Origin of the sequence: Pseudomonas atagonensis (assembly GCF_011369485.1) — a bacterium.
Classification (GTDB): Bacteria; Pseudomonadota; Gammaproteobacteria; order Pseudomonadales; family Pseudomonadaceae; genus Aquipseudomonas; species Aquipseudomonas atagonensis.
Map to the genome: position 1 here is coordinate 115,343 of NZ_VXCA01000016.1, position 46,993 is coordinate 162,335.

At 59.7% G+C, this 46,993-nt stretch carries 35 protein-coding genes (1 of these 35 only partly in view); 15 read left to right on the plus strand and 20 right to left on the minus strand.

Translation table 11 applies throughout. The features are described from left to right. Positions 1-763: the 5' portion of a catabolite repressor/activator gene (gene cra, locus F2P67_RS11730; protein WP_166220474.1), read on the minus strand. The gene continues 233 nt to the left of window position 1, outside the view; only the first 763 of its 996 coding nucleotides appear in the window; it begins with the start codon at positions 761-763; the stop codon falls past the left edge of the window. Between the two features lie 306 nt (positions 764-1,069). Between cra and ptsP the strand changes: the two genes are divergently transcribed. From ptsP to F2P67_RS11750, 4 genes are all read left to right on the plus strand, one after another. Then, positions 1,070-3,931, plus strand: coding sequence for a phosphoenolpyruvate--protein phosphotransferase (ptsP, locus tag F2P67_RS11735; RefSeq protein WP_166220476.1), 2,862 nt, complete (start codon positions 1,070-1,072; stop codon positions 3,929-3,931). Next, complete coding sequence (pfkB, locus tag F2P67_RS11740) at positions 3,931-4,872, plus strand: 1-phosphofructokinase (protein ID WP_166220478.1); 942 nt, start codon at positions 3,931-3,933, stop codon at positions 4,870-4,872. Before ptsP ends, pfkB begins: the two co-directional genes overlap by 1 nt. Before the next feature lie 11 nt (positions 4,873-4,883). Continuing rightward, positions 4,884-6,617 carry a PTS fructose-like transporter subunit IIB gene (locus F2P67_RS11745; RefSeq protein ID WP_166220480.1) on the plus strand — a complete coding sequence of 578 codons (1,734 nt, stop codon included), beginning with the start codon at positions 4,884-4,886 and terminating at the stop codon, positions 6,615-6,617. 178 nt (positions 6,618-6,795) lie between these two features. Further along, positions 6,796-8,337, plus strand: a complete 1,542-nt coding sequence (locus F2P67_RS11750; protein ID WP_166220483.1) for an alkaline phosphatase D family protein — start codon at positions 6,796-6,798, stop codon at positions 8,335-8,337. Positions 8,338-8,523: 186 nt separating this feature from the next. On the opposite strand, the gene F2P67_RS11755 is transcribed toward F2P67_RS11750, so the two are convergent. The 3 genes from F2P67_RS11755 to F2P67_RS11765 all read right to left on the minus strand — a co-directional run bounded on the left by F2P67_RS11755 (position 8,524) and on the right by F2P67_RS11765 (position 14,256). Then, positions 8,524-8,892, minus strand: a complete 369-nt coding sequence (locus tag F2P67_RS11755; RefSeq protein ID WP_166220485.1) for an endonuclease domain-containing protein — start codon at positions 8,890-8,892, stop codon at positions 8,524-8,526. A 270-nt stretch (positions 8,893-9,162) separates the two neighbouring features. After that, positions 9,163-11,691, minus strand: a complete 2,529-nt coding sequence (locus tag F2P67_RS11760) for a PepSY domain-containing protein (protein ID WP_166220487.1) — start codon at positions 11,689-11,691, stop codon at positions 9,163-9,165. Positions 11,692-11,925: 234 nt separating this feature from the next. Further along, positions 11,926-14,256 (minus strand): TonB-dependent receptor, encoded by a 2,331-nt coding sequence (locus F2P67_RS11765; RefSeq protein ID WP_166220489.1) that lies wholly within the window; start codon positions 14,254-14,256, stop codon positions 11,926-11,928. 207 nt (positions 14,257-14,463) lie between these two features. On the opposite strand from F2P67_RS11765, the gene F2P67_RS11770 reads away from it, so the two are divergent. Both F2P67_RS11770 and F2P67_RS11775 read left to right on the plus strand, forming a co-directional pair. Further along, entirely contained in the window at positions 14,464-15,144 is a 681-nt protein-coding gene (locus tag F2P67_RS11770; protein WP_166220491.1) for a Fe2+-dependent dioxygenase, read from the plus strand. After that, positions 15,141-15,890, plus strand: a complete 750-nt coding sequence (locus F2P67_RS11775) for a tetratricopeptide repeat protein (protein ID WP_166220494.1) — start codon at positions 15,141-15,143, stop codon at positions 15,888-15,890. Before F2P67_RS11770 ends, F2P67_RS11775 begins: the two co-directional genes overlap by 4 nt. Before the next feature lie 89 nt (positions 15,891-15,979). Here F2P67_RS11775 and F2P67_RS11780 read toward each other — a convergent pair whose 3' ends face one another. The 5 genes from F2P67_RS11780 to F2P67_RS11800 all read right to left on the minus strand — a co-directional run bounded on the left by F2P67_RS11780 (position 15,980) and on the right by F2P67_RS11800 (position 21,215). After that, positions 15,980-17,143: a type III PLP-dependent enzyme gene (locus F2P67_RS11780; protein ID WP_007915304.1), complete on the minus strand. Its 1,164-nt coding sequence runs from the start codon at positions 17,141-17,143 to the stop codon at positions 15,980-15,982. A 646-nt stretch (positions 17,144-17,789) separates the two neighbouring features. Next, the gene (locus F2P67_RS11785; protein ID WP_166220496.1) at positions 17,790-18,947 is read right to left on the minus strand and encodes an osmoprotectant ABC transporter ATP-binding protein OsmV; all 1,158 of its coding nucleotides are present in this window, start codon (positions 18,945-18,947) and stop codon (positions 17,790-17,792) included. Beyond that, a complete protein-coding gene (locus F2P67_RS11790) occupies positions 18,944-19,597 on the minus strand; it encodes an ABC transporter permease (protein WP_166220498.1) in 654 nt (217 codons plus the stop codon). Before F2P67_RS11790 ends, F2P67_RS11785 begins: the two co-directional genes overlap by 4 nt. A 13-nt stretch (positions 19,598-19,610) precedes the next feature. Next, a complete protein-coding gene (locus F2P67_RS11795; protein ID WP_166220500.1) occupies positions 19,611-20,504 on the minus strand; it encodes a glycine betaine ABC transporter substrate-binding protein in 894 nt (297 codons plus the stop codon). A 21-nt stretch (positions 20,505-20,525) separates the two neighbouring features. Further along, positions 20,526-21,215, minus strand: coding sequence for an ABC transporter permease (locus F2P67_RS11800; RefSeq protein WP_178120922.1), 690 nt, complete (start codon positions 21,213-21,215; stop codon positions 20,526-20,528). Between the two features lie 357 nt (positions 21,216-21,572). Here F2P67_RS11800 and F2P67_RS11805 point away from each other — a divergent pair, with 357 nt between their 5' ends. The 3 genes from F2P67_RS11805 to F2P67_RS11815 all read left to right on the plus strand — a co-directional run bounded on the left by F2P67_RS11805 (position 21,573) and on the right by F2P67_RS11815 (position 25,392). Beyond that, entirely contained in the window at positions 21,573-23,156 is a 1,584-nt protein-coding gene (locus F2P67_RS11805; RefSeq protein WP_166220502.1) for a peptide chain release factor 3, read from the plus strand. 583 nt (positions 23,157-23,739) lie between these two features. Then, a complete protein-coding gene (locus F2P67_RS11810) occupies positions 23,740-24,975 on the plus strand; it encodes an MFS transporter (RefSeq protein ID WP_166220504.1) in 1,236 nt (411 codons plus the stop codon). 156 nt (positions 24,976-25,131) lie between these two features. Then, a complete protein-coding gene (locus F2P67_RS11815; protein WP_166220506.1) occupies positions 25,132-25,392 on the plus strand; it encodes a hypothetical protein in 261 nt (86 codons plus the stop codon). A gap of 210 nt (positions 25,393-25,602) precedes the next feature. Here the strand turns inward: F2P67_RS11815 and F2P67_RS11820 are convergent, their stop codons facing one another. From F2P67_RS11820 to F2P67_RS11860, 9 genes are all read right to left on the minus strand, one after another. After that, positions 25,603-26,583: a peptide ABC transporter ATP-binding protein gene (locus F2P67_RS11820; protein ID WP_166220508.1), complete on the minus strand. Its 981-nt coding sequence runs from the start codon at positions 26,581-26,583 to the stop codon at positions 25,603-25,605. Then, positions 26,583-27,551, minus strand: coding sequence for an ABC transporter ATP-binding protein (locus tag F2P67_RS11825; RefSeq protein ID WP_166220510.1), 969 nt, complete (start codon positions 27,549-27,551; stop codon positions 26,583-26,585). Before F2P67_RS11825 ends, F2P67_RS11820 begins: the two co-directional genes overlap by 1 nt. 10 nt (positions 27,552-27,561) lie before the next feature. Next, positions 27,562-28,488 (minus strand): ABC transporter permease subunit, encoded by a 927-nt coding sequence (locus F2P67_RS11830; protein ID WP_064364480.1) that lies wholly within the window; start codon positions 28,486-28,488, stop codon positions 27,562-27,564. Positions 28,489-28,499: 11 nt separating this feature from the next. Continuing rightward, positions 28,500-29,510 carry an ABC transporter permease subunit gene (locus F2P67_RS11835; protein WP_007917620.1) on the minus strand — a complete coding sequence of 337 codons (1,011 nt, stop codon included), beginning with the start codon at positions 29,508-29,510 and terminating at the stop codon, positions 28,500-28,502. Positions 29,511-29,583: 73 nt separating this feature from the next. Beyond that, complete coding sequence (locus tag F2P67_RS11840; protein WP_166220512.1) at positions 29,584-31,179, minus strand: ABC transporter substrate-binding protein; 1,596 nt, start codon at positions 31,177-31,179, stop codon at positions 29,584-29,586. 78 nt (positions 31,180-31,257) lie between these two features. Continuing rightward, positions 31,258-32,679 carry an OprD family porin gene (locus F2P67_RS11845; protein WP_166220514.1) on the minus strand — a complete coding sequence of 474 codons (1,422 nt, stop codon included), beginning with the start codon at positions 32,677-32,679 and terminating at the stop codon, positions 31,258-31,260. Between the two features lie 178 nt (positions 32,680-32,857). Beyond that, entirely contained in the window at positions 32,858-34,456 is a 1,599-nt protein-coding gene (locus F2P67_RS11850; protein ID WP_166220516.1) for an ABC transporter substrate-binding protein, read from the minus strand. A 301-nt stretch (positions 34,457-34,757) separates the two neighbouring features. Then, positions 34,758-36,383, minus strand: coding sequence for an ABC transporter substrate-binding protein (locus tag F2P67_RS11855; RefSeq protein WP_166220518.1), 1,626 nt, complete (start codon positions 36,381-36,383; stop codon positions 34,758-34,760). A 603-nt stretch (positions 36,384-36,986) separates the two neighbouring features. Continuing rightward, complete coding sequence (locus F2P67_RS11860; protein WP_166220521.1) at positions 36,987-37,703, minus strand: SIMPL domain-containing protein; 717 nt, start codon at positions 37,701-37,703, stop codon at positions 36,987-36,989. 423 nt (positions 37,704-38,126) lie between these two features. Between F2P67_RS11860 and F2P67_RS11865 the strand changes: the two genes are divergently transcribed. From F2P67_RS11865 to F2P67_RS11880, 4 genes are all read left to right on the plus strand, one after another. Continuing rightward, on the plus strand, positions 38,127-39,389 hold the full coding sequence (locus tag F2P67_RS11865; protein WP_166220523.1) for an ATP-binding protein: 1,263 nt from the start codon (positions 38,127-38,129) through the stop codon (positions 39,387-39,389). Next, positions 39,382-39,942, plus strand: a complete 561-nt coding sequence (locus F2P67_RS11870; protein ID WP_003221630.1) for a response regulator transcription factor — start codon at positions 39,382-39,384, stop codon at positions 39,940-39,942. Before F2P67_RS11865 ends, F2P67_RS11870 begins: the two co-directional genes overlap by 8 nt. A gap of 96 nt (positions 39,943-40,038) precedes the next feature. Continuing rightward, positions 40,039-41,766 carry an ABC transporter ATP-binding protein/permease gene (locus F2P67_RS11875; RefSeq protein WP_166220525.1) on the plus strand — a complete coding sequence of 576 codons (1,728 nt, stop codon included), beginning with the start codon at positions 40,039-40,041 and terminating at the stop codon, positions 41,764-41,766. Between the two features lie 130 nt (positions 41,767-41,896). Further along, positions 41,897-42,646: a FadR/GntR family transcriptional regulator gene (locus F2P67_RS11880; RefSeq protein WP_178120921.1), complete on the plus strand. Its 750-nt coding sequence runs from the start codon at positions 41,897-41,899 to the stop codon at positions 42,644-42,646. 142 nt (positions 42,647-42,788) lie between these two features. Here the strand turns inward: F2P67_RS11880 and F2P67_RS11885 are convergent, their stop codons facing one another. Next, positions 42,789-42,977 carry a hypothetical protein gene (locus tag F2P67_RS11885; RefSeq protein ID WP_166220529.1) on the minus strand — a complete coding sequence of 63 codons (189 nt, stop codon included), beginning with the start codon at positions 42,975-42,977 and terminating at the stop codon, positions 42,789-42,791. A 2-nt stretch (positions 42,978-42,979) separates the two neighbouring features. Beyond that, the gene (locus F2P67_RS11890) at positions 42,980-44,305 is read right to left on the minus strand and encodes a phospholipase (protein WP_166220531.1); all 1,326 of its coding nucleotides are present in this window, start codon (positions 44,303-44,305) and stop codon (positions 42,980-42,982) included. Between the two features lie 235 nt (positions 44,306-44,540). On the opposite strand from F2P67_RS11890, the gene kdgD reads away from it, so the two are divergent. Beyond that, positions 44,541-45,452 carry a 5-dehydro-4-deoxyglucarate dehydratase gene (gene kdgD, locus F2P67_RS11895; protein ID WP_166220533.1) on the plus strand — a complete coding sequence of 304 codons (912 nt, stop codon included), beginning with the start codon at positions 44,541-44,543 and terminating at the stop codon, positions 45,450-45,452. 62 nt (positions 45,453-45,514) lie between these two features. After that, on the plus strand, positions 45,515-46,960 hold the full coding sequence (locus F2P67_RS11900; protein WP_166220535.1) for an aldehyde dehydrogenase family protein: 1,446 nt from the start codon (positions 45,515-45,517) through the stop codon (positions 46,958-46,960). The last annotated feature ends 33 nt before the right edge of the window (positions 46,961-46,993 follow it).

Below are 46,993 nucleotides of genomic sequence, written 5' to 3' on the forward strand. Positions count from 1 at the left end.
ACACACCCTGCAACAGCACGTAGGAAGTGGTTACCAGCGCATCCGGCAAATGCCCCAGACGTTGCAGGAGTTCTTCCATCAATTGCTTGCCGCATTCACGGCTGAAGGACTCGGCGTGCTCGATCAGCACTTCGCCTTTGAACTCGCCCAGCGCTTGCTTGAAGCCGGCGGCACGTTCCTGGCTGATGCTCAGTTCCGGACGGGCGCCGAGCAGCACGATCTGTTTTGGCTGCGGATCGAGCAGGCTTTGCGTGAGGTGCAGGCTGGCTTCGCGGTCGTCACTGATCACCGAGCAGAAATGCTCAGGGTCCATGACCCGGTCGATAGCGATGATCGGCGTGCCCTTGGCCTGCAACTGACGATAACTGTCATCACCGGCCGGCAGGCAACTGGCGACAATCAACGCATCGCAGCGCCGGGCGCGGAACAGTTGCAGCAACTGGCGTTCGCTGTCCGGCGCGTCGTCGGAACTGGCGATCAGCAACTGATAACCGCGTGCTCGTGCGCCTTGTTCCAGCAATTTGGCGATTCGTGCGTAACTGGGGTTTTCCAGATCCGGCAGAATAAAACCCAGCGTGCGCGTGTGCCGGCTGCGCAGCCCGGCCGCTTGTGGATTGGGCGTAAAGCCGTGCAGGTCGACTACCGCGCGCACGCGTTCGACGGTCGCGTTGCTGATGCGCTGCTGTTCGGCCTTGCCATTGATGACGTAGCTGGCGGTGGTCACGGACACTCCGGCCAACCGCGCGATATCACTGAGTTTCAACCCGGGATTTCCTTGTTGTTTCGAGCATGCCGCGAGATTTTCGCCAATCCTACCCGATTAGGGCAGACGACTTATTGCCTACGCGCATCCGACAAGTTGGACTTCAAGGATGGGACATTATCGAGTAACGTGCCGATCAATCTAGATTAAACGTTTCAGCAAGCGTATTTTCTACGTTTTAGACGCCTTTGGCCGGTTCTGCCGTGAAACCGCCAAAACTGCCGCTGAAAAGCAGGCTGCCCAGCGCCTAAGCTGCAACCATTGAAAACAATACCTGGCGTCATCAGGCGCCAAAAAGGAGATCGCATGCTCGAGCTCACTATAGAGCAGATATCCATGGGCCAATCGGCTGTGGATAAATCCGCTGCCCTGCAATTGCTGGCCAGTCATCTGGTGGCCGATGGCCTGGTCGCTGATGGTTATCTCAGCGGGTTGCAGGCGCGGGAAGCCCAGGGCTCGACCTTTCTCGGTCAAGGAATCGCTATTCCCCACGGTACGCCCGAGACCCGCGATCAGGTGTTCGCCACCGGCGTGCGCCTGATGCAGTTTCCCGAAGGCGTGGATTGGGGCGATGGCCAGATCGTTTATCTGGCGATCGGCATTGCGGCGAAATCCGATGAACACCTGCGTCTCCTGCAACTGCTGACCCGTGCCCTCGGCGAGACCGATCTTGGCCAGGCGCTGCGTCGCGCCAGTTCGCCCGAAACACTGCTGAAACTGTTGCAAGGCGCGCCGCAGGAATTGGCACTGGATGCGCAGATGATCGGCCTTGGCGTCGCCGCTGACGATTTCGAGGAGTTGGTCTGGCGCGGTGCGCGTCTGCTGCGTCAGGCCGATTGTGTGAGCAACGGTTTTGCCGGCGTCTTGCAACAAGTTGAAGCGCTGCCGCTGGGCGATGGTTTGTGGTGGCTGCACAGCGAACAAACCGTGAAGCGTCCGGGGTTGGCGTTCGTGACGCCGGACAAACCGATTCGCTATCTCGGCCAACCGCTGAGCGGCTTGTTCTGTCTGGCCAGTCTTGGCGAGGCGCATCAGGCCTTGCTCGAACGTCTGTGCGCATTGCTCATCGAAGGTCGCGGCCATGAATTGGGTCGCGCCACCAGTAGTCGTAAAGTCCTCGAAGTGCTCGGCGGTGAGTTGCCCGCCGACTGGCCGAGCGCCCGCATTGCGTTGGCCAACGCCCATGGCCTGCACGCGCGGCCGGCGAAAATTCTGGCGCAACTGGCGAAGCGTTTTGACGGCGAAATCCGTGTGCGCATCGTCGACAGCCAGGACAGCGCGGTATCGGTGAAGAGCTTGAGCAAACTGCTCAGTCTCGGCGCCCGCCGTGGTCAGGTGCTGGAGTTGATCGCCGAGCCGGGCATCGCCGCCGACGCGTTGCCGACCTTGCTCGCCGCCATCGAGGAAGGCCTCGGCGAAGAGGTCGAGCCGTTGCCTGCCGTGAGCCAGCAACGCGAAGTCATCACCGAGATGGCCGAAGTCGTCGTCGCACCTGCATCCGGTAGCCTGTTGCAAGCAATTCCCGCCGCTCCCGGCGTTGCTATCGGCCCGGCGCACATTCAAGTGCAGCAAACCATCGAATACCCGTTGCGTGGCGAATCCGCCGCCATCGAGCGCGAGCGTCTCAAGCAAGCCTTGGCCGATGTGCGTGCGGACATCCAAGGCTTGATCGAGCGCAGCAAAGCCAAAGCCATCCGCGAGATTTTCATCACCCACCAGGAAATGCTCGACGACCCGGAACTCACCGACGAAGTCGACACCCGCCTCAAGCAAGGCGAGAGCGCTGAAGCGGCGTGGATGGCGGTGATCGAAGCCGCGGCGAAACAACAAGAGTCGCTGCAGGATGCCTTGCTCGCCGAACGTGCTGCGGATTTGCGCGACATCGGTCGCCGCGTGCTGGCGCAACTGTGTGGCGTGCAGACGCCGAGCGAGCCTGAGCAACCGTACATTCTGGTGATGGACGAAGTCGGCCCGTCCGATGTTGCACGGCTCGATCCGGCGCGGGTGGCGGGGATCCTCACCGCTCGCGGCGGCGCCACGGCGCACAGCGCAATCGTCGCCCGTGCCCTCGGCATTCCGGCGCTGGTCGGGGCTGGCGCAGCGGTGTTGCTGCTGGCACCGGGCACGCCGTTGCTGCTCGACGGCCAGCGCGGTCGCCTGCACATCGACGCTGATTCGGCAACGCTGCAACGCGCCACTGAAGAACGCGACACGCGCGAGCAGCGACTCAAGGCTGCCGCCGAACAACGCCATCATCCGGCGCACACCACCGACGGTCACGCGGTTGAAGTGTTCGCCAATATCGGCGAAAGCGCCGGGGTGATCAGCGCGGTGGAGCAGGGCGCCGAGGGCATCGGTCTGCTGCGCACCGAACTGATTTTCATGGCTCACCCGCAAGCGCCGGACGAGGCCACGCAAGAAGCCGAATATCGCCGCGTCCTCGACGGTCTCGCCGGTCGCCCATTGGTAGTTCGTACGCTGGACGTTGGCGGTGACAAACCGCTGCCGTATTGGCCGATCGCCAAGGAAGAAAACCCGTTCCTCGGCGTGCGCGGCATTCGCCTGACTTTGCAGCGCCCACAGATCATGGAGGCGCAATTGCGTGCCTTGCTGCGTGCGGCGGACAACCGGCCGCTGCGGATCATGTTCCCGATGGTCGGCAGCGTCGAAGAGTGGCGGCAGGCCCGCGACATGACTGAACGTCTACGCCTGGAAATCCCGGTCGCCGACCTGCAACTCGGGATCATGATTGAAGTGCCGTCCGCTGCATTGCTGGCGCCGGTGCTGGCCAAAGAAGTCGACTTCTTCAGTGTCGGCACCAACGACCTGACCCAATACACCCTGGCCATTGACCGTGGTCATCCGACCCTCTCGGCGCAGGCTGACGGCTTGCACCCGGCGGTGCTGCAACTGATCGACATCACCGTGCGCGCGGCCCACGCCCATGGCAAATGGGTCGGCGTGTGCGGCGAGCTGGCGGCGGATCCGCTGGCGGTGCCGGTGCTGGTTGGTCTGGGTGTTGATGAGCTCAGCGTGTCCGGTCGCAGCATTGCCGAAGTCAAAGCGCGTATCCGCGAACTCAGCCTGACCCAGGCGCAAACCCTTGCTCAACAAGCCCTCAGCGTGGGCAGCGCCAACGAAGTGCGTGCATTAGTGGAGGCCCTGTAATGGCCAGAATTCTTACCCTGACCCTCAACCCGGCGCTGGACCTCACGGTCGAGCTGTCACGCCTGGACGCCGGTCAGGTCAACCGCAGCGACGAGATGCACACCCACGCCGCCGGCAAAGGAGTGAACGTCGCGCAGGTGCTGGCCGACCTTGGCCATCAACTGACGGTCAGCGGGTTTCTCGGCGAAGACAACCTGCAAGCGTTCGAAACCCTGTTCACCAAACGCGGCTTTGTCGACGCGTTCATCCGCGTGCCGGGCGAGACGCGCAGCAACATCAAAGTCGCTGAACAGGACGGTCGCATCACTGATATCAACGGCCCGGGGCCGGTGGTCGATGCAGCGGCGCAGCAAGCACTGCTTGAACGTCTGGAGCAGATCGCGCCGGGTCATGACGCGGTGGTGGTCGCCGGCAGCTTGCCACGCGGCGTCACGGCGCAGTGGTTGCGTGAACTGATTGAGCGACTGAGTCAGCTCGGTCTGAAAGTCGCCCTCGACAGCAGCGGAGAAGCCTTGCGTGCTGCATTGCAGGCCAGTCCGTGGCTGATCAAACCGAACACCGAAGAACTCGCCGACGCCCTCGGTTGCGAGGTGGTTTCCCACGCGGCCGAGGCGCAGGCAGCGGCGCGATTACACGCTCAAGGTATCGAGCATGTGGTGATCTCCCACGGTGCTGACGGTGTGAACTGGTTCAGCGTCGGCTCGGCATTGCACGCGACGCCGCCGAAAGTCAGTGTCGCCAGCACCGTGGGTGCCGGTGATTCCTTGCTGGCCGGCATGCTCCACGGTTTGCTTCGCGCCGACACGCCCGAGCAAACCCTGCGCACGGCCACGGCGATTGCGGCAATGGCAGTCACCCAGATCGGTATTGGCATCAACGACAGCGCGCAACTGGCGCCGCTCGAGCAGGGCGTGCGCGTGCGCCCCCTGACAGAACAATAAGAGGGTTTGTCATGAAGTTAGCCATTGTTACGGCTTGCCCGAACGGCATGGTCACCAGTGTGCTATGCGCGCGTTTGCTCGATGCCGCGGCTCAGCGTCAGGGCTGGAGCACCAGTGTCGAAGTGGTCGACGCGGCGCACCCGGAACGCGAGTTGTCGGCGGCAACCATCGAGGCGGCGGAGTGGGTGTTACTGGTGGCCACCGGTGACGTCGACATGACGCGTTTCATCGGTAAGCGCGTGTTCCGCATTGCTCCGGCGCAGGCGCTGCAGGATGTCGAAGCGGTGCTGCGTCGCGGTGCTGAAGAGGCGCAAGTCTACGTGGCTGCCGAGGCTGCGCCGGATGCGATTGCTCAGCGTTCGCCGCGCATTGTGGCGATCACCGCGTGCCCGACAGGAGTCGCCCATACGTTCATGGCCGCCGAAGCGTTGCAGCAAACCGCCAAGCGTCTGGGCTATGAACTGCAAGTCGAAACCCAAGGCTCTGTCGGTGCGAAAACGCCGCTCAGTGCAACGGCGATTGCCGAGGCTGACGTGGTGCTGCTGGCGGCGGATATCGAAGTCGCCACCGAGCGCTTTGCCGGCAAAAAAATCTACCGTTGTGGCACCGGGATTGCGCTGAAGCAGTCGGAATCCACGTTGAAAAAAGCCCTGGCCGAAGGTCAGGTGGAAAGCGCTGCCAGCGACGGAAAAGTCCCGGCCAAATCAGAGAAAACCGGTGTCTATAAACACCTGCTGACGGGTGTGTCGTTCATGCTGCCGATGGTGGTGGCGGGCGGCCTGATGATCGCGTTGTCGTTTGTCTTCGGCATTACCGCGTTCAAGGAAGAAGGCACGCTGGCGGCGGCGCTGATGCAGATCGGCGGCGAGACTGCGTTCAAGTTGATGGTACCGCTGCTGGCCGGTTACATCGCCTACTCGATTGCCGACCGTCCGGGGCTGGCGCCGGGGATGATTGGCGGGCTCTTGGCGAGCACTCTGGGCGCTGGATTTATCGGCGGCATCGTCGCCGGATTTATCGCCGGTTACGCGGCCAAGTTGATCAGCCGTTACGTGGCGCTTCCGCACAGTCTGGAAGCGTTGAAACCGATCCTGATCATCCCGCTGTTTGCCAGTCTGATTACCGGTCTGGTGATGATCTACGTGGTTGGCAAGCCAGTGGCGGGAATGCTCGCCGCGCTCACGCATTTCCTCGACAGCATGGGCACCACCAACGCGATCCTGCTCGGCGTGTTGCTGGGTGGCATGATGTGCGTCGACCTCGGTGGGCCGATCAACAAAGCGGCGTATGCATTTTCGGTGGGGCTGCTGGCGTCGCAAAGTTACGCGCCGATGGCCGCGACCATGGCGGCTGGCATGGTGCCGCCGATTGGTCTGGGCATTGCCACGTTCATCGCCCGACGCAAGTTCGCCCAGACTGAGCGCGAGGCTGGCAAAGCGGCGCTGGTGCTGGGGCTGTGTTTTATCTCCGAAGGGGCGATTCCGTTTGCCGCGAAAGACCCATTGCGGGTGATCCCGGCGAGCATTGCCGGCGGTGCGCTGACCGGTGCGTTGTCGATGTATTTCGGCTGCAAATTGATGGCGCCGCACGGCGGGTTGTTTGTGCTGGCGATTCCCAACGCGATCAATCACGCATTGCTGTATTTGCTGGCGATTGTTGCGGGGAGTTTGTTGACGGCCGTCGTGTACGCAACGGTCAAACGGCCTGAGGCCGTTGAACTGGCGCTGGAGCCTGCCAAAGCCTGACACAAATCCCCTGTGGGAGCGGGCTTGCTCGCGAAGGCGTCGTGTCAGTCGATATTTCTTTGACTGATGCACCGCTTTCGCGAGCAAGCCCGCTCCCACTTTTGGTTTTGTGTTGTGGCTGGTGTCATGGCGAGTTCACACAGCCGTGCTTAAGTTTTCCTTTTTCAGGGAGAACACCATGAGCGATTTCAATCCCGGTCGCCGGCGCGTGATACAAGTGGTCGGCGCCGGTCTGCTGATGCCGGGGCTGGCGCCGGCGGTTATCGCCTCGGTCAAGGATCGGCCACAACTCACTGACGGTGTGCAGTCCGGCGACCTGCAAGGCGACCGCGCGATGATCTGGAGTCGCAGCGATCGCCCCGCACGGATGGTGGTCGAGTGGGACACGCGCAGTCAGTTTCGCAGTCCGCGGCGGGTGGTCTCGGCGCTCGCCGATGCGCGCAGCGACTTTACTGCCCGTGTCGAACTCAGTGGGCTGCCTGCCGATCAGGCGATTTTCTATCGGGTGTATTTCAAGGACGCGCAAACCGGTGTCACCAGTGAACCTTGGCTCGGCCATTTGCGCAGCGCCCCGACGGCGCGGCGCAATATCCGTTTCGTCTGGAGCGGCGACACCGTTGGCCAGGGCTTCGGCATCAATCCGGACATCGGTGGCATGCGCATCTACGAGGCCATGCGTTTGCGCCTGCCGGACTTCTTTATCCACAGCGGCGATACCATCTACGCCGACGGCCCGGTGCCGGCACAACTGACCACCGAGGGTGGCCGCGTGTGGCGCAACATCACCACGGAAGCGAAGAGCAAAGTCGCCCAGACCCTCGACGACTACCGCGGCAATTATCGCTACAACCTGATGGACGAAAACATTCGTCGCTTCAACGCTGAAGTGCCGCAGATCTGGCAGTGGGACGACCATGAAGTGGTCAATAACTGGTCGCCGGGCAAACAGCTTGACGAGCGCTATCAGGAGAAAGATATCCACACCCTGGTCGGCCGTGCGCGCAAGGCCTGGCTGGAATACTCGCCGATGCGCTTGCAGGCTGCCGATGGCGGCGGACGCATTTATCGCAAGCTCGGTTACGGGCCGATGCTCGATGTGTTCGTGCTCGACATGCGCAGTTATCGCGGTGCGAACGACGACAACCTCGGTGCGGCAAAACCGTTCCTCGGGCGTGAGCAACTGGACTGGCTCAAGCGCGGGTTGAAGCACTCCAAAGCGCAGTGGAAGGTGATTGCCGCCGACATGCCGATTGGCCTTGGCGTGCCGGATGGCGAGGTCAGTCCGGGTGTGCCGCGTTGGGAAGCGGTGGCCAACGGTGATCCCGGTCCCGCCCAGGGGCGCGAGTTGGAGATCGCTGAATTACTCGGTTTCCTGCGCGCGCAGCAGGTGCGCAATTTCGTCTTTCTGACGGCAGACGTGCATTACTGCGCGGCGCATCACTATCACCCGGATCGCGCGGCGTTTCAGGATTTCGAACCGTTCTGGGAGTTTGTTGCCGGGCCGTTGAATGCCGGGAGTTTCGGGCCCAATCCGCTGGATAAAACCTTTGGCCCGGAAGTGGTCTTCGAGAAAGCGCCACCGACCCAAAACGCTTCGCCGTTTGCCGGGTTTCAGTTTTTTGGTGAAGTGAATATTGAAGGACAGAGCGGGGAGATGAGTGTGGTGTTGCGGGATTTGAATGGGGTGGCGGTGTTTGAGAAAAAACTGCAGCCGGTTTGAATTGCAGAACGTCAAAAGCCAACCCTCACCCCGGCTCTCTCCCGGAAGAAGAGGGGGCCGACTGAGGTGTCTTGAGTCATTCGCCGACCTGAAAAACTGAATCGATTATGGATTTTGGTGAAGCATTTCAGGTCGGCATAGATCTACATCATCCCCCAATCAGTCCCCTCTCCCCCCGGGAGAGGGTTAGGGTGAGGGGCTTTTCCGATCTGCCGCAATTCTAATGATCTGCTCCAGCACATCATCCATCTGCTGCATCACCTCCAGATTGCTAAACCGCACAACTTCAATTCCCTGACGTCGCAGGAAAAGCGTCCGACGCTGGTCGTGAATCACACCCGTTGGTTCGTAGTGCTGACCACCGTCCAGTTCGATGGCGAGCTTAAGTTCGACGCAATAGAAATCCAGCACATAAGGCGGACACGGAAACTGCCGGCGGAATTTCAGATTGGCGATCTGGCGCGAGCGCAGTCTTTGCCAGAGCAGGTGTTCGCAGTCGGTTTGGTGGGTGCGTAAATGGCGGGCGAATTGCGCGAGGGTAGGGCGGTTTTGCATGCTTCACGATCCTTGTGAAGTGGCTGGAGATTTCACTGTAGTTCACAACCCTCACCCCAGCCCTCTCCCGGAGGGAGAGGGAGCCTACGGAGTTGTTTCAGGTTGTACATCGACCTGAAAGACTGAGTCGATTATGGATTCGGCACAGCGCTCTCATATCGACGTTGGATTCAGCAAAGCGTTTTTCAGGTCGGCGTAACTCTGCAGCATCCCCCAATCAGTTCCCTCTCACACCGGGAGAGGGTTAGGGTGAGGGAGTCTTCGGCGTACTCAATAAACATCCCGGCGATAGCGGCCCTGCTCGATCAGTCTTTCAACTTCAGCCGCTCCCAGGATGTCGTTGAGCACTTGGTCGACGCCAGAGGCCATCCCCTGAAGGCTGCCACAGATGTAAATCACCGCTCCCTCCGCTAGCCATTTCTTCAGTTCAGCGGCTGATTCACGCAAGCGATCCTGCACATAGATTTTCTCTGCCTGATCCCGCGAGAACGCCAGGTCGAGTCGCGCCAGATCACCGTTGATCAACCACTCTTCCAGCTCTCCACGGCAAAGGAAATCGTGCTCGCGATTGCGTTCGCCAAACAGCAGCCACTGGCGTTGCTGACCATCGGCAATCCGCGCCTTGAGCAAACTGCGCAACCCGGCGAGGCCGGTGCCGTTGCCCAGCAGAATCATCGGCAGCGGTTCGTTCGGCAGATGGAAGCCACTGTTACGTCGCACCCGCAAACTGATGCTGCCACCGACCGGCGCGTGTTCTGTCAGCCAGCCGGAGCCGATGCCGAGGCTGCCGTCGGCATGCTGTTCCTGACGCACGATCAACTCCAGCACACCGTCGGCGGCAATCGAGGCGATCGAGTATTCGCGCATGGCCAGTGGCACCATCGCGTCGACCAGTGCCTGGGCATGCAGGCCGACCAGATGGGCGCGGTGCTCGGGCAACTGGCGAGAAGCCAGTGCCACTTCGAGCGGCTCGTCGAGGCCATTGATTTTTACCGTGGTCTCGCCACGAATACCGAGACCGTCGAGGAAATGCTCGATGGCCCACGGGCAGTTGCGCGGCAGCACTTCGACCAGATCGCCAGCCAGCCAACTGCTGGTGTTCGGTGCGCTCAGGCCCAACAGGTATACCGGCGAACCGCTGCTGTCCGGGTTCATCAGTTCGCGGCGTGTCAGCGTCCAGTTGTCGTAGCTCGGCGCCTGCCAGGTGTCGACCGGCGCTTGCCCGGTGAGCAGGCCGAGCTGGGTTTGCCAGTGGCGCAACGCGTACGGATCGCCGCTGTCGACTTCCACCGGGGCGAACAAGGTCTTGCCGCCGTGTTCGCCCAACCATTGGTGCAGGCGTTTGGCGAAGCCGCAGAAGTGTTGGTACTGGCGATCACCGAGACCGAGCACGGCGTAGTTCAGGCTGTCGAGTGTCGAGGCTTTACCCAGCACTTTGCGCTCGAAGCCACGGGCGCTGTCCGGTGCTTCGCCGTCGCCGAACGTACTGACCACGAACAGCGCGTTGTTCGACTCACGCAGATCCTGTTCGCTGACATTCGCCAGAGGCTGCACCTTCACCGGTAATCCGGCGGCCTGCAATTGGCCGGCAGTCTGCCACGCCAGTTGCTCTGCGAAACCGCTTTGGCTGGCGAAGCCGATCAGCCATGCCGACGCATCGCCGGCTGGTTGTTCGAGCCCTTTGCGCGCGTCCTTGATCTGCTTTTTCTTGCGCCGACGATCGAGGTACAGCAGCCATCCGGTAATGAAAAACAGCGGCATGCACACCGCCGCGAGGGTGATGATGATCCGCCCGACCAGGCCGAAATAAGTGCCGACGTGCAGCGCATAAATACTGGTCAGCAGTTGCGCCTTGAAGCTCTTGTCGGCGTAGCGGTCGACCCGTTTGACGATGCCGGTGGCCGGGTCGAGGGTGATCTGGTTCAGCGCGCGATCATGCGGCGAGCTGTCGAGCAGGTAGAACACCGTCGCCGGTTGGCCGGCCACGGGCGGCATGCGGATGTTGTAGGCCGAAAGGCCTGGGCCGGCGGCGCTGTAGATGCTGCTCCACATCGCCGCGTAGTCGGCGGTCGGTGCCGGACCTTCCGGCGCAGGGCCGCGCCCACCGCGTACGCGTTCGTTTTGTGGGGCGTCGGAAAGAAGTCTGGTCAGGCCCTTGTTGTACCACTCGTACGACCACGACAAACCGGTCAGCGCCAGCAGCAGGTACACCAGCAGGCACCATGTGCCGGCCACCGAGTGCAGATCCCAGTTGAAGGCGCGGCCCTTTTTCTTCCAGTCCAGTGTCAGCCACACGCGCCAGCTGTTCCACTGACGCGGCCAGCGCAGGTACAGACCGGAAAGGCAGAAAAACAGCAGGATCAGCGTGCAGGCGCCGGTGATGTTGCGCCCGGTATCGCCCATCGCGAGGAAACGGTGCAGTTGTAGCATCAGGCCGAAGAAATCCTGGCCCACGGCATCGCCCATGAACTCGCCGGTGTACGGATCGAAGTAGCGCATCTCGCCGCGACGTTCGCCCTTGGGCGGGGTGAAGAAGACTTTCGCCGCATTACCGCTGTCGGTTTCGACCCAGAGCATCGAGACTTTTTTGCCCGAGCCGGCTTCGATGTGTTCGACCAGTTCAGCGGGCGGCAGAACGCCGGCGACTTGTTTTTCCACTTGCAGTACGGAGGGGTTCAGCGCCCGCAGGATTTCGTCCTGAAACGAATAAGCCGCACCGGTGATGCCCATCAACGCCAGCACCAGGCCTGCGGTGATGCCAAAAAACCAGTGCAACTGGAACAGGGTTTTCTTCAACACGTCACTCGCCGTCCGTTCGAAAATTGTCTTCACGGCGCGCATTATGCCGTGGGTTATCGAGAAGCGTTCTTTATTACGCACAAAAGCCCCGTCCAATTAAATGAACGGGGCCTGACCTTGCGGCGCATTTCTTGTGGGAGGGGGCTTGCTCCCGAATGCGTCGTGTCAGTCGATATCTATTTCTCTGACACCCCGCTTTCGCGAGCAAGCTCGCTCCCACATTTGCAGCATCAATCAGAAGTGGAAATTGGTGCTCAACAGTGCCGTACGGCCCGCCGCCTGGTTGGCGAAGTGGGTCGAGAAGGCTTTGTCGTAGTAGACCTCGTTGGTCAGGTTCTGCACGTTGAGTTGCAGGTCGACGTTTTTGCTCAGCTTGTAGGCCGCCATCGCGTCGTAGCGAACGTACGAATCGACCATGGTGGTGTTGGCAGCGCTGCCGAACACGTCGTCGACATAGAACGCACCGCCACCGACGGTCAGCTTCGGCGTGAGCTGATAAGTGGTCCACAAGCTGGCGCTGTTTTTCGGCGTGTTAGGCAGTTGGTTGCCATCGTTGGCTTTGCCCAGCGGGCCGCCATCGACTTGTTCGCTGTCCATGTAGGCGTAACCGGCGAACACCTGCCATTTGTCGGTGAGCTTGCCGCTGGCCGACAGTTCCAGGCCCTGAACGCGCGTCTTGCCGACGTTCTCGTAGGAAGTGGTGTCGGTCTGCACGCGAGCGTTGTCCTTCTCGGTGCGGAAGATGTCAGCGGTCAGCGACAGGCGATCATTGAGCAGATCCCACTTGGTACCGATTTCATAGTTCTTGGTGGTTTCCGGCTCCATGTCGCTGCTCAGCAGGTTTTTACTGCGGTCGACGGTGCCGCCCAACGGGTTGCCGTCCATGCCTTCGCCCAGCGTGCTGCCCGGTGGAGTGGCGGAGGTGGCATAGGAGGCGTAGATGCTGCCGTTTTCAGCTGGTTTGTAGACAACGCCGAACTGGCCGGTGACGAACTCGCTGGTGTCCTTGCCTTTGGCTTCTACACCTTTGTTGACGGTGGTTGCGCCGTTGGCTTCGTAGGAGCGGTATTTGGTGTCGAAGTGGTCGTAGCGCAGACCCATGTTCACCAGCCATTGCTGGTTCAACTCCAGCGTGTCGAACACATACAGTGCGTAGGTGTTGGCCTTGGTGTCGGTGCCGGCGTAATTACGCGAGATCGCGCCGTTCCACGGATCGTTCGCGTTCGGGTTCGACAGCGAGGTGCAGTTGTAACCGCTCGACGCTCCGATCATCGATGGCGTGCAGTTGGTGCTCGACGCCACGTTGGTGGTACGCGGTGTGGTGTCGGTGTCGACGTTGTACGAGGACTTCTGGCTTTCCTCTCGGGTGTACTCGACACCGGTGGAGAAGCTGTTCTTGAAGCCGGCGACGTAGAAGTTGCCGAACAGGTCAGTCTGGTTGGTGGTGGTCTCGGTGTTGCTCACACGAGTGTTCGCACGACGCCAGACGCTGCCGTTGTTGACGTTGCCCTTGCTGTCGTCCGGCTGAGTCAGGATGTAGTCCTGCATGCTGGTGCCGTGACGCAGGGTGTTCTTGATCGTCAGCGAATCGCTCAGGTCGTGCTCGATGGCGAAGGTCGCGGTGTCGGTGCGGCCCTTGCGGAAATCGCGATCTTCCAGACCATAGAAGTTGCTGTGGTCGCCACCCGAATACGGCTTGTCCGGATGGGCTTTGGTACGCGGGCTGGACAGCGTGTAAGGCACGCCCGAATCCGGGGTGTCGTTACTTTCGAGATGGTAGTAGTCGAGGTTGACGCGGGTGTCGGTGCCCAGGCCGAACGCCAGGGATGGCGCGATGCCCCAGCGGTCGTAGTCGACGCTGTCACGACCGGCGACGTTGCTCTCGTGGCTCATCAGATTCAGACGGCCGGCAGCGGTGTCGCTGAACTGGTAGTTGCCATCCATCGTGTAACGCTGGGTCTGGTCGGAGCCCCAGGTGAAACCACCGTCGAACGAGTTGCCCAAGTGCGCTTTCTTGCTCACCAGGTTGATACTGCCGCCCGCCGCGCCGCGACCACCGATGGCGGAGTTCGGGCCTTTGCTGACCTCGATGTTTTCCACGGCGAAGATTTCGCGGCTCTGCGAACCGGTGTCACGCACGCCGTCCAGGTAAGTGTCGCCCTGGGCGTCGAAGCCACGGATGAACGGACGGTCGCCCTGGGGGTTGCCGCCTTCACCGGCACCGAAGGTGATGCCCGGCACGGTGCGCAGCGCATCCTGCATGTTCAGGGCACCGGTGTCTTTCAAGACTTGTTGCGGAATAACGGTGACCGAGCGCGGCGTGTCGACCAGCGGCGCGGTGTACTTGGGCGAGGAGGCTTTTTCGACCTGGTAGGACGTCGAGTCCTGGGCTTCGCCAGTGATCGACGTCGCGTCCAGGGCGATGGCATTGCCGGCGGCTTTGCTGTCGGTCTTTTCGGCGGCGAACACCATGTGGCCTGCGGAGCCGGCGGTGATTGCCACACCGATTGCAGAGGCGAGCAGACGTGGTGAACTCACCGGTAATTGTGCGTGTTGACGTGCCATTTTTATTCCCCTCCCCAAGGATTTGAGGCGGCGGAATATAGGGTAAACAGGTATTCGTATCAATTGCGAAACATTGCTAACTGCACTGAATTTACATTCTTTACAATTTAACCTTACGGTTTTTGCCAGTTCATTCGTCTCTCGGGTTTTACACGGTCAATAAGAATCAATACCATTGCCGCCTCTTTGCCATCAGGTGACATTGCCATGCTGCTGCACATCCCCGGTCTGTTCGAAAAAGACGAAGTGCAGCGCATTCGCGAGGCTCTGCAGCAAGCTGATTGGGCCGATGGCAAGATCACCGCTGGCTATCAGTCGGCCAGGGCCAAGCACAATCTGCAGCTCCCTGAGGGTCATCCGCTGGCCAAGGAAATCGGCGCAGCGATGCTCGAACGGCTGTGGAAAAATCCGTTGTTCATGTCGGCCGCGCTGCCGCACAAAGTCTTCCCGCCGCTAGTGAACTGTTACACGGCGGGTGGCAGTTTCGATTTCCACATCGACAATGCCGTGCGCCAGCCCAAGGGCAGCATCGAGCGGGTGCGCACGGATCTGTCGGCCACACTTTTTTTCAGTGAGCCCGAGGATTACGACGGCGGCGAACTGGAAATTCAGGACACCTTCGGCACCCAAAGCGTGAAGTTACCCGCCGGCGACATGGTCCTGTACCCCGGCACCAGCCTGCACAAGGTCAACGCGGTCACGCGCGGCGCACGTTATGCGTCGTTCTTCTGGACACAAAGCCTGGTGCGCGAAGACAGCCAGCGCGCGTTGCTCTTCGAGATGGACGGGGCCATTCAGCAGCTCACCCAAGACATGCCCGATCATCCTTCGCTGATCCGCCTCACGGGCACTTATCACAACCTGTTGCGCCGCTGGGTCGAGGTATGAGTTTTCAACTGCGCCGTGAAGAAGTCCTCGACGCTTCGGGTCTGGCAGCGATGCTTGAAGAAAGCCCGGCTCGCGCCGCGCAGGCAATTCTGCTGGCGGCGGGCGAGGGGGAGATAGAAGCGCAGGCGTTGCTCGGGCAGATCCTGCTCGATGGCCGAGGCATTGCGCAGGATCAACCACTGGCCCTGCGCTGGTTCGGCATTGCCGCCGGGCGCGGACATCTGATGGCGCGCAACATGCTCGGTCGTTGTCATGAGCATGGCTGGGGCGTCGCGGCGGATGCTTCGATTGCGGCGCAGCATTACCGAATTGCAGCGTATGCCGGGCAGGACTGGGCGATGTACAACCTCGCCAATCTGTTGGCGACCGGGCGCGGGGTGGAGGTGGATCATCTGCAGGCGCTGGCGTTGTATTGGCGCGCGGCTGAATCGGGCCATGCGAAATCGATGAATCTGCTGGGCCGTTATCTGGAGGAAGGGCAGGTGTGCCCAGCGGATCCGGTCGCGGCTCGTGACTGGTATCGGCGCTCGGCTGAGGGTGGTGATTTTCGCGGGCAGTTCAGTTTTGCGGCGGTGCTGGCCGATGAAGGCCGGATCGATGATGCAGTCATGTGGCTTGAGAAGGCATTGGCCGGCGGTAATCTGAATTTTCTGCGGGTGGCCAGTGAAGCGCTGTCCAGTGCGACAGATCCAAGGATTCAGGCGTTGGCAGCCAAGTACACTCACCGCTACAAATCACTCCTGTAGGAGCAGCCTGCGGCAGCTCCTACAGTGGAATGTCAGACACAAAAAAGCCCATGACACGTCATGGGCTTTTTGCGTTACGGGTAAAGATTTTACACGTAGAACGATTTCAACGGCGGGAAGCCATTGAACTCAACCGCGCTGTAACTGGTGGTGTACGCACCGGTCGACAACCAGTACAGGCGATCACCGATTGCCAGGTTCAGCGGCAGGCCGTATTTGTAGTTCTCGTACATGATGTCGGCGCTATCGCAGGTCGGGCCGGCGATCACGACTTCTTCCATCTCGCCTTTCTTCTCAGTCCAGATCGGGAACTTGATCGCTTCGTCCATGGTTTCGATCAGGCCGGAGAATTTGCCCACATCGGTATACACCCAGCGCTCGACGGCGGTGCGTGATTTACGCGCAACCAGCACCACTTCGCTGACCAGAATGCCGGCGTTGGCGATCAACGAACGGCCCGGTTCCAGAATGATTTCCGGCAAATCATCACCGAAGTCTTCTTTCAGGAAGCGAATGATTTCTTCGGCGTAGGTTTCCAGGCTGTTGGTGCGGGTGATGTAGTTAGCCGGGAAGCCACCGCCCATGTTGATCAACTTCAGGTGAATGCCGTCTTCTTCTTTCAGGCGCTCGAAGATCACTTTGACCTTGGCGATTGCGGCATCCCAGACGCTGATGTCGCGCTGTTGCGAACCGACGTGGAACGAGATGCCATACGGCACCAGGCCGAGGTCACGGGCGAGAATCAGCAGGTCCATGGCCATGTCGGTCTGGCAGCCGAATTTGCGCGACAGCGGCCAGTCAGCCGTGGTCGAGCCTTCAGTCAGGATACGCACATAGACTTTCGAACCCGGCGCAGCCTTGGCGATGTTGCGCAGGTCGGCTTCGGAGTCGGTGGAGAACAGTCGCACGCCCTTCTCGTAGAAGTAGCGGATGTCCTTGGATTTCTTGATGGTGTTGCCGTAGCTGATGCGGTCCGGGCTGACGCCGCGATCCATCACCTTGTCCAGCTCATAGATAGAGGCGATGTCGAAGCTCGAACCTTTCTCCTTGAGCAGGTCGATGATCTCGACGGCCGGGTTGGCCTTGACCGCGTAGTAGACCTTGGCGAATTCGAAACCGGCGCGCAGGTCATCGTAGGCTTGGGCGATCATCGCGGTGTCGATCACCACGAACGGGGTTTCCTGTTTGTCGGCGAACGCCTTCATTTTGTCAAAAGTGGCGCGCGCGAAATAGTCTTCGACCTGGATCGACATACTTGGGACTCCTAGTGGCAAACGTCGTTAATCAATGGGTGCAAATGAACGTCCTCCGTATCCCCACTTTGGTTCGCCTACTTCCCAAGGCATGTCGCCGAAAGCAAAAAGGCCATGGGGCGCTGCCCTTGGCCTTGCTGTCTCGTCGTCAGTACTTGAGCCGGATGGATCGTTTCCAGCATGGACGTTCGGCGCGAACTTTAGGGCGTGAGGGGCCTGAGATCAACTAAAAATGTCGCGTTTTTGCACGCTTCTGACGTGCGACGCGGGGATCACTCTTTGTAGCCGACCGAGATGTCGGTCAGATGTTCCCCGGTAATTTCAGAGTGTTAAAAATACCTGCACGTTCGACGCTTTTGCCGGCTAACTCTTCGGTAAGTGTGATGGCATCAACATCGGCGACGTTGGCGGCGAGACGAAGGCGTGAGGGAGATTTTGGCTGTTTCGCAGGCTGCTTAAGACAGTCTGTGTTGTTGCCAGGTGTTGAGATTCTTTTCCGCCCTCCGAATGAAGAAAAAATCACACAAATCCTGTAGGAATGAGCCTGCTCGCGATGACTTTTTTTCAGCCGACATCTTCATTGACTGATATTGCGCTATCGCGAGCAGGCTCACTCCTACAGGGACGGGTGTTTTTTACCTGATAATCAGGCGACGACGGCTTCAGCTGGGGAAACGATGCTGGTCTTCATCCCCCGCGAACGCCCGGAACTCAAGTAAGCCGCAATCGACTCCTGCGTCACCTCGCCGAGGAACACCCGCTCCGCGTCCATCACTGGCAGCCATGCCCGATTGAACTCGTACATGCGCGAAAGCAGGATGCGCAAATGCTCGTCGTACGCCGCTGTGGCGTTGAACTCACGCAGGTATTGCGCACAGGTGCCGGTCTGACGATGCAGGTCGCGACGTCGCACATAACCCAGCGCCTTGTTCTCGGCACAAGTCACGACCACGTAGCGACGGTCATGCTCGTCCATCAATTCCAGCGCGTCGGCCACCGGGGTTTCCGGGCTGACCGATGGTGCGTTGTCCGCCGCATCTTCCGCCTTCACTAGAAGCAGGCGTTTGAGCGTGCTGTCCTGGCCGACGAAGTTGCTGACGAAGTCGTCTGCCGGATGCGCGAGCAACGTGTCCGGATGATCGATCTGCAACAGTTTGCCGGCGCGGAAGATCGCGATCTTGTCGCCGAGTTTGATCGCTTCGTCGATGTCGTGGCTGACCATGATCACGGTCTTGTTCAGCGCCCGTTGCATCTCGAAGAACTCGTTCTGGATCATCTCGCGGTTGATCGGGTCCACCGCGCCGAACGGTTCGTCCATCAGCAGCAACGGGGCATCCGCCGCCAGTGCGCGGATCACGCCGATGCGCTGTTGCTGACCGCCGGACAATTCACGCGGGTAACGATGCAGATACTGCTTGGGCTCAAGCTTGATCATGCTCATCAGTTCGCGTGCGCGGTCGTGGCATTTCTGTTTGTCCCAGCCGAGCAGTTTCGGCACGACGACGATGTTCTCTTCGATGGTCATGTTCGGGAACAGACCGATCTGCTGGATCACGTAGCCGATGTTGCGACGCAGGGTCACTTCGTCGAGGTCGGTGGTGTCTTCGCCGTTAATCAGAATCTTGCCCGAAGTCGGTTTAATCAGGCGGTTGATCATTTTCAGCGTGGTGCTTTTGCCGCAGCCCGATGGCCCGAGGAACACACAGATTTCGCCTTCATTGACGGTCAGGCTTACCGAGTCCACGGCTTTCACATCTTTGCCGTTGCTTTGGAAGGTCTTGCTGAGGTTTTGAAGTTCGATCATTTCAGGAGTCCTTTTGGAGTCAGCGAACGTTGCAGCCACTGCAAAATGAGGTCGGCGAAGATCGCCAGAAGACTGACCAGCAGCGCGCCGACGATGAGCATCGACATGTCGCTGCGGCTGATGGAGGCGAGGATCAACACACCGAGGCCGCCGGCGCCGATGGTCGCGGCGATGGTCATCACGCCGATGTTCATCACCACCGCGGTGCGCACGCCGGCGAGGATCACCGGTACCGCGATTGGCAGTTCGACCATGCGCAGACGCTGGCCGAAGGTCATGCCGATGCCGCGTGCGGCTTCACGGATGCCCGGTTCCACGCCGGTCAGGGCGAGGTAGGTGTTGCGCATGATCGGCAGCAGTGAATAAAGGAACACGGCGGTGATCGCCGGCATAGGCCCGAGACCCTGGCCGAACTTCGAGTAGAACGGCAGCAGCAGGCCGAACAGCGCGATCGAAGGCACGGTCAGCAGCACCGTGGCGCTGGCCTGCAAGGGACCGGCGAGGCTCGGAAAGCGTGTCATCAGAATGCCCAATGGCACCCCAATGAGGATCGCCAGGGTCACGGCGATGCCGACCAGCGTGATGTGCTGCCAGGTCAGGTGCATCACCTGCTGCCAGTCGAGATGGGAAAAGGCGTTCAAGAATTCCATGACTTCTCCTCTCTTAATTCAGTGGATGCTGGCGCAGGAAATCAGCGGCAACCGACGATGGACTTTCGTGATCGACATCGACCCGCGCGTTGAGCTGACGCATGGTTTCGTCATCGAACAGTTCGGCCAGCGGTTTCAGTTGCTCAGCCAGTTGCGGGTGGGCGTCGAGGTAGGCCTGACGCACTACGGGAGCTGCGGTGTAGTCCGGGAAGTAATGCTTGTCGTCTTCCAGCAGCTTGAGGCCGAAGGCGTTGAGGCGACCGTCAGTGGTGTAGACCAGACCGGCAAACACTTGACCGTTACGCAGTGCGGTGTAGACCAGACCCGCGTCCATCTGGCGGATGTTCTTGCGGGTCAGGTTCATGTCGTAGAGCTTGACCATGCCGTCGAGCCCGTCGGAGCGATTGGCAAACTCGGTGTCCAGCGCCACCAGATGATTGCTCTTGGCCTCGGCACGCAACACCTCGTTCAACTGACTGATGTTGTTGATCTGCGGGTATTGCTCGGAGACCTTTTTCGGCAGCGCGAGGGCGTAGGTGTTGCTGAATTTCGACGGCGTCAGCCAGACCAGTCCTTTTTTCGCGTCGAGTTCTTTTACCCGGGCGTAGGACTGTGCGCTGTCGAGTTTTTCGGTGACATGGTTGTAGGCCACCAGCGACACGCCGGTGTATTCCCAGAGCATGTCCAGTTGTCCGCTTTCGTGGGCGCTGCGCGCCAGGTTGCTGCCCAGGCCGCCGGTAATCTGCGCGTCGTAGCCTTTGCTGCGCAGGTATTGCGCGGTGATTTCCGCGAGCAGGGTCTGTTCGGTAAACACCCGGGCGCCGAGACGGATCACCGGTTTTTCGGCGGCTTGCGCGATTCCTGCGAACAGCAGGACGCAACTTAAGATCAAGCTAAGTCGTTTCATATTCATTCCTTCGCAAAAGCCTTAAGACGGGCGCAAACCGCGTTCCAGCCAGAGACGGCTGGCGAGGGTGACGACGCCATCAAGCAGCAAGGCCAGCAGCGCGGTGCACGCGGCGCCGAGTAGCAGTTGCGGCTGATTGTTCAGGGCGATGCCGGGGAAGATCAGGCTGCCGAGGCTATTGGCACCAATCAGGAATGCCAGCGGCGCAGTCCCGACATTGATCGCCAGTGCGACACGCACGCCACCGACAATGATCGGCACGGCGTTCGGCAGTTCAACTCGCCACAGCACCTGGCGCGGGGTCATGCCGATGCCGACGGCCGCTTCTTTCAGCGAGCCCTGAACGTTTTTAAGGCCTTCGTAGGTGTTGCGCACAATCGGCAACAAGGAAGCGAGGAACAATGCAAAGATCGCCGGGCCACTGCCGATGCCGAGGATGCCCAGCGCAATCGCGAGCACGGCCAACGGAGGCACGGTGTTACCGATATTGAAGATCTGCATGAAGCGTTCAGCGCGGCCGACCATGGTCGGGCGACTGAGGAAGATACCGGCGGGGATGCCCACGACAAGGGCGGCCAGCATTGAAGCGAGGACGAGAATCAGATGAGCTTGCAGGTAAAACAACAAATCGTCGCGGTAGTGTTCGATCGTGTTGATGCCGATCCAGTGGACCAGCAGGGCCAGGAGCGCGATCACCACCGCACCTCCCATCAGCCCTTTGCCATAGCGGATAGCCACAGGCGGACTCCTTTTTTTGTAGTCGGCGAGCGCAGTCCCGTGTGGCATGCCGTACATGGCTGCCGGGAGAGTCGTTCGCGAAAAGTAGCCGTTTTTCAGAGCCGGCAAAGCGGTCTGGAAGCGAGCCATGAGCGCAGCCTCGTCAGGCTAACTTGCTGATTTTTCAGCCCCTGACGAAAATTCGTAACAGGGGATGGACGTCTCCGTGCTTTAAAAGGTTCCCATCTGCGGCAGCATTTGGCCACCCTTAATGTGCTCAACGGTTCGGTTATTGCATCGAGTTGGGCTATAATCGCGGCCCTTTTTTGAATCACCGCCAGGCGATTTCCCATGACCAACCAGGCCGCCGAAGTCGCGAAACGCCGCACTTTCGCCATTATTTCCCACCCCGATGCCGGTAAAACCACGATCACCGAAAAGCTCCTGTTGATGGGCAAGGCGATTGCAGTGGCCGGTACGGTGAAATCCCGTAAATCCGATCGCCATGCGACATCCGACTGGATGGAGATGGAGAAACAGCGGGGTATTTCCATTACCACGTCGGTCATGCAGTTCCCGTATCGCGAACACATGATCAACCTGCTCGACACCCCGGGCCACGAAGACTTCTCCGAAGACACCTACCGCACCCTGACCGCGGTGGACTCGGCCCTGATGGTCCTCGACGGCGGTAAAGGTGTAGAGCCTCGTACCATTGCGCTGATGGACGTCTGCCGTCTGCGTGACACGCCGATTGTCAGCTTCATCAACAAACTCGACCGTGACATCCGCGACCCGATCGAACTGCTCGACGAAATCGAAGCCGTCCTGAAGATCAAGGCTGCGCCGATCACCTGGCCGATCGGTTGCTACCGCGACTTCAAGGGCGTGTACCACCTGGCCGACGACTACATCATTGTCTACACCGCCGGTCACGGTCACGAACGCACCGAAACCAAGATCATCGAGAAACTCGACTCCGACGAAGCCCGCGCGCATCTGGGCGACGAGTACGATCGTTTCCTCGAACAGCTGGAACTGGTGCAGGGCGCCTGCCACGAGTTCAACCAGCAGGAATTCCTCGACGGTCAACTGACCCCGGTGTTCTTCGGTACGGCGCTGGGCAACTTCGGTGTCGACCACGTGCTTGATGCTGTGGTGGATTGGGCGCCGCGCCCACTGGCCCGTGTTGCCAACGAGCGCACTGTCGAGCCGGTTGAAGAGAAGTTCTCGGGCTTCATCTTCAAGATTCAGGCAAACATGGATCCGAAACACCGCGACCGCATCGCCTTCATGCGTATCTGCTCCGGCAAGTACGAGAAGGGTATGAAGATGCGCCACGTGCGCACCGGCAAGGACGTGCGCATCGGCGACGCCCTGACGTTCTTCTCCTCCGAGCGTGAGCAACTGGAAGAGGCCTACGCCGGCGACATCATCGGTCTGCACAACCACGGCACGATCCAGATCGGCGACACCTTCAGCGAAGGCGAAACCCTGGGTTTCACCGGTATCCCGCACTTCGCCCCGGAGCTGTTCCGCCGCGTACGTCTGCGCGATCCGCTGAAATCCAAGCAGCTGCGTCAGGGCCTGCAACAGCTGGCCGAAGAGGGCGCGACCCAGGTGTTCTTCCCGGAACGCAGCAACGACATCATTCTTGGTGCTGTGGGTGTGCTGCAGTTCGATGTGGTCGCCAGCCGTTTGAAAGAGGAATACAAGGTCGAGTGCTCCTACGAACCGATTACCGTGTACTCCGCGCGCTGGATCGAATGCAGCGACAAGAAGAAGCTGGAGGAATTCTCCAACAAGGCGGTGGAAAACCTGGCACTGGACGGCGGCGGTCACCTGACCTACCTCGCGCCAACGCGGGTTAACCTGGCGCTGATGGAAGAGCGCTGGCCGGATGTGAAGTTCCGTGCGACGCGTGAGCATCACTAAGCTTTGAGCTGATTTATCTGAAGCCCCCTAGGTGTAGACCTTGGGGGCTTTTTTGTTGGTTTGGTTTTGTGTGTATATCCGTTTTTTCGGTGATGGCGGCTTAGGGTTTCGCCCTTACGGCGACTCACTTTTTTTACAAACGCCTAAAAAAAGTAAGCAAAAAAACGCTTGCTCCTACGTTCGGCCCGCTCGCTGGGGCTCGGGGTTCCTTCGCTCCGGGATCGATCCGGGGGCATCGCCTACGGTTTGCTTCGCTGCACCTCCTCTCAGCCTTCCGACGTCGCCCGTGGATCAAGATCAAGAGCAGGCGAGCTGACACTCGGCCTATTGAGTGGTGAAGAGCGCGGCGCGCTTGGCTTTGGATTTGTGGTGTTTTTGCCCCACATCGGAACGCCGCCCGCCCAGCCCTCTCCCGAGGGAGAGGGTTAGGGTGAGGGGCTTTGGAGCTCCGGCACGGTTTGATTGTGCGCGATGGCTGTAGGGCGTCTCTGTTTTTTTGATCTCGATGTACTTGAGCGCGACAACCATCGTGCGGGCCGTTAGTGTTCCAGCTCCACGCAAGCCGCTTTGAGAGGTCAATGGAGTGACGAGTCGATTAACTCTCCTGCTAAGGCTGAACGGCTATTTCGGCGTAATGGCCTGGGTGCTCGCGGCGCTGTTGTTCATCAATCGCCTGAGCAGCATGGTCAAGCTGTTCATGGCGTTGTACCTGCGTCAGGAATTGGGGCTGGCAATCGAGACCGTCGGCTGGTTGCTGTCTGCCTATGGCGCCGGTTTGCTGATCGGTTCGATGCTCGGCGGTTTGCTCAGCGACCATATCCGTACTGCGCGGCTGACGGCGACGCTGTTCTTCGTTTCGGCAGGGGTGCTGCTCGGGCTTGGGCTGGTGACGCAGGTGCCATTGCTGGCCGCTCTGCTGTTGCTTAGCGGCACGATCGACGGGGCGATCCGTACGCTGCATCAACGATTGATCATGGAGTACTGCGAGCTTGCGCAACGCCCGCGGGCGCAGGCCCTGAGTCGTATCGCACGAAACCTCGGGATGGCCGCCGCCGGTATCGCGGGTGGTGTGCTGGCGCAAACGGATTTTCGTTGGGTGTTTTTCATCAGCGCGGCGCTGACGCTGCTGGCGTTGCTCTGGTTTGTGCGCACGACCTGGCAGCGTCCTATTCTTGTCTCGGAACAAACGCCACGGGCGCAGACCGGCTCCGGCCTGCCCTACCGCGACAGACCCTTTCTCTGGCTGCTGGCGGCGACCGTCCTGCTTGGTATGGCGTTCGACACGGTCTACAGCACCCTCGGTAACTATCTGCGTGATTATTACCAGTTGAGCACTGAAGCCATCGGCTGGCAGTTCGCGATCAACGCGATACTGGTGGTCGCGCTGCAGATTCCCATGTCGCATTGGGGCGAGCGTTGGGGGCCGCGACGGCCATTGATCGCCGGCAGTGTGTTGCTGGCACTCGGGCTCGGCATGTTGCCGCTGGGATCCGGGCTGTTTTACGTCTGCCTGTCGACGCTGGTCTGGACCGTGGGCGAGGCGCTGTTCATGCCGCCGCTCAATGTCTTGGTCATGCAACATGCGCAAAGCGGTAAAAGCGGGCAGTACTTTGGGCTGTTCTTCATGAGCTGGAGCGCCAGCGCGCTGTTGTCGCCGGTACTGGTGAGTCAGTTGTACGGGCGTTTTGGCGGGCACAGTGTCTGGCTGTTCAGTGCTGCGATGGCTTTGCTGTCGTTGCCACTGATTTACCAAGCCACTCGTGCGCGCCTTTCGCATGCGCAGCAAGGCATCGAGGGTAAACCCGCCTCTCTTAGTTGATCCGGCTATTGGCGTTATTCGAAAGCGGTCTTTGCCGACACGGCATTTCTGCCGGCTCGTTAGCGTCCTATCTGGTGAACCGGGCTGATCGGAACTAGATTTCACAGAGCGTCAGTCAGGCATGAATGTCTCACCTGAAAAAGGATGGAGTCGGCTATGAAAAACAGGTTGCTACGCGTTTTGCTGCTGTTGAAAGTGATGGTCATGCTGTCCCTCGGCACAGCGACGGCCTGGGCCGAGTGCGAGGATCACGATTCTCAGGCATTCAACGGGAAGGTCGCGCACAGCGGGCTGATGCTCGCCAAGTCCGAATCCGAGCCGGGTGATCAGGGGCAGGGTGGTTCGGCCGATGATGACGACTCGACCACTGATGAGCCGGATTCCGATGACCCGGACGATGGCGACAGCCAGACATAGATCGCAGGCAAAAAGAAAACCCCTTCTGCCTCGATTGATGCGCAATCGAAGTGGGAGGGGTTTGATTAACGCTTTGGGTTCAGCTCAATTCTCTTGTGGGAGGGGGCTTGCTCCCGAATGCGGTGTATCAGTCGACTTATTCATTGGCTGACCCACCGAATTCGGGAGCAAGCCCCCTCCCACCTTTGTTACCTCAGTTTCCAGATCTGCTTATGCCGCGCCGTCGAGGAATTGCTCGGCGTAGTGGCAAGCCACCTGCCGGCTGTCGAGCTGGCGCAGGGCCGGCTCTTCAGTGCTGCAACGCTCGGTCGCGTACGGGCAGCGCTTGTGGAAGGCGCAGCCCGGCGGCGGGTTCAGCGGGTTGGGCAGTTCGCCGACGATCTTGATTTTCGGCTTGTTCGGGTCCGGGTGGATGGTCGGGGTCGCCGACAGCAGCGCCTGAGTGTAGGGGTGCAGCGGGCGCTCGTAGATGTCGTTTTTCGGGCCCAGTTCTACCGGGCGACCGAGGTACATCACCATCACGTCATCGGCCACGTGTTGCACCACCGCCAGGTTGTGCGAGATGAACACGTAAGCGGTGTTGAACTCCTGCTGCAGATCCATGAACAGGTTCAGCACCTGCGCCTGAATCGATACGTCGAGCGCGGAGGTCGGCTCGTCCGCCACCAGCACTTTCGGTTGCAGCATCATCGCCCGGGCCAGGGCGATCCGCTGGCGCTGACCGCCGGAGAACATGTGCGGATAACGCTGGTAGTGCTCGGGACGCAAGCCTACCTGCTTCATCATCGCCTGGACTTTCTCGCGGCGTTCGGTGGCCGACAGGTTGGTGTTGATCAACAAAGGCTCTGCCAGTTGATCACCGATTTTCTGCCGTGGGTTCAACGACGCGTACGGGCTCTGAAAGACCATCTGCACGTCTTTGCGCAGTTGCTTGCGCTGGGCCTTGTCGGCGCCAGACACTTCCTGCCCGGCGATTTTCAGCGAGCCGGACGATGGCTCTTCAATCAGGGTCAGGGCGCGGGCCAGAGTGGATTTGCCGCAGCCCGATTCGCCAACCACCGCGAGGGTCTTGCCGGCTTCCAGTTCGAACGACACGCCGTTGAGCGCACGCACGGTCGCGTGGCCCTTGAACAGGCCACGGGAGACTTCGTAGTGACGGGTCAGGTCGCGGGCGGTAAGTACGACGGCCATTACGCCACCTCCTGGTTCAGCGGGTAGAAGCAGCGGGCGAGGCTGTTGGATTTCGGATCAAGGCCTGGACGTTGCGCGCGGCAGCTTTCCTGCACGTACGGGCAGCGCGGCGACAGCAGGCAGCCTTGCGGGCGGTCGTAACGGCCCGGAACGATGCCCGGCAGGGTCGACAGGCGCGAGGCACCGAGGCTGTGCTCGGGGATCGCCTTGAGCAGCGCTTCGCTGTACGGGTGCGCCGGGATGTCGAACAGTTGCGGCACCTGACCGACTTCAACGGCCTGGCCGGCGTACATCACGCAGACGCGCTGAGCAGTTTCCGCCACAACGGCGAGGTCGTGAGTGATCAGCACCAGGCCCATGTTCTGTTCTTTCTGCAACGCCAGCAGCAGATCCATGATCTGCGCCTGAATGGTTACGTCGAGTGCAGTGGTCGGCTCATCCGCGATCAGCAGTTTCGGTTCGCCGGCAATCGCCATGGCAATCGCGACGCGCTGGCTCATGCCGCCGGACAGTTGGTGCGGGTAGGCATCCATACGGCTGGCAGCGCCCGGGATTTCGACTTTTTCCAGCAATTCGATCGCACGTTTGCGCGCTTGCTTGCCGGACATTTTCAGGTGCAGGCGCAGCACTTCTTCGATCTGGAAACCGACGGTGTAGCTCGGGTTGAGCGCGGTCATCGGGTCCTGAAACACCATCGACAGGTCTTTGCCGACGATTTGCCGACGCTGACGATTGCTCAGCTTGAGCATGTCTTTGCCGTCAAAGCTGAGCGAGTCGGCAGTAACGATGCCAGGATGCTCGATCAGGCCCATCAGCGCCATCATGGTCACGGACTTGCCGGAACCCGACTCGCCCACGATCGCCAGGACTTCGCCCTTGTCGACTTTCAGATCGAGGCCGTCGACGACCGGGGTGGCGTTCTTGTCGCCGAAGCGAACGTTGAGATTCTTGATTTCTAGCAGTGACATGGGAATCTCCTCAGGCGGCATTCTTGAGTTTCGGATCCAGCGCATCGCGCAGACCGTCGCCCATCAAGTTGATTGCCAGCACGCTGAGCAAAATGGTCAAACCAGGCAGACTGACGACCCACCAGGCGCGTTCGATGTAGTCGCGGGCCGAGGCCAGCATGGTGCCCCACTCAGGAGTTGGCGGTTGTACGCCAAGGCCGAGGAAGCCCAGTGCAGCGGCATCGAGAATCGCCGAGGAGAAGCTCAGGGTGGCCTGAACGATCAGCGGCGCCATGCAGTTCGGCAGCACGGTGATGAACATCAGACGTGGCAGACCGGCACCGGCCAGGCGCGCGGCAGTCACGTAGTCGCGGTTCAGTTCGCCCATCACGGCAGCACGGGTCAGGCGCACGTAGGACGGCAAGGACACCACAGCAATCGCAATCACGGTGTTGATCAGGCCAGGGCCGAGGATGGCGACGATCGCCACAGCCAGCAGCAGGGACGGCAGGGCCAGCATGATGTCCATCAGACGCATGATGGTCGGGCCGAGCACTTTCGGGAAAAAGCCTGCAAACAGACCGAGCAGAATCCCCGGAATCAGCGACATGACGACCGACGACAAGCCGATCAGCAGCGACAGACGCGAACCCTGGATCAGTCGCGACAGCAGGTCACGCCCCAGTTCGTCGGTGCCGAGCAGAAATTGCATTTGCCCACCTTCGAGCCACGCCGGCGGCGTCAGCAGGAAGTCGCGGTATTGCTCGCTCGGGTTATGCGGGGCGACCCACGGCGCGAAGATCGCGCAGAAAATGATCAGCAGCATGAACAGCAGGCCGGCAACCGCGCCCTTGTTCTTGGAAAAGGCTTGCCAGAATTCTTTGTACGGTGACGGGTACAGCAGGCTTTGATCCACGGCGGACGTGGCGGTGGCTACTGAGGAAGTTGGAGTGCTCATGGGTTATGACCTCAGCGCTGATGACGGATGCGTGGGTTGGCAAAGCCGTAGAGGATGTCCACTACGAAGTTGACCAGAATCACCAGGCAGGCGATTAACAGGATGCCGTTTTGCACAACCGGGTAGTCCCGGGCGCCAATGGCTTCGATCAGCCATTTACCGATGCCGGGCCACGAGAAAATGGTTTCGGTCAGTACCGCACCGGCCAGCAGGGTGCCGACTTGCAGGCCGACCACGGTGAGAACCGGAATCAGCGCGTTACGCAGGCCGTGCACAAACACCACGCGCGACGGCGACAGGCCTTTGGCCTTGGCGGTGCGGATGTAGTCTTCGCGCAGCACTTCGAGCATCGACGAACGGGTCATCCGCGCGATCACCGCCAGCGGAATGGTACCCAGCACGATGGCTGGCAGGATCAGGTGATGCAGGGCATCAAAGAACGCGCCGACGTCATCGGCCAGCAGCGTATCGATGAGCATGAAACCGGTGCGTGGCTCGATGTCGTAGAGCAGGTCGATCCGCCCGGAAACCGGCGTCCAGCCCAGGCTCACCGAGAAGAACATGATCAGGATCAGGCCCCACCAGAAGATCGGCATCGAATACCCCGCCAGGGAGATGCCCATCACCCCGTGGTCGAACAGCGATCCTCGCTTGAGTGCCGCAATCACCCCGGCCAGTAGGCCGAGAATGCCGGCGAACAACAGGGCGGCCATGGACAGTTCCAGGGTCGCGGGGAATAGAGAGGTGAACTCGGTCCATACGCTTTCACGGGTGCGCAGGGATTCGCCGAGATCGCCTTGAGCCAGTTTGCCGATGTAGTCCAGATACTGGGCGTACAACGGTTTGTTCAGACCTAGGCGTTCCATTGCCTGAGCGTGCATTTCGGGGTCGACCCGACGTTCGCCCATCATCACTTCCACGGGGTCGCCCGGAATCATGCGAATCAACGCGAAAGTCAGCAAGGTGATGCCGAAAAACGTGGGGATCAATAACCCCAGTCGGCGGGCAATAAAACTAAACATCTTGTGTGGTACCTCATCAGCCGGTTAGGCGTGCCCGGCTTCCCTGGGGTCAGGGAGGCCGGGAGTTTCTTATCTACTTCACCTGGGTGGTGGCGAAGTTATTGGTGGTGAGAGGGCTGATGTGATAACCCTCTACGTTGTTGCGCATTGCGGTAAACATCCTGGTATGGGCCATGCTGATCCATGGCTGATCCTGATTAAACAGCACTTGAGCCTGTTCGTAGAGCTTCGCACGTTCGGCGGGATCTACTTTAGCCCGAGCTTCGTCCAGCAGTGCCTGGAATTTCTCGTTGCACCAGCGGGCGTAGTTCTCGCCGTTCTTGGCGGCTTCACAACTGAGCATAGGCGTCAGGAAGTTATCCGGGTCACCGTTGTCGCCCGCCCATCCGGCCGAGACCATGTCGTGTTCGCCGGCCTTGGCGCGTTTAAGCATTTCGCCCCATTCCATCACGCGGATGTCGATCTTGATCCCGACTTTCGCCAGGTCAGCCTGCATCATTTGCGCGCCGAGCATCGGATTGGGGTTGGTCGGGCCGCCGCCGTTACGGGTAAACAGGGTAAACACGGTGCCTTCCGGAACCCCGGCTTCCTTGAGCAGCTTGCGCGCCGCGTCGAGGTCGCGTGGCGGGTTCTTCAGGTCGTGGTTGTAACCCAGCAGCGTCGGTGGGTACGGGTTGACTGCAACCGAGGCGTTACCTTTGCCGAACAACGCGTTGACGTAGGCTTCCTTGTCGAAGGCGATGTCGATGGCCTTACGCACCCGCACGTCGCTCATGTACTTGTGCTGAGTATTCATGGCGATGTACGAAACGGTCATTGCGTCGAGCTCGTCAACCTTCAGGTTGCTGTCTTTTTTGATGCTCGGGATGTCGTCCGGTTTCGGGTACAGCGCGACCTGACACTCGTTGGCCTTGAGCTTCTGCAGGCGCACGTTGTTGTCGGTGGCGATGGCCAGAATCAGCGCATCGGCCGGCGGCTTGCCACGGAAGTAGTCCGGGTTGGCCTTGAAGCGTACCTGCGCATCTTTCGCGTAACGCTGGAAGATGAACGGGCCGGTGCCGACTGGCTTGTTGTTCAGGTCGCCGGTCTTGTTGGCCTTGAGCAACTGGTCGGCATATTCGGCCGGGTAGATCGAGGAGAACGCCATCGCGATGTCGGCCAGGAACGGCGCTTCGCGGCGGGTCAGGGTGAACTTGACGGTGTTGTCGTCGACTTTCTCGACGTTCTTCAGCAGTTCCTTGAAGCCCATGCTTTCAAAGTACGGGAAACCCACGCTCGACAGCTTGTGCCACGGGTGATTCGGGTCCAGCTGACGCTGGAAGCTCCAGACCACGTCGTCGGCATTCATGTCGCGCGTCGGCTTGAAGTATTCGGTGGTGTGAAACTTGACGCCTTTGCGCAGGTGAAACGTGTAGGTCAGGCCGTCTTCACTGATGTCCCAGGACTCGGCGAGCGCGGGGATCACTTCGGTGGTGCCGGGCTTGAAATCGGCCAGGCGATTGAAAATGGTTTCGGCCACCGCATCGGCAGTGACTGCAGTTGTGTACTGGACCATATCGAAGCCTTCCGGACTGGCTTCGGTGCAGACCACCAAGGGTTTGGCCGAGACGCCGATGGCGGCGCTCAACAGGGCGGCAGCGACGGCCGCACGTAGGGGAAGCATTTTCATCGATAACCCTCTGCAATCGGTTGAAGACAAAAACCGAACGGCCGACTCGTCACTGAGTCAGCCGTCGGCTGGCGGTTATTACAGGATGTTGAATGGAATGGTGGTCACGAGACGGAACTCGTTGATGTTGCCGTCAGCCTGATGCTCGCTGGCGCGGTGAGTGGTGTACGTCGCGCGAATCGCAGTGGCCTTGAGCGGGCCGCTCTGCACGGCGTAGGAAGCACCGATGCCGTATTCGTAGTGCGATTCGCCGTCCATCAGGCTCAGGTCGCCGCGCTTGTCATCTGGAATGGTGTAAGCCGTGCCACGGTAGTGAGTACCGTCAATGCCCCAACCGCGAGCCTGATAGATGTTGAACTTCAGACCTGGAACGCCGTACTCGGCCATGTTGATGCCGTAGGCGATCTGGAAGGATTTCTCGTTCGGGCCGTTGAAGTCCGACAGCAGGGAGTTGGCCAGGTAGATGCCGTTGGTTTCGTGCAGGTAGTCGAAGTACTCGTTACCGTTCACTTGCTGGTACGAGAAGGTCAGGCTGTGGGCCTGGTGAGCCAGGCCCAACGACAACGAGTAGGTATCGTTGTCGATGTTACCCATCAACTTTTTGCCTTCGTCGACGGTCTTGTAGTAGTTCAGGCCGGTGGTCAGGCTCAGCACTTGGCTGTCACCCAGTTCGTGGGTGCCGCCGAAGTAGTACTGGTTCCAGAAGTCTTCGACATTGGCTACGTACAGGCTGGTTTTCAGGCTCTTGAGCGGCTGGTAGTTCACGCCAGCGGTGTAGACCTTGTCGGTTTCTTCGCCATTGGCGCCGTACTCGGAGCGGAATTTCGACAGACTTTGTTCGGTACGTGGCGAGACGCGGTCGAAACCGGCCAGGTCGAACGACAGGTTGTTCAATTCTTCGCTGTGCAGGCTGATACCTTCAAAGCTAGAAGGCAGCGGACGGTTGCCGATGACATCGACGATCGGCGTGCTGAAGTTCTGGCGACCGGCAGTCAAAGTAGTGTTTGACACTCGGAATTTGACGTTGGCCAGACCCAGCTTGCTCCACTGGTCAACGGCGTCGCCGTCGGAATGCGCCAGAGTACGGTTGGAGCCGCCGGCAATGTCCTTGCGGTCACGGTCCAGGACGATGGCGTTGTAAGCGGCGACTTCGGTGCTCACGCCAACGGTGCCCTGGGTGAAGCCCGAGGTGTAATTGACAATGGTGCCCTGAACCCAGTTGATACGGCGTGGGGTCTTGGTTCTCACCACTGGCGAGGTGTATTTGTCGCTGTTTTTCACGTAGCTGAAACTGTCGTCACGACGACGCAGTTCATTGGCGTACCAGTTACGGGTTGTACCGCCCAGGCTTTGACCATCGATAAAGCCTTTGGCCTCGCTTTGGGCGCTACTGCCGGCCAATGTGGTAGGGACGAACTCCTGACTGACAGGTTCTGCGTACGCCGTGGCGGTAACGCTGCTGATGGCCAGGGCCAGTATCGCGGTGCTGCTCAGTTTCATGGGTGAAGCTCCTTTACTTTCTTTTTATGCCGGCTTTTTTTGGTATGCCGGTTATTTGGTTTAGAACTTATTCACACATCGCAAACGTTTGCAAAAGGCCGGATTGGCGAATTTCGGCAAAGCGCTTGCGTGAGGGGGTAGACGGTCCCCTCAGCGTTGCGGCTAATCGGTTTGGTGTTTAATCGATGCTGACACCCGAGAATACGTTGCGACCGAACGGGCTGACCTTGAACCCTTCGATCCTTGCGCTCAGCGGCTGGTTGACCGTCGAGTGGGCGACAGGCGTGATCGGCACTTGCTGTTTAAGCAACTGCTGAGCCTGTTTGTAGAGCACGGTGCGCTGGTCGCGGTCGGTGACGACCTTGGCCTGTTTGATCAGCTTGTCGTAAGCCGGGTCGCACCACATGGAGTAGTTGTTGCCGCCAATGGCGTCGCAGCTGTAAAGCGTGCCGAGCCAGTTGTCCGGGTCTCCGTTGTCACCGGTCCAGCCAATCAGGCTGATGTCGTGCTCGCCGTTTTTGGTGCGTTTGATGTACTCGCCCCATTCGTAGCTGACGATCTTCACTTTCAGACCGATTTTCGCCCAGTCAGCCTGGAGCATTTCGGCCATCAGTTTGGCGTTCGGGTTGTACGGACGTTGCACCGGCATCGCCCACAGGGTGATTTCGGTGCCTTCCTTGACGCCGGCAGCCTTGAGCAATTCTTTGGCTTTTTCCGGGTTGTAGGCAGCGTCTTTGATTGTGTCGTCGTAAGACCACTGGGTCGGCGGCATGGCGTTGACGGCCAGTTGACCGGCGCCTTGATAAACAGCGTTGAGAATCCCCTGTTTATTCACCGCCATGTCCAGCGCCTGACGCACTTCGAGCTGGTCGAAGGGTTTATGACGCACGTTGTAGGCGATGTAACCGAGGTTGAAGCCCGGTTTTTCGATCAGTTTCAGTTTCGGGTCGGCCTTCAGTGCACCAACATCGGCGGGGCGCGGATGCAGGGTGATCTGGCATTCGCCAGCCTTGAGCTTCTGCACGCGTACGGAGGCGTCTGTGTTGATGGCGAAGATCAGGTTGTCGAGTTTGACCCGGCTCGGATCCCAGTAATGTTTATTGCCGGTGTAACGGATGTTCGAGTCTTTTTGATAACTCTTGAAAACGAACGGCCCGGTGCCGACCGGCTTCTGATTGATGTCGCTAGGCTTGCCTTCGGCGAGCAGCTTGTCGGCGTATTCAGCGGACAGGATGGCGGCGAAGCTCATGGCGATGTTCTGAATGAACGCGGCGTCGACGCTGTTGAGCGTGAACTCCACGGTCAGCGGCCCGGTCTTCTCGACCTTGGCGATGTTCTTGTTCAGGCTCATCCCGTTGAAGTACGGGAATTCGGTCGGATAAGCCTTACGGAATGGCTGTTGCGGATCGAGCATGCGGTTAAACGTGAACAGCACGTCGTCGGCGTTGAAATCTCGTGTAGGTTTGAAGTACGGCGTTGTATGAAATTTCACGCCTTCACGTAAGTGAAAGGTGTATTTGAGACCATCCTCGGAAATGTCCCACTTGGTTGCCAGACCCGGGACGACGTTGGTCGCACCTTTCTCGAACTCGGCGAGGCGGTTGTACAGCGGCTCGGCGGCATCGTTGTCGGTGGCCGTCGTGTATTGCGCGGTATCAAAACCCGCCGGGCTGCCTTCGGAGCAGAACACCAGGCTTTTGGATGCGGCGAAACTGGCGGACGAGGCGGCCAGCAGGCCGGCGCCCAGCAATGCGGAAAAAACCAAGGTATGGCGCATGACGCTCCCTCTTTTTTAGTGGTGTGCAATGTGCCGCGGTCTCATCCGGAGACGTTGTGGTCACACTGAGCTCAATCCAGAAACGTTCAGCAAACCGCCGGCCCACACAAAAACTGGACAGAACCTGAAGTTAGGAGCCACAGGTCTGACAGTAAATGGGATGAGTCCTAAAGACTCGTAGGAAAGGGCAACACGTCCTGAACCATGCTGTGCGAAACAGTGGATTTGGATGTAGGCAAATTCCTGGGTTGTCGGCAGAAAAAAGCAGCGGTGACGCTGAAAACGTCGCCGCTGCTGTTTCTTACTTGCTGACGCTGACGCCGTAGAAGGAGTTCAAGCCAAATGGGCTGATCTTGAAATCCTGCACGTTGGCGCGCATGGGTTGATACACCGTCGAGTGAGCGATAGGTGTCATCGGGACTGCATCTTTGAGGACGTGTTGCGCCTGTTTGTACAGTTCGGTGCGCTTGGCCTGATCGGTAGTGCGCTTGGCTTCTTTCACGAGGCCGTCGAACTTCTTGTCACACCACTTGGAGAAGTTGTTGCCGCTGAGCGAGTCGCAACCGAACAGCACGTTCAGCCAGTTGTCCGGGTCACCGTTATCACCGCTCCAGCCAATGATCATGGCCTGGTTCTCGCCACCTTTGGAACGCTTGATGTATTCGCCCCATTCGTAGCTGGTGATCTTCACTTTCAAGCCGATCTTGGCCCAGTCGGACTGGAGCATTTCAGCCATCAGTTTGGCGTTCGGGTTGTACGGACGCTGAACCGGCATCGCCCACAGAACGATCTCGGTTCCTTCCTTGACGCCGGCTTCCTTGAGCAGCTGCTTGGCTTTCTCAGGATCGTACTTGGCGTCCTTGATGGTGGTGTCGTAAGACCACTGGGTCGGCGGCATGGCGTTGACGGCCAGTTGGCCAGCGCCCTGATAAACCGAGTCGATGATCTGCGGCTTGTTCACGGCCATGTCCAGCGCCTGACGTACGCGCAGATCAGCCAGCGGGTTCGGATCGTTGCTGCCCTTGACCTTGTCCATCACGTTGTAGGCGATGTAGCCCAGGTTGAAGCCGGCCTGGTCAGGCATCTTCAGCGCAGGATCGGCTTTCAGTGCCGCGAGGTCGGCCGGACGCGGGAACAGGGTGACCTGGCACTCGTTCTTTTTCAGCTTCTGAATACGCACCGACGGGTCGGTGGTGATGGCGAAGATCAGGTTGTCGATCTTCACGTCGGAAGGGTTCCAGTAGTCCTTGTTGCCGGTGTAACGGATATTGGAATCTTTCTGGTAGCTCTTGAACACGAACGGACCAGTGCCGACCGGCTTCTGGTTGATGTCGGCCGCCTTGCCTTCTTTCAGCAGCTGGGCTGCGTACTCGGCGGACTGAACAGATGCGAAGCTCATGGCCATGTTCTGGATGAACGCGGCGTCGACTTCTTTCAGGGTGAACTTGACGGTGTGGTCGTCGACTTTATCGATCTTGGTGATGTTGGTGTCCATCCCCATGTCGGTGAAGTACGGGAATTCGGTCGGGTACGCCTTACGGAACGGGTCATCCTTGTTGATCATGCGATTGAAGGTGAACAGCACGTCGTCGGCGTTGAACTCACGAGTCGGCTTGAAATACGGGGTGGTGTGGAACTTGACGCCTTCGCGCAGGTGGAAGGTGTAAGTCAGGCCATCATCGGAAATGTCCCACTTGGTCGCCAGCCCAGGAATCACGGCGGTGCCGCCGCGCTCGAACTGGGTCAGGCGGTTGAACATGGTTTCAGCTGAGGCGTCGAAGTCGGTTCCGGTGGTGTATTGGCCTGGGTCGAAACCGGCCGGGCTGCCTTCGGAGCAGAACACCAGGTTAGTCGCAGCGGATGCGAATGGTGCGGAGGCTAACAAGCCTGCGCCGACTAAAAACGGAATGACCGCGTGTTTAAGCATGTTGGCCTCATGATTTGTTGTCATTTTTTAATATTGAGGTACGACCTCGTGAGTCGTGCCTGCGGATACTTATGCAGGCGCCATACCCATTGCAAGATCCGAAGTGCGAGTGAGCGTTAAACGGTGGCACGTACGTACCTTAATGTCGCATCTGTATAACTTTTGACGCATTTGACCGTTTGCGGGTGGTTTTTACGGTGCAAACGAAGCCCCAAAACGGTGCATTGGTCACGTTTTGTGCGCTGGGGTGGGGCTTGGTGTTACTTATTTATACCGCTCTGGGGGATCGGGTTTGACGGGTTTTTCGGGGATTGCGGTGGGGGTTGGTTTTGGGCGGTGTTTGCGGGTGGTTTTACCTTGTGCAACTGGTGTTTCTTTTGGTGGCACCATTGGTTTTTTTGGCGGGGGGGGCTGGCCCCTTTCGCCTGGCGGCGACTTACTTTGGCAAACGCCGGAATGCCGGCCCAGCCCAAAGTAAGCAAAGGTCTTTACCCTGACGCTCGGCCCTCGCGAAGGCGTCAGATCATTCGCTACAAATTCCGAGTACAAAAAAACCGGCGATCATTCACGGATCGCCGGTTTTTTCATTGCGCTTGAATCAATTCACTGCATCAGCACTTCGATCGAGCCATCGGCGGTCATGCTGACCTGGCTGGTGCCTGCTTCGACTTCCGGGGTGACCGGGGCTGCGTCCATGGCTGCTGCTTTCATCATCATCGGGGCGCGCAGGTACGGTTGTGGATAACCGTTGCTGTTGAGATTCAGGTTGACGATTTTGTAGCCTTTACCGCCCAGTGCGTCGGTGGCCAGTTGCGCGCGGGCCTTGAAGGCGGTCACGGCTTCTTTCAGCAGTTTGTCTTCGCTGGCCTTGCGGGTCGGGTCGGCGATGGCGAAGTCCATGCCGCCCATTTTCAGGTCGGTCAGCAGTTCGCCGGTGAGTTTGGACAGGGCGGCGAAGTCGGGGCTTTCCAGGCGCAGTTCGGCGCGCTCGCGCCAACCGGTGATTTTCTGGCCCTTGGTGTCGTAGATCGGGTAGCTGTTGCGGCTGCCTTGGCGCAGGGTGATGTCTTTGACTTGCTTGGCCTGGGCCAGTGCCTTGTTCATGGTGGTGCTGACATCGGCGGCGAGTTTGGCCGGGTCAGTGTTTTGTTCTTCGGTGTAGAGGGTCACGATCATCAGGTCGCGGGCCACTTCCGTGCTGACTTCGGCGCGCAGGGAAATCTGGTTGTAGTGCAGCTCATCGGCGGCCAGGGCCGGAAGGCTGGCGACGCTGCCAACGGTCAGGGCGAGAAGGGCGGCGCTGCGGCGAAATGTGTGCATGAAGGCTCCTTGAATGATGCGCAGGTGCTGGTTCGGGCCTGCGTGAAACCATCAGACTCTAGCTTCTGCGATCCGGTTCGCCCAGTTACAACTTCTATACAGATAGCGAGGGCCGCTGTAGACCCTAAGCTCGAATGAGCTTTTGTGGCGAGGGGATTTATCCCCGTTGGGTGGCGAAGCCGCCCCAAATCATGCGCTCTCATTTAACCAGGCATGCCGCATCAGCCGGATTTGCGACTGCTTCGCATCCGAACGGGGATAAATCCCCTCGCCACAATTGGACTCAACTCATTGAGAAGTTGGGGTCGGCGTAGACGATTTTACTGTCTGCGCCATGTGGTCGTTTGCCGCACTTTCGCCTATCCGGCGCGTGGCTTGGTTATACTCCGTGCGATCCGCCTGGAGCGCTCATCAGGAGAGCTCATGCTCGCCCCCGTACAACTGACTTCCGCCACTCGCCAGAACCTCTGGCGGCTGACTTTCATCCGCACGCTGGTGCTGGCCGCGCAGGCCGGGTCCGTCGGTCTGGCCTACTGGCTGCAGTTGTTGCCGCTGCCCTGGGTACAACTGGCGATGACCCTCGGTTGCTCGATTCTGCTGTGCGTGTTCACCGCCGTGCGTTTGCGCACATCGTGGCCGGTGACCGAACTCGAGTACGCCTTGCAACTGGCTTGTGATCTGGTGATTCACAGTGCACTGCTGTATTTCTCCGGCGGCTCGACCAACCCCTTCGTTTCCTATTATCTGGTGCCGCTGACCATCGCCGCTGTGACACTGCCGTGGCGCTATTCGGTGATTCTGTCGGGCATTGCGCTGGCGCTGTACACCGTGATGTTGACGCGCTTCTATCCGCTGGAGACCCTGCCGGTCGCCCGCGAGAACCTGCAGATTTATGGCATGTGGCTGAGTTTCGCGCTGGCGGCAGCGGTCATCACGTTCTTCGCCGCGCGCATGGCTGAAGAGCTGCGCCGTCAGGAAGAGCTACGGGCGATCCGTCGTGAAGAAGGCCTGCGTGATCAACAGTTGCTCGCGGTGGCCACGCAAGCTGCCGGCGCTGCCCATGAACTCGGCACACCGTTGGCGACCATGAGCGTTTTGCTCAAGGAGATGCAGCAGGATCACCCCGATCCGATGCTGCAGGACGATCTCAAAGTGCTGCAGGATCAAGTCAAGCTGTGCAAGGAAACCTTGCAACAACTGGTACGTGCTGCCGAAGCCAATCGACGTCTGGCGGTTGAGATGCAGGACGTCACCGACTGGCTCGACGAAGCGCTCAACCGCTGGCACCTGATGCGTCCCGAGGCCAGTTACCGCTTTCACCGTTTGGGTCAGGGTACGGTGCCGCGCATGGCGCCGCCGCCGGATCTGACGCAGGCGCTGCTGAATCTGCTGAACAACGCCGCCGATGCCTGCCCGGAAAACCTGAAAGTGACGCTGGACTGGGACACGGAAACCGTGACCATCAGTATTCGTGACCACGGCGCCGGTGTGCCGCTGGCCATCGCCGAGCAGATCGGCAAACCGTTTTTTACCACCAAGGGCAAAGGTTTCGGCCTGGGCCTGTTTTTGAGCAAGGCCAGCGTGACACGTGCCGGCGGCTCAGTGAAACTCTATAGTCATGAGGAAGGCGGCACGCTCACCGAGCTGCGCCTGCCCCACGGCGCCCGAGGAGACCAACATGAGTGACGAAATCCAAGTCGAAGGCGAAGAACTGCCGCATTTGCTGCTGGTCGACGACGACGCAACCTTCACCCGCGTCATGGCCCGTGCCATGGCTCGCCGTGGTTTTCGCGTCAGCACCGCCGGTTCTGCCGAGGAAGGCCTGACCATCGCCCAGGCCGATCTGCCGGACTATGCCGCGCTCGACCTGAAAATGGACGGCGACTCCGGTCTGGTACTGCTGCCGAAGTTGCTGGAGCTGGACCCGGAAATGCGCGTGGTGATCCTCACCGGTTATTCGAGCATTGCCACGGCGGTCGAAGCGATCAAACGCGGCGCCTGCAACTACCTGTGCAAACCGGCCGATGCCGACGACGTGCTGGCCGCGCTGCTTTCCGAGCACGCCGACCTCGACAGCCTGGTGCCGGAAAACCCGATGTCGGTTGATCGCCTGCAGTGGGAACACATCCAGCGCGTGTTGACCGAGCACGAAGGCAACATCTCCGCCACAGCCCGCGCCCTGGGCATGCACCGCCGCACGCTGCAGCGCAAACTGCAGAAGCGCCCGGTTCGTCGCTGAACCTGCGCTGAACGACTATCGCCAGCCCTCGCGATAAAACGCACCGATCTACTATGATCGGTGCGTGTCTGTTGTTTTCTTTATCGAGCCTTATCCATGAATCAGAACGCTGAATATTCCGCGGTCAACGATGCTGTGCGCGGGCAGTTTTTTCGCAAGGTGTGGGCGATCATCACGCCGTACTGGCGCAGTGAAGAGAAGGGCAAGGCCTGGACGCTGCTGATTGCGGTGATCGCGCTCTCGCTGTTGAGCGTGGGCATCTCGGTGTGGTTCAACACTTGGTACAAGGATTTTTACAACGCGCTGCAAAAGAAGGACGAAGCGGCGTTCTGGCAATTGATTCTGTATTTCTGCGGCATCGCCGCCGTGGCGATTATCGGTGCGGTGTACAGGCTTTATCTGACGCAGATGCTGACGATCCGCTGGCGCGCCTGGCTCACCGAAAAGCATTTTTCCCGTTGGCTCGCCGACAAGAATTACTACCAGCTGGAGCAGGGCGGTTACACCGATAACCCGGACCAGCGGATTTCCGAAGACCTCAATAACTTCACCTCCAACACCCTTGAACTGGGGATCGGGCTGCTGCGCAATATCGTCAGTCTGGTGTCGTTCTCGATCATTCTCTGGGGCGTGTCGGGCAGCATCGAAGTCTTTGGCATCACCATTCCCGGCTACATGTTCTGGTGTGTGCTGGTGTATGCGGTGGTGGGCAGTTGGCTGACGCATTTGATCGGCCGTCGTCTGATCGGTCTGAACAACCAACAACAACGCTTCGAAGCCGACTTGCGTTTTTCCATGGTGCGGATTCGCGAAAATGCCGAAAGCATTGCGTTGTATAACGGCGAGCCAAACGAAAATCGTCGTTTGAGCGCTCGTTTTGGCAATGTCTGGCACAACTTCTGGGACATCATGAAGGTCTCCAAGCGCCTGACATTCTTCACCGCCGGTTACAGCCAGGCAGCCATCATTTTCCCGTTCATCGTCGCCTCGCCGCGTTACCTCGCCGGCAAGATCGAGCTGGGTGAACTCATGCAGATCAGCTCGGCATTCGGCAACGTTCAGGAGAGTTTCAGCTGGTTCATCAGTGCGTACCAGAGCCTCGCTTCCTGGCGCGCCACCTGTGATCGTCTGCTGAGTTTCCGTCAGGCCATGACCGACAACGAGCAGCGCGTGCCGGCCATCGATGTGCAGAATCAGGGCAGTGAATTGAAGGTGCACAACCTCGGCCTGGATCTGGCCGATGGGCGTCATCTGCTGACCAGTGCCGACATGACCGTCGAGCCGGGTGATCGCGTCATGCTCAGCGGTCGTTCCGGCAGCGGCAAGTCGACGTTGCTGCGGGCGATGGGGCATCTGTGGCCAGCGGGCCACGGCAACATCCGGTTGCCGGCGGCGCGTTACCTGTTCCTGCCGCAGAAACCCTATCTGCCAATCGGCACCCTGCGTGAGGCGTTGAGTTATCCACAACCGGGCGACACCTACGCGCCGGAACGTTATGCACAAGTGCTGGAAACCTGCCGCTTGCCGCATTTGGTCGCGCGACTGGACGAGGCCAATCACTGGCAACGCATGCTTTCTCCGGGCGAACAACAACGTTTGGCTTTTGCCCGCGCAATGCTTTACGCGCCGCAATGGCTGTACATGGACGAAGCGACGTCGGCGATGGACGAGGAAGACGAAGCGACGCTGTATCAGGCACTGATCGATCAGTTGCCGGGGTTGAGCATTGTCAGCGTCGGTCATCGCAGCAGCCTGAAACGTTTCCATCCACGGCATGTGCGAATCGACAGCGGGCATCTGGTGGAGCAGACCGTTACGGCGTGATCCTCTCAGTCCCAGTGTGGGGACGAGCTAGCCCGCTCCCACACTGGACGATTTGCACCGGAAAGTGATCGTACAACCCACCTGAGCTATGATGCGAGTCAAGCCGAATTTTCGAGACAAGATGCACACCATGGAAAACCTGATCGACACCCCGCGCCTCCCGCGCAAGCGCCGTAGCCTGGCCCAGGAACTGGTGACGGTGCTGAGCGAGCAGATCCGCGACGGTCTTCTCAAACGTGGCGACAAGTTGCCCACCGAGTCGGCCATCATGGAAGCCCATGGCGTCAGCCGCACCGTGGTGCGCGAAGCGATCTCCCGGTTGCAGGCGGCAGGGCAGGTGGAAACTCGCCATGGCATCGGCACCTTTGTCCTCGACACGCCGAGCCCGAGCGGTTTCCGTATCGACCCGGCCACCGTGGTCACCTTGCGTGACGTATTGGCGATTCTCGAATTACGCATCAGCCTTGAAGTCGAATCCGCCGGCCTCGCCGCGCAACGCCGCAGCCCCGAGCAACTGGCAACCATGCGCGCCGCCCTCGATGCTTTGAACGACAGCGTTGCCCACGCCAGCGATGCCGTGGCGTCGGACTTTGCCTTCCATCTGGAAATCGCCCTGTCCACCGGCAACCGCTACTTCACCGACATCATGACCCACCTGGGCACCAGCATCATTCCACGTACGCGGTTGAATTCGGCGCGGCTGGCCCATGACGATCAGCAGCACTACATGAATCGCCTGAGTCGCGAGCATGAGGAAATCTACGAAGCGATTGCCCGCCAGGACTCCGATGCGGCCCGTGCGGCCATGCGCCTGCACCTGACCAACAGCCGCGAACGGCTGCGTCAGGCGCATGAAGAGGCGCAAGCGCAGGGAGGGTGAGTGTGCGTTCGGTCTAATAGGTGCCTGACACGCCGCCATCGCTGGCAAACCAGCTCCGACTGTTGTCTCGGTAAAACACCCAATATGTGCACACCGAGAGTTCATTGTGGTTGTTGGCTAGTCAGCGATGAAATCAGCGAATTCAGCGCTTCACTATTGACCGATCTACCCTCACCGCCAGTTTCGCCCTAACGGAACTCACCGAAAACACCGCATGCCCCGTGTTATCCACAACCCCCCGCGCAATCGGTTTGCCATCCGCGAGCAACTCCAGTGGTGCACCGTGCAGTGACTGTCCTGAAGCCAGCTCCATTTTCAATTTGATCGTCATGTTCATGCTCCCTGGTTGACGTTGCCGCTTGGCTGATAGTTCTTGAGCAGCAGGTACGTGCTCCAGCCCCACCAGTCATCGACGGTTGCGGTGTCGTTGAGGTTGTTCACGTCCTTGCGTCGCAGCACTTTGCTGCCCTCGAGCCGGAACAGCGGTGAGAAGTTGTTGGCGAGGTTGAGTACCGCCGTCAGATCCGGTGTTCGTTGCAGTGCTGCGAAAGTGGACGGGGTGGGTACTGTGCCGCTGAGGTAGGCGGCGAACACTTCATCCGCCGAGGCTTGCACGGCTTCGGTCACTTGCTGGCGATTGTCGGCGTCGCTCGCTTCGAAGTAGCGCTTGTCGCCGTAGGCTCGCCATTGATCGTCACGTGCGTTGCGTACCTTGAGGCCGAATTTGCTGTCCTCGTCGTGCATGAAGCGGGTAATCAGTGAACCCAGATCACTCGGGGTCACCACCGCTGCCAGTTGCTTGCGCGGTACACGCAGGTGGCCGGAGGAGAACAGGTCGGTGAGGAAGTGATCGGCAAACGCGTTCATCGCGTAGGCCCGTTCCAGCTGCTGTTCATCGTGACTGGCCTGCGCGGCAGCGGCGGTTTGCAGGGCGGCGATGTGGCCGGCGATGTAAGCCAGTCTTGCCCACTCGCCAAAGTGGTCTGCGTTGTTAGCGGCGAGTTTCAGGTAGCGGCCGAGGGGGAACAGTGCCGAGACGAAACTGCCGCCGCCGGTGATTTTGTTCCAGTCTTCCGACAACGTATCTCCCAGCTCGTCATAAACCTCATGAGGGGGCTTGCCGTCCTTGATCGCTTGTTTGACAGCATTGATTTCCTTTTGCATGACCGCGAGGATCTGCGTCGCTTCCGCCCGGGAGGCGGGTGTCACGGCCAAGGAATCGAACGCGGCGTTAAAGCGTTGCAGGCGATCCGCCGGTGTCGCGCCTTCATTGATCGGGCGGTCAACGATGCCGTAAAAATCGCCACCCAGCGCCAGCACCTGGCCGTAAGTGAGCGCGAGGCCGTTGGGCAGATGCAGTGGGACGTTTTGCGCGAGAACCGGTTCGGCGTTTTCCACAAAATGCAAAAGCGTGTTATCGCCGATGGCCGTGTGTTCGCCGCCCTCGAAGCGTAGTTGCGGTTTGCCCTTCAGGGCAACAGTCGGGCGGGCAGTGACGGACTCGACATCGCTGTGTGAATCGGCGATGTGCAGCATCAGATGAGGGTTGTCGGCACTGAAGGCGATGCCGGACTCGGTAAAAAGATCATCGAAACGGGCGACGACCGGTTGGGCGTTTTTCCGTGGTTTTGGCTGGCGTTCAGCAGGGGTACCGGACATTTCTATCTCCTTGATATGTCGTAGGCAGGTTTTTATTTAACTGTATGTATATACAGTTAAATTGAGCCTAGTCGAGAAATCTCCTACGTCAAAAAGAAATCCTGTCCGACAAAAAATGCCCCCCAGCGATGAAATGCAGTTGACGGTTATCTTTTAAGTTGTACGATGACCTACAACTTCGGCGAAGGCTGAACGGTCCAATCACAAAAAACGTTGCTACCAGGGTGTTCGAATAATGAATCCACAAGAACTGAAGTCCATCCTCTCTGCCGGCCTGCTGTCCTTCCCGGTGACCGATTTCAACGCGCAGGGCGATTTTAACCGCGCGGGCTACATCAAGCGTCTGGAGTGGCTGGCCCCGTATGGTGCTTCGGCCCTGTTCGCAGCCGGCGGCACCGGTGAATTCTTCTCCTTGGCCGCCAGCGAATACTCGGAAATCATCAAGACCGCCGTCGACACCTGCGCCAAGAGCGTGCCGATTCTCGCCGGCGTGGGTGGCTCCACCCGTCAGGCCATCGAATACGCACAGGAAGCCGAGCGTCTGGGCGCCAAAGGTCTGCTGCTGCTGCCGCACTACCTGACCGAAGCGAGTCAGGACGGCGTTGCCGCTCACGTTGAAGCGGTGTGTAAATCGGTCAACATCGGTGTGGTGGTCTACAACCGCAACGTCTGCCGCCTGACCGCGCCGCTGCTGGAACGTCTGGCCGAGCGCTGCCCGAACCTGATCGGCTACAAGGACGGTCTGGGCGATATCGAACTGATGGTGTCGATCCGTCGTCGTCTCGGCGATCGCTTCAGCTACCTGGGTGGTTTGCCGACCGCCGAAGTTTACGCCGCCGCCTACAAGGCGCTGGGTGTGCCGGTTTACTCCTCGGCGGTGTTCAACTTCATCCCGAAAACCGCGATGGATTTCTACCACGCCATCGCCCGCGAAGATCACGCCACTGTCGGCAAGATCATCGATGACTTCTTCCTGCCGTACCTGGACATCCGCAACCGCAAGTCCGGCTATGCCGTGAGCATCGTCAAGGCTGGCGCCAAGATCGCCGGTTATGACGCAGGTCCCGTGCGTGCACCGCTGACCGACCTGACTGGCGAAGAGTACGAAATGCTCGCCGCCCTGATCGACAAGCAAGGCGCGCAATAACACCCGAGCAAACCGAGGCCGCTGAGCAATCAGCGGCTTTTGCGTAGAGAGGAGAAATTTCTGTGGCTGATTCAAAGCGTTTCGACAACTACATCAACGGTGAGTGGGTCGCCGGTGCCGATTACTCGGCCAACATCAACCCGTCCGAGCTGAGCGACAACATTGGCGACTACGCCAAGGCTGATCTGACTCAAGTCCACGCCGCCATCGACGCCGCTCGCGCGGCGTTCCCGGCCTGGTCGACCTCGGGCATTCAGGCCCGTCACGATTCGCTGGATAAAGTCGGCACGGAAATCCTCGCTCGCCGCGAAGAACTCGGCACCCTGTTGGCCCGGGAGGAGGGCAAGACCCTGCCTGAAGCCATCGGTGAAGTGACCCGCGCCGGCAACATCTTCAAATTTTTCGCCGGTGAATGCCTGCGTTTGTCCGGCGACTACGTACCGTCGGTGCGTCCGGGCGTCAACGTTGAAGTCACCCGCGAAGCGCTGGGTGTGGTCGGTCTGATCACTCCGTGGAACTTCCCGATTGCCATCCCGGCGTGGAAAATTGCACCCGCACTGGCCTACGGTAACTGCGTGGTGCTCAAGCCTGCGGATCTGGTGCCGGGCTGCGCCTGGGCGCTGGCGGAAATCATTTCCCGCGCAGGCTTCCCGGCCGGCGTGTTCAACCTGGTGATGGGCAGCGGTCGTGTGGTTGGCGATGCACTGGTGCAGAGCCCGAAAGTCGACGGCATCAGCTTCACCGGCTCGGTCGGCGTTGGCCGGCAGATCGCGGTCAACTGTGTTTCGCGCCAGGCCAAGGTTCAGCTGGAGATGGGCGGCAAGAACCCGCAGATCATTCTCGACGACGCCGACCTCAAGCAAGCGGTCGAGCTGTCGGTGCAGAGTGCGTTCTACTCCACCGGCCAGCGTTGCACCGCGTCGAGCCGCTTGATCGTCACTGCCGGGATCCACGACAAGTTCGTCGAAGCCATGGCCGAGCGCATGAAGTCGATCAAGGTCGGCCACGCACTGAAATCCGGCACCGACATCGGTCCAGTGGTTTCCCAGGCGCAGCTTGAACAGGACATGAAGTACATCGACATCGGTCAATCCGAAGGTGCACGTCTGGTCAGCGGCGGTGGTCTGGTGACTTGCGATACCGAGGGCTACTTCCTCGCGCCAACGCTGTTTGCCGACAGCGAGGCATCCATGCGCATCAGCCGCGAAGAGATCTTCGGCCCGGTGGCCAACATCGTTCGCGTGGCTGATTACGACGCGGCGCTGGCGATGGCCAACGACACCGAATTCGGTCTGTCGGCGGGCATCGCGACCACGTCGCTGAAGTACGCCAACCACTTCAAGCGCCACTCCCAGGCCGGGATGGTGATGGTCAACCTGCCGACCGCCGGTGTCGATTACCACGTTCCGTTCGGTGGCCGTAAGGGTTCATCCTATGGATCACGTGAGCAAGGCCGCTATGCGCAAGAGTTCTACACGGTCGTGAAGACCAGCTACATCGGTTCCTGATCCACGCACTACCTGTGGGAGCTGGCGCGCCAG

Excerpts from the sequence above, each read along its gene's own strand:
- F2P67_RS11820 (WP_166220508.1), bottom strand. The coding sequence starts at position 26,583 with ATGGCCGTCGTACTTACCGCCCGCGACCTGACCCGTCACTACGAAGTC.
- F2P67_RS11875 (WP_166220525.1), top strand. The coding sequence starts at position 40,039 with ATGAATCAGAACGCTGAATATTCCGCGGTCAACGATGCTGTGCGCGGG.
- F2P67_RS11835 (WP_007917620.1), bottom strand. The coding sequence starts at position 29,510 with ATGTTTAGTTTTATTGCCCGCCGACTGGGGTTATTGATCCCCACGTTT.
- F2P67_RS11815 (WP_166220506.1), top strand. The coding sequence starts at position 25,132 with ATGAAAAACAGGTTGCTACGCGTTTTGCTGCTGTTGAAAGTGATGGTC.
- F2P67_RS11780 (WP_007915304.1), bottom strand. The coding sequence starts at position 17,143 with ATGTCGATCCAGGTCGAAGACTATTTCGCGCGCGCCACTTTTGACAAA.
- F2P67_RS11845 (WP_166220514.1), bottom strand. The coding sequence starts at position 32,679 with ATGAAACTGAGCAGCACCGCGATACTGGCCCTGGCCATCAGCAGCGTT.
- F2P67_RS11745 (WP_166220480.1), top strand. The coding sequence starts at position 4,884 with ATGAAGTTAGCCATTGTTACGGCTTGCCCGAACGGCATGGTCACCAGT.
- kdgD (WP_166220533.1), top strand. The coding sequence starts at position 44,541 with ATGAATCCACAAGAACTGAAGTCCATCCTCTCTGCCGGCCTGCTGTCC.
- F2P67_RS11885 (WP_166220529.1), bottom strand. The coding sequence starts at position 42,977 with ATGACGATCAAATTGAAAATGGAGCTGGCTTCAGGACAGTCACTGCAC.
- F2P67_RS11805 (WP_166220502.1), top strand. The coding sequence starts at position 21,573 with ATGACCAACCAGGCCGCCGAAGTCGCGAAACGCCGCACTTTCGCCATT.
- F2P67_RS11860 (WP_166220521.1), bottom strand. The coding sequence starts at position 37,703 with ATGCACACATTTCGCCGCAGCGCCGCCCTTCTCGCCCTGACCGTTGGC.
- F2P67_RS11870 (WP_003221630.1), top strand. The coding sequence starts at position 39,382 with ATGAGTGACGAAATCCAAGTCGAAGGCGAAGAACTGCCGCATTTGCTG.
- F2P67_RS11755 (WP_166220485.1), bottom strand. The coding sequence starts at position 8,892 with ATGCAAAACCGCCCTACCCTCGCGCAATTCGCCCGCCATTTACGCACC.
- F2P67_RS11855 (WP_166220518.1), bottom strand. The coding sequence starts at position 36,383 with ATGCTTAAACACGCGGTCATTCCGTTTTTAGTCGGCGCAGGCTTGTTA.
- F2P67_RS11775 (WP_166220494.1), top strand. The coding sequence starts at position 15,141 with ATGAGTTTTCAACTGCGCCGTGAAGAAGTCCTCGACGCTTCGGGTCTG.
- F2P67_RS11785 (WP_166220496.1), bottom strand. The coding sequence starts at position 18,947 with ATGATCGAACTTCAAAACCTCAGCAAGACCTTCCAAAGCAACGGCAAA.
- F2P67_RS11765 (WP_166220489.1), bottom strand. The coding sequence starts at position 14,256 with ATGGCACGTCAACACGCACAATTACCGGTGAGTTCACCACGTCTGCTC.
- pfkB (WP_166220478.1), top strand. The coding sequence starts at position 3,931 with ATGGCCAGAATTCTTACCCTGACCCTCAACCCGGCGCTGGACCTCACG.
- F2P67_RS11750 (WP_166220483.1), top strand. The coding sequence starts at position 6,796 with ATGAGCGATTTCAATCCCGGTCGCCGGCGCGTGATACAAGTGGTCGGC.
- F2P67_RS11840 (WP_166220512.1), bottom strand. The coding sequence starts at position 31,179 with ATGAAAATGCTTCCCCTACGTGCGGCCGTCGCTGCCGCCCTGTTGAGC.
- F2P67_RS11790 (WP_166220498.1), bottom strand. The coding sequence starts at position 19,597 with ATGGAATTCTTGAACGCCTTTTCCCATCTCGACTGGCAGCAGGTGATG.
- F2P67_RS11795 (WP_166220500.1), bottom strand. The coding sequence starts at position 20,504 with ATGAAACGACTTAGCTTGATCTTAAGTTGCGTCCTGCTGTTCGCAGGA.
- F2P67_RS11825 (WP_166220510.1), bottom strand. The coding sequence starts at position 27,551 with ATGTCACTGCTAGAAATCAAGAATCTCAACGTTCGCTTCGGCGACAAG.
- F2P67_RS11850 (WP_166220516.1), bottom strand. The coding sequence starts at position 34,456 with ATGCGCCATACCTTGGTTTTTTCCGCATTGCTGGGCGCCGGCCTGCTG.
- F2P67_RS11830 (WP_064364480.1), bottom strand. The coding sequence starts at position 28,488 with ATGAGCACTCCAACTTCCTCAGTAGCCACCGCCACGTCCGCCGTGGAT.
- F2P67_RS11770 (WP_166220491.1), top strand. The coding sequence starts at position 14,464 with ATGCTGCTGCACATCCCCGGTCTGTTCGAAAAAGACGAAGTGCAGCGC.
- F2P67_RS11880 (WP_178120921.1), top strand. The coding sequence starts at position 41,897 with ATGGAAAACCTGATCGACACCCCGCGCCTCCCGCGCAAGCGCCGTAGC.
- F2P67_RS11865 (WP_166220523.1), top strand. The coding sequence starts at position 38,127 with ATGCTCGCCCCCGTACAACTGACTTCCGCCACTCGCCAGAACCTCTGG.
- F2P67_RS11890 (WP_166220531.1), bottom strand. The coding sequence starts at position 44,305 with ATGTCCGGTACCCCTGCTGAACGCCAGCCAAAACCACGGAAAAACGCC.
- ptsP (WP_166220476.1), top strand. The coding sequence starts at position 1,070 with ATGCTCGAGCTCACTATAGAGCAGATATCCATGGGCCAATCGGCTGTG.
- F2P67_RS11800 (WP_178120922.1), bottom strand. The coding sequence starts at position 21,215 with ATGGGAGGTGCGGTGGTGATCGCGCTCCTGGCCCTGCTGGTCCACTGG.